General features: G+C 51.6%; 54 protein-coding genes (2 of these 54 cut by a window edge). 38 read left to right on the top strand and 16 right to left on the bottom strand.

Annotated features, from left to right (window positions below):
• From FPZ49_RS16650 to FPZ49_RS16635, 4 genes are all read left to right on the top strand, one after another.
• Nucleotides 1-803 carry the 3' portion of an ABC transporter permease gene (locus FPZ49_RS16650; RefSeq protein ID WP_144848779.1) on the top strand. Its footprint begins 157 nt before the window's first position, so only the last 803 of its 960 coding nucleotides appear in the window; its start codon lies off the left edge, out of view; its stop codon occupies nucleotides 801-803.
• Nucleotides 804-816: 13 nt separating this feature from the next.
• On the top strand, nucleotides 817-1,686 hold the full coding sequence (locus FPZ49_RS16645; RefSeq protein WP_144848776.1) for a carbohydrate ABC transporter permease: 870 nt from the start codon (nucleotides 817-819) through the stop codon (nucleotides 1,684-1,686).
• A gap of 174 nt (nucleotides 1,687-1,860) precedes the next feature.
• A complete protein-coding gene (locus FPZ49_RS16640) occupies nucleotides 1,861-4,218 on the top strand; it encodes an AraC family transcriptional regulator (RefSeq protein WP_144848773.1) in 2,358 nt (785 codons plus the stop codon).
• Nucleotides 4,219-4,425: 207 nt separating this feature from the next.
• Nucleotides 4,426-5,973, top strand: a complete 1,548-nt coding sequence (locus FPZ49_RS16635; protein ID WP_261381453.1) for an extracellular solute-binding protein — start codon at nucleotides 4,426-4,428, stop codon at nucleotides 5,971-5,973.
• 42 nt (nucleotides 5,974-6,015) lie between these two features.
• Here FPZ49_RS16635 and FPZ49_RS16630 read toward each other — a convergent pair whose 3' ends face one another.
• The 4 genes from FPZ49_RS16630 to FPZ49_RS16615 are packed head-to-tail and all read right to left on the bottom strand — an operon-like array spanning nucleotide 6,016 to nucleotide 10,885.
• Nucleotides 6,016-7,185: a Ger(x)C family spore germination protein gene (locus FPZ49_RS16630; RefSeq protein WP_144848770.1), complete on the bottom strand. Its 1,170-nt coding sequence runs from the start codon at nucleotides 7,183-7,185 to the stop codon at nucleotides 6,016-6,018.
• 40 nt (nucleotides 7,186-7,225) lie between these two features.
• A complete protein-coding gene (locus tag FPZ49_RS16625; protein ID WP_186445875.1) occupies nucleotides 7,226-8,380 on the bottom strand; it encodes a Ger(x)C family spore germination protein in 1,155 nt (384 codons plus the stop codon).
• A gap of 7 nt (nucleotides 8,381-8,387) precedes the next feature.
• Entirely contained in the window at nucleotides 8,388-9,800 is a 1,413-nt protein-coding gene (locus FPZ49_RS16620; protein ID WP_261381456.1) for a spore germination protein, read from the bottom strand.
• On the bottom strand, nucleotides 9,800-10,885 hold the full coding sequence (locus FPZ49_RS16615) for an endospore germination permease (RefSeq protein WP_144848763.1): 1,086 nt from the start codon (nucleotides 10,883-10,885) through the stop codon (nucleotides 9,800-9,802). The genes FPZ49_RS16620 and FPZ49_RS16615 overlap by 1 nt, the downstream gene beginning before the upstream one ends.
• 164 nt (nucleotides 10,886-11,049) lie before the next feature.
• Between FPZ49_RS16615 and FPZ49_RS35775 the strand changes: the two genes are divergently transcribed.
• The 17 genes from FPZ49_RS35775 to FPZ49_RS16535 all read left to right on the top strand — a co-directional run bounded on the left by FPZ49_RS35775 (nucleotide 11,050) and on the right by FPZ49_RS16535 (nucleotide 27,307).
• Entirely contained in the window at nucleotides 11,050-11,196 is a 147-nt protein-coding gene (locus FPZ49_RS35775; RefSeq protein WP_186445874.1) for a hypothetical protein, read from the top strand.
• 45 nt (nucleotides 11,197-11,241) lie between these two features.
• Nucleotides 11,242-11,772 (top strand): metallophosphoesterase family protein, encoded by a 531-nt coding sequence (locus tag FPZ49_RS16610; protein WP_261381455.1) that lies wholly within the window; start codon nucleotides 11,242-11,244, stop codon nucleotides 11,770-11,772.
• Complete coding sequence (locus FPZ49_RS16605; RefSeq protein ID WP_144848759.1) at nucleotides 11,747-11,965, top strand: hypothetical protein; 219 nt, start codon at nucleotides 11,747-11,749, stop codon at nucleotides 11,963-11,965. The genes FPZ49_RS16610 and FPZ49_RS16605 overlap by 26 nt, the downstream gene beginning before the upstream one ends.
• Nucleotides 11,966-12,052: 87 nt before the next feature.
• Nucleotides 12,053-12,232: a hypothetical protein gene (locus FPZ49_RS16600; protein ID WP_144848756.1), complete on the top strand. Its 180-nt coding sequence runs from the start codon at nucleotides 12,053-12,055 to the stop codon at nucleotides 12,230-12,232.
• Nucleotides 12,233-12,327: 95 nt separating this feature from the next.
• Nucleotides 12,328-13,383: a LacI family DNA-binding transcriptional regulator gene (locus tag FPZ49_RS16595; RefSeq protein ID WP_144848753.1), complete on the top strand. Its 1,056-nt coding sequence runs from the start codon at nucleotides 12,328-12,330 to the stop codon at nucleotides 13,381-13,383.
• A gap of 101 nt (nucleotides 13,384-13,484) precedes the next feature.
• On the top strand, nucleotides 13,485-14,246 hold the full coding sequence (locus tag FPZ49_RS16590) for a glucosamine-6-phosphate deaminase (RefSeq protein WP_144848749.1): 762 nt from the start codon (nucleotides 13,485-13,487) through the stop codon (nucleotides 14,244-14,246).
• Nucleotides 14,247-14,288: 42 nt separating this feature from the next.
• A complete protein-coding gene (locus tag FPZ49_RS16585) occupies nucleotides 14,289-15,458 on the top strand; it encodes an N-acetylglucosamine-6-phosphate deacetylase (RefSeq protein WP_144848746.1) in 1,170 nt (389 codons plus the stop codon).
• Between the two features lie 10 nt (nucleotides 15,459-15,468).
• Nucleotides 15,469-16,689, top strand: coding sequence for a Gfo/Idh/MocA family protein (locus tag FPZ49_RS16580; RefSeq protein WP_144848744.1), 1,221 nt, complete (start codon nucleotides 15,469-15,471; stop codon nucleotides 16,687-16,689).
• A gap of 26 nt (nucleotides 16,690-16,715) precedes the next feature.
• On the top strand, nucleotides 16,716-18,077 hold the full coding sequence (locus tag FPZ49_RS16575) for an ABC transporter substrate-binding protein (protein ID WP_144848741.1): 1,362 nt from the start codon (nucleotides 16,716-16,718) through the stop codon (nucleotides 18,075-18,077).
• An 87-nt stretch (nucleotides 18,078-18,164) separates the two neighbouring features.
• Entirely contained in the window at nucleotides 18,165-19,064 is a 900-nt protein-coding gene (locus FPZ49_RS16570; protein ID WP_144848738.1) for a carbohydrate ABC transporter permease, read from the top strand.
• Between the two features lie 64 nt (nucleotides 19,065-19,128).
• Nucleotides 19,129-19,905, top strand: coding sequence for a carbohydrate ABC transporter permease (locus tag FPZ49_RS16565; RefSeq protein ID WP_391563829.1), 777 nt, complete (start codon nucleotides 19,129-19,131; stop codon nucleotides 19,903-19,905).
• Between the two features lie 5 nt (nucleotides 19,906-19,910).
• Nucleotides 19,911-20,909 (top strand): Gfo/Idh/MocA family protein, encoded by a 999-nt coding sequence (locus FPZ49_RS16560; protein ID WP_144848733.1) that lies wholly within the window; start codon nucleotides 19,911-19,913, stop codon nucleotides 20,907-20,909.
• Nucleotides 20,910-20,942: 33 nt separating this feature from the next.
• On the top strand, nucleotides 20,943-21,953 hold the full coding sequence (locus tag FPZ49_RS16555) for an alpha/beta hydrolase family protein (protein ID WP_144848730.1): 1,011 nt from the start codon (nucleotides 20,943-20,945) through the stop codon (nucleotides 21,951-21,953).
• A gap of 260 nt (nucleotides 21,954-22,213) precedes the next feature.
• A complete protein-coding gene (locus tag FPZ49_RS16550; RefSeq protein ID WP_144848727.1) occupies nucleotides 22,214-23,548 on the top strand; it encodes an ABC transporter substrate-binding protein in 1,335 nt (444 codons plus the stop codon).
• A 358-nt stretch (nucleotides 23,549-23,906) separates the two neighbouring features.
• On the top strand, nucleotides 23,907-25,115 hold the full coding sequence (locus FPZ49_RS16545; protein ID WP_144848724.1) for an enolase C-terminal domain-like protein: 1,209 nt from the start codon (nucleotides 23,907-23,909) through the stop codon (nucleotides 25,113-25,115).
• A gap of 60 nt (nucleotides 25,116-25,175) precedes the next feature.
• Nucleotides 25,176-26,042, top strand: a complete 867-nt coding sequence (locus FPZ49_RS16540; RefSeq protein WP_144848721.1) for an NAD-dependent epimerase/dehydratase family protein — start codon at nucleotides 25,176-25,178, stop codon at nucleotides 26,040-26,042.
• Nucleotides 26,039-27,307, top strand: coding sequence for a lactate racemase domain-containing protein (locus tag FPZ49_RS16535; RefSeq protein WP_144848718.1), 1,269 nt, complete (start codon nucleotides 26,039-26,041; stop codon nucleotides 27,305-27,307). Before FPZ49_RS16540 ends, FPZ49_RS16535 begins: the two co-directional genes overlap by 4 nt.
• Nucleotides 27,308-27,309: 2 nt before the next feature.
• Here FPZ49_RS16535 and FPZ49_RS16530 read toward each other — a convergent pair whose 3' ends face one another.
• The 3 genes from FPZ49_RS16530 to FPZ49_RS16520 all read right to left on the bottom strand — a co-directional run bounded on the left by FPZ49_RS16530 (nucleotide 27,310) and on the right by FPZ49_RS16520 (nucleotide 30,726).
• Nucleotides 27,310-28,572 (bottom strand): MFS transporter, encoded by a 1,263-nt coding sequence (locus FPZ49_RS16530; protein ID WP_144848715.1) that lies wholly within the window; start codon nucleotides 28,570-28,572, stop codon nucleotides 27,310-27,312.
• A gap of 176 nt (nucleotides 28,573-28,748) precedes the next feature.
• Nucleotides 28,749-29,720 carry a phytanoyl-CoA dioxygenase family protein gene (locus FPZ49_RS16525; protein WP_144848712.1) on the bottom strand — a complete coding sequence of 324 codons (972 nt, stop codon included), beginning with the start codon at nucleotides 29,718-29,720 and terminating at the stop codon, nucleotides 28,749-28,751.
• A 112-nt stretch (nucleotides 29,721-29,832) separates the two neighbouring features.
• Nucleotides 29,833-30,726 (bottom strand): helix-turn-helix domain-containing protein, encoded by an 894-nt coding sequence (locus FPZ49_RS16520; protein WP_144848709.1) that lies wholly within the window; start codon nucleotides 30,724-30,726, stop codon nucleotides 29,833-29,835.
• 200 nt (nucleotides 30,727-30,926) lie between these two features.
• Here FPZ49_RS16520 and speD point away from each other — a divergent pair, with 200 nt between their 5' ends.
• Complete coding sequence (gene speD, locus FPZ49_RS16515; protein ID WP_144848706.1) at nucleotides 30,927-31,739, top strand: adenosylmethionine decarboxylase; 813 nt, start codon at nucleotides 30,927-30,929, stop codon at nucleotides 31,737-31,739.
• A 19-nt stretch (nucleotides 31,740-31,758) separates the two neighbouring features.
• Here the strand turns inward: speD and FPZ49_RS16510 are convergent, their stop codons facing one another.
• Together FPZ49_RS16510 and FPZ49_RS35770 are read right to left on the bottom strand one after the other, a co-directional pair.
• A complete protein-coding gene (locus FPZ49_RS16510) occupies nucleotides 31,759-32,610 on the bottom strand; it encodes an RMD1 family protein (protein WP_261381452.1) in 852 nt (283 codons plus the stop codon).
• Nucleotides 32,611-32,698: 88 nt separating this feature from the next.
• Nucleotides 32,699-32,872 carry a hypothetical protein gene (locus FPZ49_RS35770; protein WP_186445872.1) on the bottom strand — a complete coding sequence of 58 codons (174 nt, stop codon included), beginning with the start codon at nucleotides 32,870-32,872 and terminating at the stop codon, nucleotides 32,699-32,701.
• A gap of 236 nt (nucleotides 32,873-33,108) precedes the next feature.
• Here FPZ49_RS35770 and FPZ49_RS16505 point away from each other — a divergent pair, with 236 nt between their 5' ends.
• Nucleotides 33,109-34,290 (top strand): MFS transporter, encoded by a 1,182-nt coding sequence (locus FPZ49_RS16505; RefSeq protein WP_144848703.1) that lies wholly within the window; start codon nucleotides 33,109-33,111, stop codon nucleotides 34,288-34,290.
• A 49-nt stretch (nucleotides 34,291-34,339) separates the two neighbouring features.
• Nucleotides 34,340-35,587, top strand: a complete 1,248-nt coding sequence (locus FPZ49_RS16500) for a lactate racemase domain-containing protein (RefSeq protein ID WP_144848700.1) — start codon at nucleotides 34,340-34,342, stop codon at nucleotides 35,585-35,587.
• Here FPZ49_RS16500 and FPZ49_RS16495 read toward each other — a convergent pair.
• Complete coding sequence (locus tag FPZ49_RS16495; RefSeq protein ID WP_144848697.1) at nucleotides 35,577-36,911, bottom strand: MFS transporter; 1,335 nt, start codon at nucleotides 36,909-36,911, stop codon at nucleotides 35,577-35,579. The genes FPZ49_RS16500 and FPZ49_RS16495 overlap by 11 nt on opposite strands.
• 178 nt (nucleotides 36,912-37,089) lie before the next feature.
• Between FPZ49_RS16495 and FPZ49_RS16490 the strand changes: the two genes are divergently transcribed.
• The 6 genes from FPZ49_RS16490 (at nucleotide 37,090) to FPZ49_RS16460 (ending at nucleotide 42,878) form a co-directional block, all read left to right on the top strand.
• The gene (locus tag FPZ49_RS16490) at nucleotides 37,090-38,301 is read left to right on the top strand and encodes an MFS transporter (RefSeq protein WP_144848694.1); all 1,212 of its coding nucleotides are present in this window, start codon (nucleotides 37,090-37,092) and stop codon (nucleotides 38,299-38,301) included.
• A 577-nt stretch (nucleotides 38,302-38,878) separates the two neighbouring features.
• Nucleotides 38,879-39,403, top strand: coding sequence for a C40 family peptidase (locus tag FPZ49_RS16480; RefSeq protein ID WP_261381451.1), 525 nt, complete (start codon nucleotides 38,879-38,881; stop codon nucleotides 39,401-39,403).
• 154 nt (nucleotides 39,404-39,557) lie between these two features.
• Nucleotides 39,558-40,232, top strand: coding sequence for a response regulator transcription factor (locus FPZ49_RS16475; RefSeq protein WP_144848691.1), 675 nt, complete (start codon nucleotides 39,558-39,560; stop codon nucleotides 40,230-40,232).
• Entirely contained in the window at nucleotides 40,229-41,656 is a 1,428-nt protein-coding gene (locus FPZ49_RS16470; protein ID WP_144848688.1) for a sensor histidine kinase, read from the top strand. The genes FPZ49_RS16475 and FPZ49_RS16470 overlap by 4 nt, the downstream gene beginning before the upstream one ends.
• 15 nt (nucleotides 41,657-41,671) lie before the next feature.
• Entirely contained in the window at nucleotides 41,672-42,280 is a 609-nt protein-coding gene (locus FPZ49_RS16465; RefSeq protein WP_144848685.1) for an undecaprenyl-diphosphatase, read from the top strand.
• Nucleotides 42,281-42,323: 43 nt separating this feature from the next.
• Nucleotides 42,324-42,878, top strand: coding sequence for a class I SAM-dependent methyltransferase (locus FPZ49_RS16460; protein WP_144848682.1), 555 nt, complete (start codon nucleotides 42,324-42,326; stop codon nucleotides 42,876-42,878).
• Nucleotides 42,879-42,914: 36 nt separating this feature from the next.
• On the opposite strand, the gene FPZ49_RS16455 is transcribed toward FPZ49_RS16460, so the two are convergent.
• Nucleotides 42,915-43,682, bottom strand: a complete 768-nt coding sequence (locus tag FPZ49_RS16455) for a YheC/YheD family protein (protein WP_144848679.1) — start codon at nucleotides 43,680-43,682, stop codon at nucleotides 42,915-42,917.
• Nucleotides 43,683-43,862: 180 nt separating this feature from the next.
• Here FPZ49_RS16455 and FPZ49_RS16450 point away from each other — a divergent pair, with 180 nt between their 5' ends.
• Both FPZ49_RS16450 and bioB read left to right on the top strand, forming a co-directional pair.
• Entirely contained in the window at nucleotides 43,863-44,459 is a 597-nt protein-coding gene (locus FPZ49_RS16450) for a DedA family protein (RefSeq protein ID WP_261381450.1), read from the top strand.
• A 128-nt stretch (nucleotides 44,460-44,587) separates the two neighbouring features.
• Nucleotides 44,588-45,595: a biotin synthase BioB gene (gene bioB, locus FPZ49_RS16445; protein ID WP_144848676.1), complete on the top strand. Its 1,008-nt coding sequence runs from the start codon at nucleotides 44,588-44,590 to the stop codon at nucleotides 45,593-45,595.
• Nucleotides 45,596-45,611: 16 nt separating this feature from the next.
• Here the strand turns inward: bioB and FPZ49_RS16440 are convergent, their stop codons facing one another.
• The 3 genes from FPZ49_RS16440 to FPZ49_RS16430 form a co-directional block, all read right to left on the bottom strand.
• The gene (locus FPZ49_RS16440; RefSeq protein ID WP_186445870.1) at nucleotides 45,612-46,844 is read right to left on the bottom strand and encodes a Ger(x)C family spore germination protein; all 1,233 of its coding nucleotides are present in this window, start codon (nucleotides 46,842-46,844) and stop codon (nucleotides 45,612-45,614) included.
• A gap of 19 nt (nucleotides 46,845-46,863) precedes the next feature.
• Entirely contained in the window at nucleotides 46,864-48,420 is a 1,557-nt protein-coding gene (locus FPZ49_RS16435; RefSeq protein ID WP_144848670.1) for a spore germination protein, read from the bottom strand.
• Between the two features lie 101 nt (nucleotides 48,421-48,521).
• Nucleotides 48,522-49,613 (bottom strand): GerAB/ArcD/ProY family transporter, encoded by a 1,092-nt coding sequence (locus FPZ49_RS16430; protein WP_144848667.1) that lies wholly within the window; start codon nucleotides 49,611-49,613, stop codon nucleotides 48,522-48,524.
• Between the two features lie 155 nt (nucleotides 49,614-49,768).
• Here FPZ49_RS16430 and FPZ49_RS16425 point away from each other — a divergent pair, with 155 nt between their 5' ends.
• From FPZ49_RS16425 to FPZ49_RS16410, 4 genes are all read left to right on the top strand, one after another.
• A complete protein-coding gene (locus tag FPZ49_RS16425) occupies nucleotides 49,769-51,208 on the top strand; it encodes a spore germination protein (protein WP_144848664.1) in 1,440 nt (479 codons plus the stop codon).
• Nucleotides 51,205-52,302, top strand: a complete 1,098-nt coding sequence (locus FPZ49_RS16420; RefSeq protein ID WP_144848661.1) for a GerAB/ArcD/ProY family transporter — start codon at nucleotides 51,205-51,207, stop codon at nucleotides 52,300-52,302. The genes FPZ49_RS16425 and FPZ49_RS16420 overlap by 4 nt, the downstream gene beginning before the upstream one ends.
• Nucleotides 52,299-53,435, top strand: a complete 1,137-nt coding sequence (locus FPZ49_RS16415; RefSeq protein WP_144848659.1) for a Ger(x)C family spore germination C-terminal domain-containing protein — start codon at nucleotides 52,299-52,301, stop codon at nucleotides 53,433-53,435. The genes FPZ49_RS16420 and FPZ49_RS16415 overlap by 4 nt, the downstream gene beginning before the upstream one ends.
• A 212-nt stretch (nucleotides 53,436-53,647) precedes the next feature.
• Nucleotides 53,648-53,998, top strand: coding sequence for a response regulator (locus FPZ49_RS16410; protein ID WP_186445876.1), 351 nt, complete (start codon nucleotides 53,648-53,650; stop codon nucleotides 53,996-53,998).
• Between the two features lie 47 nt (nucleotides 53,999-54,045).
• Here FPZ49_RS16410 and FPZ49_RS16405 read toward each other — a convergent pair whose 3' ends face one another.
• Nucleotides 54,046-55,068, bottom strand: coding sequence for a serine hydrolase domain-containing protein (locus FPZ49_RS16405; protein WP_144848653.1), 1,023 nt, complete (start codon nucleotides 55,066-55,068; stop codon nucleotides 54,046-54,048).
• A gap of 178 nt (nucleotides 55,069-55,246) precedes the next feature.
• Between FPZ49_RS16405 and FPZ49_RS16400 the strand changes: the two genes are divergently transcribed.
• Together FPZ49_RS16400 and FPZ49_RS16395 are read left to right on the top strand one after the other, a co-directional pair.
• The gene (locus FPZ49_RS16400) at nucleotides 55,247-56,323 is read left to right on the top strand and encodes a DmpA family aminopeptidase (RefSeq protein ID WP_144848650.1); all 1,077 of its coding nucleotides are present in this window, start codon (nucleotides 55,247-55,249) and stop codon (nucleotides 56,321-56,323) included.
• Between the two features lie 64 nt (nucleotides 56,324-56,387).
• The gene (locus FPZ49_RS16395; protein ID WP_144848647.1) at nucleotides 56,388-57,107 is read left to right on the top strand and encodes a YebC/PmpR family DNA-binding transcriptional regulator; all 720 of its coding nucleotides are present in this window, start codon (nucleotides 56,388-56,390) and stop codon (nucleotides 57,105-57,107) included.
• Between the two features lie 106 nt (nucleotides 57,108-57,213).
• Here the strand turns inward: FPZ49_RS16395 and FPZ49_RS35765 are convergent, their stop codons facing one another.
• Nucleotides 57,214-57,671 carry the 3' portion of a hypothetical protein gene (locus FPZ49_RS35765; RefSeq protein ID WP_186445869.1) on the bottom strand. 148 nt of this gene lie beyond the right edge of the window, so only the last 458 of its 606 coding nucleotides appear in the window; its start codon lies off the right edge, out of view — the gene reads right to left on this strand; it ends in the stop codon at nucleotides 57,214-57,216.

Raw genomic sequence — 57,671 nt, 5'->3', positions numbered from 1 at the left:
ATGTCATCATCGCCTTCCAGAATTACTCTCCATTTATGGGGATCATGAAGAGCCCGTGGGTGGGCTTCATGCACTTCGAGCGGTTTTTCGCCAATCCGGATTTCATGCTGCTGTTCCGCAACACGATGGCGATCAACCTGCTGAATTTGGCGCTATTTTTCCCGCTGCCGATCGTGGTCTCGCTGATGCTCAACGAGGTGCGCAGCACGATTTATAAGCGCTTAGTGCAATCCATCGTCTACATGCCGCACTTCCTGTCCTGGGTCATCATCGCAGGCCTCACATTCCTGCTGTTCGCCAAGGGCCAGGGGGTCGTGAACAAAATGCTGGAGTCCGCCGGCTTTGCACGGATTGACTTCCTAACGAGCCCGAACCTGTTCTGGATCTTCGTAACCGGACAATCGATCTGGAAGGAGGCCGGCTGGGGCACGATCGTGTTCCTCGCGGCGATTGCCAGCGTTGATCCGCAGCTGTATGAAGCGGCGCGCATGGACGGGGCAGGGCGCTTGCGCCAAATGTGGCACGTGACATTGCCGGCCATTCGCAGTGTAATCGTCATCCTGCTGATCCTGCGTCTCGGTCATATTATGGATGTCGGCTTTGAGCAGATTTTCCTGATGTACAATGGTGCCGTATCCAAGGTAGCTGAGGTGTTCGACACCTACGTATACCGCGTCGGGATTCAGCAAGCGCAGTTCAGCTACAGCACCGCCGCCGGCTTGTTCAAATCGGTTGTGGGCCTTGCTCTCGTGCTGATTTCCAACAAGCTGGCCAAAAAATTCGGCGAAGAAGGCGTCTTTTAAGGAGGGTGAGCAGATGAAAACAAGCGTCGGTGATAAAATTTTTGATAGCGTCAACGGGCTGCTGCTCGCGCTTCTGGCGATCGTGACCTTTTTCCCGCTGTATTATGTGTTTGCCGTATCGTTCACGGATCCAACCGAATATTTGCAAAAAAAATTCGTGCTGTTCCCGCATACCTGGTCCTTCGCATCGTATGAGTACATGCTCTCGTCCAAAGCGTTCCTGCGCTCGCTCGGCAACAGCGGGTTTCTCGCCACCGTAGGCACTGCGTGCAGTCTCGTGGTCACTGCGGCGCTCGCGTACTCATTGTCCCGCAAACGGCTGCGCGGCCGTAAGACGTTCATGCTGCTCATCCTGCTGACCATCCTGTTCAGCCCGGGGATCATCCCGAACTATCTGGTCGTGCGCGAACTAGGCATGATTAACAGCATCTGGTCACTGATCATTCCGGCGTTAGCCAGCGGATGGAATGTGATCCTGATGAAAAGCTTTTTCGACAGCATTCCGGTCGAGCTGGAGGAATCCGCTCAGATCGACGGCTGCAACGATATCGGGATCTGGTTCCGCATCATTTTGCCGTTGTCACTCCCGTCTCTTGCTGCTTTCGGGTTGTTTTACGCGGTCGGCTACTGGAATCAATATTTCTCGGCCCTGCTGTACCTCAACGACGCTTCGAAGTGGCCGATTCAGGTGCTGCTGCAAAACATGCTGCTGAGCGCCAACAACAGCGACTTGGCTGTTTCCACGACGTCCTCGGTGGCACCGCCGTCCGAAACGCTGCAGATGGCCGCCGTCATCATCGCTACACTGCCGATTTTGCTCGTGTACCCGTTTTTGCAGAAGCATTTTGCCAAGGGTGCGATGGTCGGCTCGGTCAAAGGCTAGAGGAATACGACGAATGCGGTCCCAAGCCTGGTTCGGGGGAAAATTTTTTCTCTCGAATCGGGCTCTTCGCATGTAAGGCGTCGACAACCGGCATGGAGTCCGAAAAGGAATTCGGCGTCTGTGTGTGGAATATGTAAAAGCCATTCGACATAACAGGGCAACAGGAGGTGCGGCATGACAGAAACGTGGAAGAAATGGCTTCGCCTGGGCGGCGAGCGGGAGGAACGCGGGGGGTACCGGCGCAGCTTTTACCGTAAAAGCCTAACGCTGATTGTGCTGATCGCCTGCATTCCGGGCCTCATCATCGGGATGGGGATCTACTGGACCGCGACCAGCCAAATCGAAAACGAGCTGCAGCGTCTGCACCAAAGTCAAATCAAGCAGCGGGCAGAAAATATTGACGATCAGCTGATGTATCTGGAAATGACATTCTCCCATTGGACATTCGATCCGAAGTTCGACCAGCGGCTGAAGGATATCGATTTTGTGTATAAATACGACCAAGTGCAGGAGCTCTACCGGACGATGCTGGTGCTGGAATCGTCGCATCCGTTGATCAATCAAGTGGAGCTGTTTCTCACCAAGCCTAGGATGTTGACGCTTACAAAAGAGAAGTATCGATTTATGAGCGATCCGGCGGAGATTGAGCGGTATAACGCGCTGCTGCAGGAGAAGAAGACGATCTTCTGGACCGATGCGGACCCTAGCACAGCTAACGGCAGCGAAAAAAAGCTGACGCTCGTCACCAAGCTGCCTGGCGGGATGCCGGAGCAATTCGGGCTGCTTACGGCCACGCTCGATAAAACCAAGCTCAGCAAGCTGCTGCGCACGCTCACCCCTTACAATGAAGGTGCTAGCCTGTTGATGCCAGGCGACAGCGATTGGGCCATTACCGGCGACGATAAGCCAAGCGAGCTCGATCGGGCGATTCAAGACGAATATAAGAAACGGGAGGGGAAGAACGATTCCTTCCTGTTCACCTATAAAAACTCGACGTATTCCGTTTCCTCCGGCACGTTCTCTCGTCTAGGGATGACGTGGGTATACTTATCGGCGGCGCCGCTAACAGCGATTACCTCCCCTGTCATCTTCCTCTCGAAGCTGATCGTATTCATCAGCTTGGGCGGTCTGGTGCTGGCATTGCTGTTCTCGTGGCTCGCTTCCAATCGGCTGTACACGCCGGTGGATCGGCTGGTTCAGATGCTGTCCGGCTCAACGCGCGGCGCGCTCCGCACGGGCAGCAAGGATGAATTCGAGCTCATTGAGAAGCATTGGCTGGAGCTGAACCGCGAAAGCGAGACGCTGAAGGACAAGGTGGAGCAGCAGATGCCGCTCGTCCGCGAAGGCTTCATGCTGCAGCTTGTGCAGGGGTATTTGTTCTCCTACCATGAGCGCGATATTCGCGAACGGCTGAAGCATTACGGGCGCGAGGTGGACGGACGCTCGTTCGTCGCTATGATGATCCAGCTGCACGGCTTGTCGGCGCTGGAGGGACGGTTTTCTACGGGCGATGAGGAGCTCGTATCCTTCGCGGCTGCGAATATCATCGATGAAATGACGAAGGTGCGGCTCGACGGGGCGGAGGTCGTCAATTTCCACGATATGCGCATAGGCGTGCTCATTCTGGTGCCTGAGGACGTGGCGCCTCAGCGGCTGCGCAGCGATCTCCGCGAGCTGAGCGAGGAGCTGATCCAGGTCATCCGCCGCATTCTCAAGCTGTCCGTCACCGTGTCGTTCAGCCCTATGACGTCGCAGATCAAGCAGATTCCTTACTTGTTCGAAGAATCGCGGCAAGCATTGAGCTACCGGGATATGCCGGAGGAAGGCCAAATCATCGATCTCGAGCTGCTGGACAAAACGGATTCCCAGCGTAAGTTCCATTATCCGTTTCCGTTGGAGAAGGAGATCGTGCATGCAATCCGCATGGGCTCGGAGGATGAAGCGGCCGCGCTGATCGAGCAGTTTTTGGGCGAACTAACGCAAGAAGGACGGGCAGAGCTCGTCGTGCGCCAAGGCATGCTGCAGCTGCTGGGCAGTGTGCTCAACGCGATGATGCATTCCGGGATGAATCCGGTGCATATGTTTGCGGGCGCGAATCTGTTCGATGAGCTCAGTGTGCAAAAGGGACCGGACGACATGCTGCGCTGGTTCCGCAACCGGATCGTGCGCTCGTTCGTGCAGGAGCTGATCAGCAAGCAGGATTTCCACTTGAAGCAAATGGTCGAGCAAGTCGTGCTGTACTTAAACGAGAAGTATATGACGGACCTATCGCTGGAATCATGCGCCGATCAGTATGGTACAAGCCCATATACGCTGAGCCGTGCATTCAAGCAGATCACCGGCATCAATTTCATCGACTACTTAACGAACATCCGGATGGCGACCGCCAAGGAGCTGCTGAAGGAGAGCGAGCTAAAGATCACCGAGGTGGCGGAAAAAGTAGGCTACCAGCAAAGCTACTTCAACCGCATATTCAAAAAATACGAAGGCGTTACCCCCAGCCAATACCGCGACATGGTCCGGGAGGCATAGCATTTGTTTTAACGCCCGTCGGAGCTGGCTTCGGCGGGTATATTCATTTACTACTGGTCCTGCAATAAAGTGCAAACCCTTATCCAGCGCGGCTGCAAGAAAGTCCGATTGTCTGGAGAACCGCTCTGCTTTACCTTGAAGGAAGTGCAGCGGTTAAAGCCGGCTGCAATATATGAAACCGTTCACAATAAAGGGAGGAGTCTTGCAGTGAAAGTAAAAATGAAAAAACAAGCGTTGCTCAGCGTCGCTTCGATTCTCGCTTTGTCCGGCGTACTCGCAGCTTGCGGCGGGGGGAACAGCCAATCGGCATCCGCACCGGCCGGTGACGCAGCGAAAGCGGAGGATCCGCTTCAACTCAGCATCATGACGATTTTGTTAACCCCAACACCGGCGGCTGACGATAATCCGATCAAGCGGGCGATTGAGAAGGCGACGAACTCCAAAATGAACATTCAATGGGTATCGTCCAACACGTATAACGACAAGCTGAACGTGACTTTGGCCTCGGGGGACATTCCGGATCTGACCTACATTAGTGATCCGTTCTCTCCGGTATTCCGATCCATGGTACAGCAGGGCGCGTTCTGGGACATCACGAACTACATCAAGGACTATCCGAACCTGTCCAGCAAAATTTCCAAAACCGCTTGGGAGCTGACCAAGATGGAGGATGGCAAAAACTACTCCATCCCGCGTCCGCGTCCATCGGAAGCCGACAGCTTCTTCATCGTGCGGAAGGATTGGCTGGATGCACTGGGCATGAAGCCGCCAACAACGACCGATGAGCTGTACCAGATGATGAAAGCGTTCACCGAAAACGATCCGGACAAGAACGGCAAGAAAGACACCGTGGCCTTCACGGCGAACGTGAACCCGACGGATATGGGCTCGCTCGGGCCGATCGAAAATGCGTTTACCGGCGTCAACGGCAACTGGAAGCTGGTCGACGGCAAAATGGTTTACGCCGCGTTCCTGCCGGAAGAGCGCCAAGCGCTTGAATATTTGCGCAAGCTCGTAGCCGAGAAGCTGATTCCAGAAGACTTTGCTTCGATGAAAGGGACCCAGGTGAAGGATCTGTTCAAGGCCGGCAGAGCGGGTATGATCCAGGATAAGGCCGGTACAATGAACGACTACTTGCCGGACATTAAGAAAGCAGCTCCGAACTTCAAGGAAACCGACTTCTTCCCGCTGACTTCGGTGAACAACTACAATCCTAAGGGACCAGGCTTTGCCGGTACGCTGGCGATTCCGAAGAAGGTGCCTGAAGCGAAGATGAAGCGCATCCTGAAACTGGTGGACACTTGGATGAACGACGACGTGTTCAACATTCAGCAGTACGGCTTTGAAGGCACGCACTATACGGTCAAGGACGGCGTGAAGGTTGTCGATACGAAGAAGCTGAACGACGACAACGGCCCAGACTTTAACCAGATCGTGTATGTAGCGGATCCTTATGCGAGCTCGACCAAGGTGTTCTTCCCGAAAGAAGCCAACGATCTGTACAAGAAAATTCAGGACGAACGCGCGAAAAACAGTGTAGCCGACAGCAGCATCGGTCTGTTCTCGCCTACGTCGCAGCAATTCCTGCCGGAGTTCCAGAAGAACCTGCAGGATTTGAAAACGAAGATTTTGCTCGGCTCCGCGCCGATTACCGCTTGGGATGACTATGTAAACAAAATGAAGAACGATCCGAACATCGTGAAGATCAGCCAAGAAATGACGGACGCCTACAAGAAGCGTTCGGGCGGTAAATAAGCTTTAGAATAGAGGAAGCGAATGACCTGGCTGTAGCCATGTTCATTTCGCTCCCTCTATTTTTTCATCCAGCATTTCGTCGAGCAAGCCTGAATGCAAGAGCTTTACCTTCACCTGAATATCGGAGAGAGAGGACTCGGACAAGCGGAACGGGTGAAGTTTCGTTAGTTTGCTCCACTCTTGGTAGTGGTCTTTGTATGCAAAATACTCCAGCTGATAGATGTCAATCTTCTTTTTCAGCGCGGCAAGGTACGTTTGCTTGATCTGCTGCTTGACGACCGCTTCCGCCTTCTTCACCATTTCGGTCTCCGTCATGGGCGTATCGAGCTCGACAACATTGCCGGACAGCTCCACTGCGATGGAAAAGGTTGGCTCGCCTGAGCTGAACGAGGTGCTAATTTTGGGCTTAGGATGTTCAAGTGACAGGGTATCTACTGAATCTTGTGCGGCGGGAATAAGAATGGGGGATCGGACCGTTTCCGGAGTCATCCACCTTAAGCCTTCCAGCTGATTTTCATTTAAAGCGCCTAGATAGTGATCTTTCGTAATAAAATAAGCGCCATTCACCATCATTTTCGATTCCTTGGCGTCGTTGCGCTTCCATTGGGAATGATTAATGGTGATCGAAGGAACAATGACGGTTTTTCCGGGCTCGTGGATATCCGAAGCAAATTGCAAATAGCTGATCGGCTTGATCCAGGATCGCTGTTTATAGTTTTGGATCGGTTCGTGCTCAATGGTGGACAGCTCGGACAAATTGAAGAAAGCCGGTGTGACGAAGAGCTGATCCATCGGCTCCTTGGTCGCATAAACCCATGGCGTAAACCGAATTTCCCGGTAGCGGGTAATGGCGTCGTTAAATTCATCGGTTCCATGCGCTAAAGCTCGATCAGTAATAACGATCGACGTGATTTGACTCCATAAAATACGCTGCTGCGCGGTCCGGTAGAAGTCATTAAGTGCCATGTTAAAGGTTTCGCCCTTGCCTTTGCCGACCCAGGTTACGGCGGGTGTAGTGCTTTTTCGGGAGCCTTCCTGCTTCGCGACGGAGGAAAAATCCAGCATTTGGCCATAGGCAATGAATTGATTGTCGGCGTAGTCAAATCCAAGCGCGGTGATGTAGTTTATGTTTTCAATATAATGGATATCCCAGCAGCCGCTAAGCGTTAAGACGACCGGAAGCCATAGAAGCCTTCGGATCAGTGCACCCATCCTGCCCTTCCTCCTCCTTTCCAGACAGCTCTCAGCAAAATCATTCCATTTTTCTCATGCCGGTGCTGGTAATCTCTAAATGAACTTTAATATCCCCTAACGAGCTTGGATTCAGTGCGAGCGGCTGACTGTGGGTGAGCTCTTGCCATGATGAATAATGCTGCTTGTACAGCTCATTTTCCAGTTGATACAGATCTGAGCCGATGGCTAAGCCTTCATTATAGGTAAACCGGATTTCCTTCTCTACCGCCGCTTCCGTTAGCTGCTCCAGCTTTTGCATGGACATCTCCCCATGGAGCTCGACAATATTTCCTTTTAGCTTTACGTGGAGGGAAAACGTAGGATTTTGCCCGCTAAGGCGGCTTTCAATCTCAAAGGAGGGATTCTCCAAGGACACCGTGGCTTTCGCGCGATCCTCGTCCTTCACCACAATCGGCGATCGTCTGGTTCGATTCGATAACCACCGGATGCCCCGCAGCTTCTCATCATTCAACCAACCGTTGTACCGGTTGTCATGAATGATGAAGGCGCCATCGATCTCCAGCTTCGGATCCGGTTCCTGATTTCTTTTCCATTGCTCTTTGTCGATAGAAAGTGAGGGGAGAACGACGGTTTTACCGGGCTCAAGCAGATCCGAAAGCAGGTATAGTAAACGGATTGGCTGCACCCAGGAATGCTGCCGGTACGTCCCGATCGGCTCATGGATTAGCGTGGCAAGATGAGATAAATTAAAGAACGGCTGTACGGTAAACAACTGCTCGATGCTTTCCCGGGTACCATAAATCCAAGGCGTCACTCGCAGCTCCCGATAGCGCAGATGCGCGTCGTTCATTGTCATGAGTCCATGATTAATCATACGCTCGGATAAGATCATTGAAGAAACATGGGCCCAGACGACTCGCTTCTGCGCCGTTCGATACAGATCGGTGATCGCCAGATTCACGGTTTTCCCTTTGCCAATACCTACCCATACAATCGCCGGATCCGTCGATTTGGGGCCTTCCTGCCTGGACACGGCTGAAAAATCAACCATTTGGCCATAGGCGACAAATTGACCATCGACATAATCCATCCCAATGGCATTCACCAAATCGATATCTTCGAGATTTTGCATATCCCAGCAGCCGGTAATCCAAAGCAGGGAAGAAAATAAGACGCATAGCCCGAAGAGCTTCATGCGCCTTTTGAATGACATGGAGTGGTTATTTTTTAAACATTTTAGGCTTCGAATATTTCCACCTCCTCGGAACATCCAAAATCGCTTTCACCCAATCTCCCCCAAACGACGGAGGAGCCAGCGGCTCGAGGTATCCGATCCCAAAGGATTCCAAGCCGGCCATGTACATGATGATAAACATCATACTAATAAAGAAGCCGAACATGCCCATTAGCGACGACAAAATCAGCGAAAAAAAGCGCAAAATGCTAACCGTCCCGCTAAGCGATTGATTGACTAAAATAAAGGTAGCTACGGCTGTAACTGCAGAAACGACCAGCATGGTGGGCGAGGTTAAACCGGCGCGGATCGCGGAATCACCGACAATCAGCCCGCCAACGACGGCTACAGTTTGTCCGACGGCTCGGGGGAGACGGATGCCGGCTTCGCGAAACAGCTCGAACAAGCCCAGCATGAGCAGTGCTTCCAATGGCGCCGATAGGGGCAGGCCCAGCCTGGAGTTGGTCACCGTGGCCAGCAGCTTGAACGGGATCTGCTCCATATTAAACGCCGTGAGTGCAATCCAGAAGCCCGGCAAAAAGATGGATACGAAGAGCCCGAAGATTCGCAGCAGCCGTTCAAAGGCCACGAAATAAAACGGAAAATGTAAATCCTCCGGAGACTTGAGCTGCTCGGTCAGATTGGTAGGACCAATCAAGGCCATCGGCGAGCCGTTGACCAGCACGACAAAGCGGCCGCGCAGCAAGCACTCGGCGGCGAAGTCCGGCCGGCCAATGTAATCGAGCAGCGGGAAGAGCGAATATTTTTTGTCGCCCAGCACTTCTTCATACTGCATACTGCTGAACAAGGCGTTCGTTTCGTAGTTTAGGATGCGCTCCCTCGCTTGCTGGATGACCTCGGGGCTGGCCATATTTTTAAGATAGAGCAGGGAGACGACTGTATGGCTTTCTTTACCGATCTTAAACTGTTCGTTTTGCAGGTTAGGTGTCCGTAACCGCTTGCGAATCAAGGCGATATTGGTGGAGATTTCTTCGGTAAATCCATCGCGCGGACCCTTTAGCGAAATTTCCGTTGCGGATTCCTCCGGACTTCGCTTGGGTATTTTATCCATATTGTAGGAGTATATGCGGTTGGCGACAAAAATCATCAGATGCCCGCTGAATAAAGCAACCGTCCACTCCTCATCGGACTTCAGTTCATGAACTTGCAGGCTTTTTCCTATTTCTATTGCAATCTCATCATCGGGACAGTCTTCCTCCAGCACCTCCCTAAACACTGGAAGCACCGTCTCATTGAGCTGTTTGAAATCCGACATCCCTTCACAGAACACCAGGATTAGCAGAGTGGATTCCTCGGAAGGGTAGCATTCAATTATTATATCGGCCGAATTCTCAAATTGGGCTTGCAACGCAGCTTTATTCCATCTGGTGTCCAACATCATGAAGACATACCTTTCCTCTTGGTTTTCACATAAACCAGCACGAACAGAACTAGCGACAACGGAAGAATACAGAAGAAAACGGCCAAATAAAAATCCTTGATTAATCTGGAATAGATGGCTTCGGGGATTTTGACAACCACCATCAGAAACAGCATGGCCAAGCCAAACAGCCCGTAGCCGATCATTTTACTCTTCCTATTCTGCAGCTGCAGCAAATCGATCAGCAGATACAGCGACAACGAAATTCGTATAAACGCGCCCGAGATCCATTGGTAAATAGACAAAAAGTCGACATGGGAAACGAAGGCTCCCAGCTGAACCAGCCGCCATTGCTCATATGCCGGATATTTTAATTTCACGGCTTCATAGCCAAACGCTGCAATCGCACCCATCAAAGGCCCTAGGGTTAGCCCTCCGAGAAGGAACAATACCACTGCAAGGTGCCACCACTTTACGTCTTCCTTAATATGATGCTGAAACAGCAGCACTATGATGATCTCCAGCATGCTTGCTCCTACATAAGTCATGCAGAGTAAGATGGGGCCACTTCCCGTGGTAAATAGAGGGAACAACAAGCTGTACCGCTTCACTTGGAAATTGCTGCTCATGACAAAATAGCCTAAGCACCAAACGAAAGGCAGAAGAATACCCGCTGCAATGGCAATCGCCTTAATCCCTTTCGATGCCGCATACATGCACAGCAGAAGCAAAGTAGAGCATGTCAGCAGCATAGGCGTCTGGGGCAGGTAGGTGATTTTCGTCCATGTGATCACTTCCCGGAGGGTAATAAACATGTTGATGGTCATATACAAAAAAAATATTCCTATGAACACGGGCTTGAACCAGTTTAGCCGGCTCGTCTTTAGCCATTGCACAAGATTGGTCTGTTTGGTTTTCTTCATTATGTAAAAGGGAATGGTAACCCATAGGATGCAGAGCGGGACAGTGAAGATGATGCTGATCCATGAATCCTTTTTGGCGGCATCCAGCAGGAGAGGGAGAAGTGTCACATGATTAACCAGCCCCACCGTCATAATCATCAACATGCCCATTTGGAGTGCTGTGATTTTCTGATTATTCAAGATAAGCCTCTTTTCAGAAAAAGATGAATAGGACAATTATCTCCAAATTTAGACAGGGATAATCAACTTGGCTGATCCTGGTTCTTAACCGGTGTCAGCTTGTTTTATTTTCACATACGCTATGAGAGGAACAGTCTTCAGTCTGAGCTAGGGGGGAGACACGCATGTTAAGTCCAGAGGATGCCAACAAAATTATTGATGCCTTTTTAAGCCCGATGTGGTATTTCGTGACCTCGCAGGAGGACAAGGATGAGATTCACCGGCTGGCCGAGGAGCTGCGAAAGGCTTCAGGTCAGACATCTGATGGATAGGATTCTAACTAAGATGATGCAAAGGAGAGGGTGCGGTTGCTGAGTGTGAAAGATGCGAACAAGATTATCGAAGCGTTTCTCCAGCCGCGCTGGAATTTCGTTACTTCACCGGAGGAAAAAGATGAGCTCCACCGACTAGCCGACGAGCTTAGGAAAGCTGCAGCTCCAGCTCCGAAGTTAAGCTTTGCTGTGCTTAGCGATATCCAGTACTGGGACACAAAGGCGGCAGGGAAGTTTAGTGCAGCTCTGGCGGATTTATACCGTTTGAATCCTGAGCTGGACGACCTAGTGATTAACGGAGACCTTGGTGACGGGCGGCCCGAAGATTATGCGAAGCTCGGCGCTCTGGTACAGAATCATCCGTTAGCAGACCGAATCTACTATACGATTGGCAATCACGAATTTTATCAAGCTTATTACAACTCCCAAGGGGACTGGGCACCCGATTCGTTTCCCAATGGGGAGACGGATCACGCTTCAATCGCGCGGTTTTTACAGTTTACCGGATTGTCCGGCTTATATTATGACCGGTTGATTCAAGGGTCATTTCATGTTTCTGGGCTCCGAGCAATATAAACAATCCGATCCGGCGAATAACGAGGATGCTTGTCTATCCCCAGCCCAGCTTAGTTGGCTGCAGGAGAAGCTGCAAGAAAGTGCCGCTGCGCACAACCCGATGTTCGTGTTTCTTCATCAGCCGTTTCAAGGCACTGTATCCGGCAGTACAGAACGTGGCGTGGTGCAGCTGACGGAATTAAAGCAGCTATAGTCCAGCTATCCGGAGGTCATCTATTTTTCAGGTCATACACACTGGGAGCTGCCGCTTCCAACGACTCTGGTTCAAGGGGCGTTCACCATGGTGAACAGCTCCTCTGTAAGCTATCCCTACAACAACTATGACCAGACGATTCAGGAAAACCGCTCGGAGGGCTTGATCATTGATGTCTATGAGGATTTTGTTCATATCCGAGGCCGAGATTTTATAGCCCAAGCGTGGATTCCTGAAGCAGACAAGGAAGTCATCAGAACATTCTGATGGCTTTTTTTTATCTTAAAATCAACACTTCAGACATAGGAATATAGAGTACAGTTCGTCTTACATGCCATTGAAAAAAAGGTTGAGGTGAGAATGTGTCTGACAAGCCGGTGACCATATACGATATCGCACAGCTTGTAAATGCTTCCGCAGCTACCGTCTCCCGGGTGCTCAGCAACAGCAATTACCCGGTGAGCAGCGAGATGAGCAAGAAAATCAAGGAAGCCGCTAAGCAGCTCAACTATACCCCCAATATGCTGGGCCGGCAGTTGAAGAAAAATAACAGCATGTCCATCGGTGTCATCATTCCGTCGATCAGCAACCCATTTTATGCCGATGTCGTGCTCGGAATTGAAGAAATCGCACGTCAGTCCGGCTATCAGGTGCTCTTGTGCAACGCGCACCAGAATCCGAAGCTGGAAGCCGAATATTTGCAAACGCTGCTCGAGAAGCAGGTCAAGGGCGTCATTATCTCGTCGATCTCGCAGCGGAGGGGCTGGCTCAAGCCGTATCTGAATCGAGGGGTCAGCATCATTTCAATCGACCAGAGGATCGAGAGCCGCCAAGTCGTTCAAATCGGCTTTGACTACCGGCACGGCGCCTACCTCGCCTGCTCGCACCTGATTCAACGCGGTCACCGCCGCATTGCGTTTATCTCGGCCGCCCTGAATCGCTCTAGCCGGCAGCACATCCATCAGGGTTATCAGGATGCTATGCAGGAGGCCGGGATTACGCCTCTCAAAGCCTGGATACAGATTTCGGAGGACTGTGAAGACACGAAGTACTGCAGCACGTTTGAGTTCAATAACGGCAAGCAGCTGGCTCATCACCTGATTGCTATGCCTATTCAGGAGCGTCCAACGGCGATTCTAAGCTGCAACGATCTGACCGCTGCCGGGGCGATTAAAGAGCTGAAGGAACAGGGCATCGATGTTCCGGGTCAAATGTCCGTCATCGGGTTTGACAATATCGAGCTGTCGGAGATGCTGACGCCATCGCTTACGACGGTGAATTTGCCTAAGTATGAGCTGGGTACTCTGGCTTGCCGAACGCTGATGAATTTATTAAACGGGGACCACGTGGGTGAGCGAGAGATGATGCTGCCGCCGGAGGTCATCGAACGCGATTCTGTCGTGACACGACTGGAATAATTCGTACTTTCGCGCATAAAGATACAACATGCTCGCCGAATAGAAATCGATTTCTAGAAATCGGTTTCTATTGGACGGAATAACCGAAGGGGAGGGCTTATATGAACGTAAGAATATTGGAGAACGCCAAGGTGCTTGGGCAAGAGGCCGCAGAATTTTGCGCACAGGAGCTTCGGCGACTGATCAAGACCAAGGGGAAAGCCCGTTTGGTGCTTTCGACGGGGGCTTCGCAATTTGAAACGCTGGAATCGCTGGTCACGATGGACATTGATTGGAGCCGGGTTGAGATGTTTCACCTGGACGAATATGTGAATCTGCCATACGTCCATCCAGCCAGCTTCCGCAAATATTTAACGGAGCGGTTTCTCGATCAGCTGCCGATTCCGCTCGGGGAAGCGCACTTCGTAAATGGTGAAGGCGACCTGGAAACCAATATCGCTACCCTGACAAGAGAGATTCGAAAGGCGCCGATTGATCTTGCGCTCATCGGCATCGGAGAAAACGCGCATATTGCGTTCAACGACCCACCGGCAGATTTTGACACCCAGGAAGCCTATATTGTTGTGAATTTGGATGACAAATGTAAAAAGCAACAGGTGGGTGAGGGCTGGTTTGATACGCTGGATGACGTCCCCACTCAAGCGATCACGATGACGGTGCACCAAATTTTGCAAAGTGCCATGATCGTCTCCTGTGTCCCGCATAAGGTGAAGGCACACGCCATCCGCGACTTGTTTATGAACGATGTCACGAATCAAATTCCGGCGACCATCTTGAAAAATCATCCGAGCTTTACGCTGTTCATCGACGAGAATTCGGCATCCGAAGTAGATCGGGAGCTCATTGGGCATTTAAATTCCTAACTGCGTGTGTGGCTGTGGGACAGGCTGAGAGGAGTAAGGCACATGACCAAATCTTGGGCAGGCAGGCATTGGCTGACCGGGCAGACGATTAACGTTAGCGCCGAGGGTGGCAAAGTAGTCAATGTCGAGCGCATCTATCAACAGACGGACCGCTGGATCGCCCCCGGCTTGATCGACGTTCAGCTGAACGGGATCGGCGGATATGATTTGAACGATACGGAGCTGACCATCGACACCGTAAAGCAGATTGTCGGGGTTCTGCATCGCGGAGGAGTGACCCGCTTTTGTCCTACGGTCGTCACTGGGCCGAAGGAGCGAATGCTGCATTGTATTCGAACGATTGCAGCGGCTTGTGAGGCGGATCCGAAGGTAGCTCATGCAGTTATCGGGATTCACGTGGAGGGGCCGTTCATAGCCTCGGAGGATGGACCACGCGGTGCGCATAATCTTAAGTGGGTCCGTGACCCTGATTGGCAGGAGTTTCTGGAGTGGCATGAAGCCGCTGGAGGACGCCTGCGCAAAGTCACCTTGGCACCGGAAAAGCCTGGGGCCATCGCGTTTATCGAGCAGCTGCACCAGCTGGGCATCGTCGCTTCGATCGGGCATACCGCAGCATCGGAGGAGCACATCCAAGCGGCCGTCCGCGCCGGCGCAACGATGAGCACGCATCTGGGCAATGGCGCCCACCCGTATATCAAGCGTCACCCCAATTACATCTGGGCGCAGCTGGCGGAGGATCGGCTATGGGCAGGCCTTATCCCGGATGGGTTTCATCTGCCGATGTCCACGCTCAAAGTGATGATCCGCACCAAAAGCTCCAAGGCCATTCTAACCAGCGACGCCGTCAACCTGGCAGGAATGCCCCCCGGCAGATACACGACACATATTAACGACGATGTGATTTTGGAAGAAAGCGGCTTCCTGCATCTGGCGAGCACACCCGATATATTGGCCGGCTCAGCTACCCCTTTACATATCGGCATCCAGAGGGTAGCCGTCTCGGGGATCGCCTCGCTGGGCGAAGCGATTACGATGGCGACGAAGCATCCGGCGGAGCTGTTCGGATTGGATCAGCAAGGGATTGGAACGATTCAGACCGGTTCTCCGGCGGACTTGATTGTATACGAGCAGCACCCCGATAGAAGCTGGACGATTCTCGAAACGGTATCGAATGGTGAAACGGTGTACGAATACTCCAACCAAAAGGGATGATACCAAACCTATGAAAACCTACGCGATCGTCGGCGCAGGCAGCCGATGCACATCCATGTTCGCGCTTCCGCTTAGCACTCAGTTTCAAGACGTGGCCCGCATTGTCGGCGTTTACGATATCAATTTCAAGCGGGCCCAGCTGCTGAAGCAAAAATGCGGCGGGGATTTTCCGGTATACGACAGCTTCGAGCAAATGATCCAGGACGCCAAACCGGATATCGTGATCGTCACGACAATCGACCGGTACCATCATGAATACATAATCAAAGCGATGGAAATGGGCTGCGACGTTATCTCGGAGAAGCCGATGACCATCGATGAGGACAAATGCAACGCGATTCTGGAAGCGGAGCAGCGAACAGGCCGCAAAGTGACCGTTACGTTCAACATGAGATACAGACCGTTTGCCGCCCGCATCAAAGAGCTGCTTCAGCAGAATACGATCGGGCAAATTCTAAGCGTCCACTTCGAATGGTTCCTGGACACGGATCATGGCGCGGATTACTTCCGGCGCTGGCATCGCAAGAAAGAGAACTCCGGTGGGCTGCTGCTGCATAAATCGACGCATCATTTTGACTTCATCAACTGGCTTCTTGAAGAAGAGCCGGTTCAGGTGTCGGCCTTCGGCTCGCTGCGTTATTACGGCCCGACGCGGGAGGAGCGGGGGACCCGATGTTTGACCTGTAGTTATAAGTCCTCGTGCGAGTTTTTCTTCGATATCACCAAGCCATCGTTCCGGGAGCTGTACCTTGATTGCGAGGATGTCGACGGCTATTTCCGCGATCAATGCGTCTTCTCGGAGGAGATTGATATCGAGGATTCGGTGAGCCTGCACGTGAAATATGCCGGCGGAGCGCTGATGAGCTATTCGCTGACGGCGCATTCCCCGCTCGAGGGCTTCCGGCTGTCACTGAATGGCACGGACGGCCGCATGGAGGTCGAAACGTACCATGGCCGAGTCGGTCCGTTTGCTGGTGAAGACATCAACAAGCTCAAGGTGTATAACCGCGAGGAGGAAGAAATCACCTACAAGGTGCCTGTAGCCTTAGGTGCGCATGGCGGGGGTGACGAGCGGCTGCTCAAGATGCTGTTCCGGGGCAATCTGGAGGATCCGCTGCATCAGCAAGCGAGCTCCTGGGACGGGGCAATGTCCAATGCGATCGGATTTGCGGCCAACAAGTCGATGAGGGAAGGTCAATCGATTCTCATAAGTGATTTAGTTAAACGGTAAGGCGAAGAAAAAGGGAGGGTTTCTCGATGAGAAAAACGGTTTCGTTCACCCTGGCATCGTTGCTTATGACCGCATTGATTGGCTGCAGCGCAAGCCCAAGCGCACCGGCTTCCACCGGCACTGGCGGTGCTGCTGGAACTGCTGGAACACCCCAACCGGCACAGACCGCACAGGCAGATACCAGCAAAAGCAAAGACCCGATCAAGCTACGCGTCGCCTGGTGGGGCGGTCAATCGCGTCACGATTACACGCTGAAAATGATCGACATGTACGAGAAGGCGCATCCGAATGTGAAGATCGAAGCCGAGTACGCCGCCTTTGACGACTATTGGAAAAAGCTTGTTCCGCAAGCGGCAGCTAACGATTTGCCCGACGTGATCCAGATGAGCGTAGCCTACATCAGCCAGTTCGGCGACAGAGGCCAGTTGGAGGATCTCGGTCCTTACCTGCAAAAGGGCACAATCGACAAGAGCTCGATCTCCGATGCTTATCTGAAGGTCGGTCAATATAACGGTAAGCAGTATCAGCTTACGCTCGGCGTAAACGCGCTTGCGGTCGTCTACGATCCGCAGATGATCAAGGATGCTGGCGCCACGCTGCCGTCAAATAACTGGACATGGGACGATCTGGAAGCGATCGGCGCGAAGCTGAAAGCCAAGGGCAAGCTGGTTGCCGCCAACATCGATGACCGCAACTTCCTGTCCTTCTACCTGCGCTCCAATGGCGGCAACTTATTCCGTCCGGATGGGACCGCATTGGGGTATACCGACACGAAGCTGTACACCGATTATTACACCCGCCTGCAGCGCATGTACAACAACGGCTACCTGCTTGCGCTTGATAAACAAGCCCAGAAGAAAGGCGTACCGGAGGATGATGAGCTAGTCCTGGGTAACGCAGGGACAACGTTCACCTGGTCCAATCTGTTCGCCGCGGATTCGGCGATTGCCAAGCGCCCGCTGGAAATCGCGCCGCCGCCGGGACCGAACATCGACAAGGGGCTGTTCCTGCAGTCGAGCCAAGGGCTATCGGTCTCCAAAAATTCCAAAAACAAAGAAGAAGCCATTAACTTCGTGAACTTCATGATCAATGACATCGAAGCGAACAAAATCATGAAGGGCGAGCGCGGGGTTCCGATCTCCACGAAGGTGCAGGATGCGATCAAGCCGCTGCTCAGTCAAGCGGATCAAAAAATCGTAGACTACGTAGCCTGGGCAGGCACGCAAACCAAATCCGACAACCCGATTGATCCTGTAGGCGCAGTGGAGGTCTCCAAGCTGCTGACGGATACCAGCCAGCAAATTTTATACAACAAAATTTCGCCTGCCGATGCGTCCGCCAAGTTCTTCAAGGACTCCAACGCCATTTTGGCCAAAAACAAAAAATAGCTCTCAGCACGAGAATCAGGATCAGGACAGCGTCTACCGGCGCTGTTCTGGTTCATTTCTTCACTTTTTTAGCAAGGGGGGAAACCAATGAAGCTGCGTGACAATAACCATCTAGTCGGCTATTTGTTCATATCGCCGTTTGTGCTCGGATTTCTGATTTTTACGCTGTATCCTATTTTATCCTCCTTCTATTACTCCTTCACGGACTATAATCTGTTCGATGCGCCCCACTGGATCGGTCTTAACAACTACCAGAAGATTGTCCTCGACGACGAAAAATTGACCAAGTCGCTTCAAGTCACATTCACATATGTGTTCGCAAGCGTTCCGCTTCGTCTGGTGTTTGCGCTGTTTGTGGCCATGCTGCTCAATACGACAACCCGTGGGGTCGGGTTTTACCGTTCCACCTATTACTTGCCGTCGCTGATCGGGGGCAGTGTGGCCGTATCGATCATGTGGATTCAAGTGTTCGGGGATAAAGGGCTGCTCAATTCCCTCTTGGGTCTGATCGGCATCCATACGTCGACGTCATGGATCGGGAGTCCGGGTACGGCGCTGTGGACCTTGATCGCGCTTTCGGTTTGGCAGTTTGGTTCCTCCATGCTGATCTTTTTAGCCGGCTTGAAAAATATCCCCACATCTTACTATGAAGCCGCCAGCGTGGACGGAGCGACGCGGTGGTACCGATTTTTCCACATTACGCTGCCTCTGCTCAGTCCAATCATTTTGTTCAATCTGATCATGCAGACGATCTCGGCGTTCATGACGTTTACTCCGGCGTATGTCATCTCCCGTGGCGAGGGCGGTCCGCTCGATAATACGCTGCTCTATTCGCTGTATTTGTACCGGCGAGCGTTTGCCTTTTTCGAGATGGGTTACGCATCGGCCATGGCCTGGGTCATGCTGCTGATCGTGGCGGCGATTACGTTCGCCATCTTCAAATCGTCGAAGTATTGGGTGCATTACGAAGCGAAAGGGGAGGGATAGGATGCCCATCGTCTCAGCCAAATCCATTTCGAAGCATTTCATCATCAGCCTCTTTGCACTGGTCATGATCTACCCGATCCTGTGGCTCGCCGTCAGCTCCTTGAAGCCCAGCAGCGAGGTGTTCTCCACCGCCTATAGCTTGATCCCCAGCCGATTGGAGTTCAGTAACTATGTCAGCGGCTGGAAGGGCTTCGGGAACAACAGCTTCACCATCTTTTTCAAAAACTCGTTTATTATCGTGATCATCTCTACGCTCGGTGCGGTCGTGTCGTCGGCGCTGGTCGCCTATGGGCTGGCTCGGATTCCGTTTTGGGGCAAGTCGTTCTGGTTCAGCTGCGTGATGATGACCTTAATGCTGCCGCACGACGTGACGATCATTCCTCAGTACGTCATGTTTTCCAAGCTGGGCTGGGTGTCCTCGTTTAAGCCGGTTATCGTTCCGAGCTTTTTCGGGATGCCGTTCTTTATCTTCCTGATCATGCAGTTTATTCGGACGATCCCTACGGAGATGGATGAGGCGGCGAAAATGGACGGCTGCAGCAAATACTCAATCTTCTTCCGCATTATCGTTCCTCTGATTGTTCCTGCGCTGGTGACGGCCACAATCTTCTCGTTCTACTGGCGGTGGGACGATTTCATTACTCCGCTGCTTTATTTGAACAAGCCGCAGCTCTATCCGGTGTCGCTCGCGCTCAAGCTGTTCCTCGACGCCGATTCGACCAGCAACTGGGGCGGTATGTTCGCGATGTCCACGTTGTCACTGTTACCCGTTGTTCTGATCTTTTTCTTCTTCCAAAAATATATCGTTGAAGGCATCAGCACTAGCGGACTGAAGGGGTGAATCGAATGAAAAATCGCTATTTCAGCATCATCGGCTGCCGTCACGGACATATTGAAAAATTCATTCAAGAGATGATAGAGTTAGGGTATCGATGCGCCGGGATTTATGAAGGGGACGAGCCGTCGCTTGCGATCGCATTGTCGAACAAATATGATATCCCATTCGTCACCGAGCTGGAACCTGTACTGGCCCCCGGGGTGTCCATCGTGGGCACGTCCGCGATCAATCATCAGAAGATTGAGCTGATCGAAGTGTGCGAGAGCCTAGGGAAGCACATTATGCTGGATAAGCCGCTGGTGACCTCAAGAGTCGGGCTAAACCGGCTGGAGGCCGTGCTTGAGCGCAATGCCATTCAGGTCGGCTTGCTGCTGACCTCGAGGGACCGCAGGTCGATCGTGATGCTGAAGCAGAAGATCGACGAGGGCTATCTCGGCGACATCGTCAGCATCACGATGCGCAAGCCGCACAAGCTGACGCCCTCCAAGCGGGCTCCATGGCACTTCTCGAAGGAGCAAAACGGCGGGATTATCGTGGATCTGCTCATTCACGACTTCGACCTGCTGCGGTGGTTAACGGGGAAGGAAATCGCTCAGACCAGCAGTATGATGTCCAAAACTATCCTGCCCGAATACCCGGAGTTTTACGATACGGCCGCGGTGCAGGTGCGGCTGGAGGGGAATGTGCTGGCCCAGCTGTATACGGACTGGCATACGCCGGAGCAGTGCTGGACGTTTGGCGATGGACGCATTTTTGTCACCGGTACGAAGGGGAGCGCAGAGCTGCGGCTGCTGGGAGATCCGGCGATCGGCAGGGAGGAATTGATGTTCGCGATGACCCATGAGGAGAAGTTCCATCAGGTGGACTTGGTGGAGCCCTCGATTTCCGTGGTGGAGGATTTCCTCCAGCAAATCCAGGGAAAGCCGGGTCTCATCACGCATCAGGACCTGCTGCTGGCGAGCAGAGCGGCGATCGAAGCGGACGAGCAAGCCGTCATCTGGCGTTGAGCTGCTGGTTAACAATGGAGGAGGAAATCGGAAGTGTGGAATCCAGATGAATATCTCAAGTACTTGTATAACAGCATCGAGCCTGCGGAACGGTTCAAGGGCGATTCGGCGGAAGAATGGACAGCATGGAGGGATCGCTACCGTGCGCAGTTTATTCAGCGATTGGGCGGCTTCCCGGAGACAGCGCCAGAGCTGAACCCCGTGCTGCTGGAGTCGGTGGATTGCGGAAGCTACACCAGGCAGCGGATTCAAATCCAGACGTTCGAGCAGCTGCAGATGCCGGTGTACGTGCTGATCCCGAAGCAGGCGGACGAAGGCCGTCGGGCGGTCATCGCTTGCCACGGGCATGGGTACGGGAGCCGGGATATCGTCGGGCTGAAGCCTGATGGCTCACCGAAGGATGGGGAGCTCGGCTACCAGAAAAATTTTGCCGTCGAGCTCGTAGAACGCGGGTTTGTCGTCGTCGCGCCGGAGCTGTTCGGGTTCGGAGACCGGAAGCTAACAGAGAACGCCAAGGATCCGCATTCCTGCAACCGCTTGTCCAGCTTTCTGCTATCCATCGGTAAAACGATGGCATCCTACCGCGTGTACGAGACGATGCGCTGTGTCGATTATTTGCTGACGAGAGACGATGTAGATGGGCAGCGGATCGGGATTATGGGCATCTCGGGCGGCGGACTGGTCAGCTCGTTCACTGCGGCAGTTGATGAGCGGATTGCCGCAGCGGTCGTTAGCGGCTTCGGGAATACGTTCGAGGCGAGCATCTTAGCCATGCACCACTGCATTGACAACTATGTGCCGGGCCTGTCCTTGGACGTGGAGCTGCCTGATGTCATCAGCTTAATAGCACCACGGCCTCTGCTGCTCGAAGCGGGTAAAAGCGACCGCATTTTCCCGATCCACGGTACACTCGAAGCCTATGAAGCGCTTAGTATAGTCTATTCGCGGCTAGATGTCAGCGATCGCTTGGAGCTGGATTTATTCGAAGGTGAGCATGAAATCTCCGGGCGGGTAGCGTATGATTGGTTCGGCAAAATGTTGTGATGGTGACGCCCTGCGTTTACAAAATCTTTTCTTGTCATCAGCCTGGATACAGACTATAATGACCTTAGTTGAATGTAAGCGCGTTCACAAGGGCTGAGAACAGGAGAAACCCGAGTGCAAGCATTGCTTTCCCCGTCGAGCGGGAGAAGTATGTTTGCTTCGGGTTTTTTTTGTGATAATATCAGAATCTACCAGGTTTGAGCGGAGCTCAGAGATTCTGATGGTCCAATTCCAATGAAACAAACAAGGGGGAGTAACACGTGGCGAATCATCTTAGAAAACTAACGATTGCACTCAATATTGCTGCACTGTCACTAGCTGGATGTTCGGCGGCAAAGCCTGCTGAGCCTGCACCTGCAGCTGCGGATCAGCCGAAATCCGCGGAAAAATCTGATTTTGTCGTCTCTACAGAGCCTATTACATTAAAGCTGTATGCCAATGTCGTTCGTTTGTCGGATATCGAGTACAAGAACTTTTTTATCGATCCGATCAAGAAGAAGTATCCGAATATTACGATTGAGAAAGTGGATGGCGACCTGGAAAAGCTCGTCATGAGCGGGAACGTACCGGACCTGATCGTATCCGACAGCGATTGGCATATGCCGCTGCAAGCGCTGGATTTACCACTGGACTTAACGGACCTGGTCGCTCGCTCCAAGATGGATTTGAGCAAGTTTGTTCCGGAGACGATCCAAGCGGTCCGCAACCTCGATGCCAAAGGGAAAGAGCTGCAGGGCATTCCATATAACTTGAATCCTGGGGCGTTATTTTACAACAAAGACATCTTCGATAAATTCGGCGTTCCGTATCCGAAGGATGACATGCTCTGGAGCGACGTGCTGGAGCTGTCCCGCAAATTAACCAGGGCGCAGGACGGCGTCCAATATATTGGGTGGGACCCGCGCTTCCCCGATCACTTGGTCAGCCCGTATACCCAGCCTTTCGTAGATCCGAAAACCGGCAAAGCGCTCGTCGATATCCCGCTGTATCACAAGGTGCTGGAGCTGTTTAAAGCCAATTATGATCAACCGGGCGTGGTGGTTGGCAAAACGTATGCGTACGGACCGGACCAATTTATTAAAGACAAGAAATTGGCGATGCAAGCGGACTGGGTAGCCAAGCTGCAAAGCGACCTGCTGCAAGCGGATGCGAACGGCGTAGGAATCAACTGGGACGTCGTGACGAATCCGACCTTCGAGGATGCCAAGGGCAAAGGGCGCCATACGCTGACCAGCATGCTTGTCATTACGAAAGCCAGCAAGTATAAAGAGCAGGCGATGCAGGTGATTCAGCTGATCACGTCGCCGGAGCAGCAAATGGCGATGAGCAAGGACTCCCAGGTAACAGTCCTGAACGATCCGGAAATCGTTAAAGCTTATGGTACGGGAAATCCGGCATTGAAAGGCAAGAATACGGCGGCCTACTTCAAGTACAAATCGTCACCGACACCAACACCGAACAAATACGACAAAGAAGTGCAGACGCTGATTCGCAATATGCGCGGGGAGATGGCCCTGAACAAGAAGGATATCAACACCGTGCTCAGGGAAACGCAAGAGGCAGCGGATAAGAAGATCGCGGAATTGAGCAAGTAAATCCAATAGGATGAGTGAGTCCTTCGTTCGATGAAGGGCTCATTTTTTTTGCCGACGGCTGGCCCCGTCTAAGCAACTCTATGCGGCGAAAGAGGTTCTGCTGGAGCTTAACGCTTCATCAAGACCGGCGATAGACTGATGTGGACGAAATCGCAAGCGGCGCGGTTTTTTCCCTTTTGCTAGGAAACTTTATCGCTCCGAGTGCGTTTCATTGTATGGAGATGAAATTCGGAGGTGGGGCATATATTCAATACAAGTGTGATTATGGAGACCTGGGTAGGACCAAAGTGAATTTCACTTCCGAATTGATGATCGAGCTTATTCAACCAAACCATCCCATATTGGAGGTCATTTTCAAATGTCTTCAGCTCCCATTACCATCCGCGATGTCCGGACGATTCTGACTGCACCGCAGCGCATTAACCTCGTCGTCGTCAAAATCGAAACCTCGGAGCCCGGCCTGTACGGCCTCGGCTGCGCCACGTTCACCCAGCGCTACTTATCGGTCGCTTCGGCGATCGAAGACTACTTGAAGCCTTTTCTGATCGGCAAAGAGGTGCATCGGATCGAAGACATTTGGCAATCCGCCATGGTCAGCTCGTACTGGCGCAATGGGCCGGTGCTGAACAACGCGCTCTCAGGCGTGGATATGGCCTTATGGGACATTAAGGGAAAGCTGGCCGGCATGCCGCTGTACCAGCTGCTCGGGGGCAAATGCAGAGAAGCGGCAGCGGTTTACCGTCACGCCGACGGTCGGGACCTGCAGGAGCTGGAGGAAAGCGTAAGCGCCTTCAAGGAGCAGGGCTATCGCTACATTCGCTGCCAAATGGGCGGCTACGGGGGACGCGACCACCAACTGCATTCTCCGGAAGGTCGTCTGCCGGGAGCGTACTACGATCCGAACGAGTATGCGCGAAGCGTACCGCGGATTTTCGAACACGTTCGCAGCCGCTTCGGCAACGAGCTGGAGCTGCTGCACGATGTGCATGAACGGCTGGCGCCGATTGAAGCAGTCCGCTTGGCGAAGCAGCTCGAGCCGTACCGGCTGTTTTTCTTGGAGGATGCGCTCGCTCCGGAGCATATCGACTACTTCCACATGATCCGCCAGCAGTGCGCCACGCCGCTCGCAATGGGCGAGCTGTTCGTGCATCCAATGGAATGGCTGCCGCTCATTTCGAATCGGCTGATCGACTTCATCCGCGTACATATTAGCGCGATCGGCGGCATTACGCCGGCCCGCAAGCTGGCGATCTTATGTGAATCGTTCGGTGTACGCACCGCATGGCACGGACCGGGAGACGTTTCACCGATCGGTCACGCCGCGAATGTGCACCTAGATGTGAGCTCCCACAACTTCGGCGTGCAGGAGTGGAGTCCGATGAGCGAGGAGCTGGAGCACGTCTTCCCGGGCTGCCCGCAGATCAAGAACGGCTTCGTCTATCCGAACGAAAAGCCTGGCCTTGGGATGGATCTCGATGAGGAGCTGGCAGCGAAGTTTCCTTGCGTGAACAAGCTGCCGGAATGGACTTTGGCGCGGATTCCCGATGGGACGTCCGTGCGTCCGTAAAAGTTGACAATTGCTATCGTTGAAGCTTCGATAACAATTGCAATAAAGGAGGGGTCACCTATGAAGGTAGCCGTCACCGGAGCAAACGGCAGAGTCGGCAGGTATATGATTCAAGAGCTGCTGGATCACGGGTATGAGGTTCGCGCGGTCACGATGGAGCCGTGGGAGGAGTCGCCGGTCGAGCAGGCGCAGGCTGATGTGAAGGATGCGCAGCAGGTGTTTCAGGCGCTGTCGGGCTGCGACGCGGTCATTCATTTGGCTGCGATTCCAAGCCCGCACGGATATAGCGAAAGCCATATTTTTCAAAATAACACGATGGGTGTCTTTCATGTGCTGCATGCGGCGGGGGAGCTGGGGATGAAAAGGGCGGCCGTGGCCTCCAGCGATTGCGCCTTCGGGATCACCTTCAGCTTCCAAGAGACAAAGCCGGTCTACTTGCCTATGGATGAGCTGCATCCAGTAGCTCCCGACAACTGCTATGGCATGTCCAAGGTCGTTGGCGAGCAGATTGCCGAGGGCATGGCGAAGCGCTACGGCATGACGATCGCCTCCTTGCGGATTACCCATGTGCTCGAACCGAAGGATTACAGCAGCGGCTGGCTGACCAAAATCATCGACAACCCCGAGGCGGAGCCCTGGAACGTCTGGTCTTACTTGGACGTGCGCGACTGTGTCCGGGCGTTTCGTCTCAGCATCGAGAAGCCGTTCAGCGGCCACGAGGTGTTCTGCATCGCCAGCTCGGAGCAGCGCACTGCCATCCCGTCGAAGGAGCTCGCTTCACGGTTTTATCCCGATGCGGAGCTGAGGCAGCCTTTTACAGGCCGTGAAAGCTTCTTGAATTGTACGAAAGCAAAGACTATGCTTGGTTTTGAAGCTCAATACCTCATATCCCATACAGCGTCCGACACTAAGGAGGAGCAGGAATGACAACAGGGAACATACCCAAAATGATCAAAATTAGACAGCACTTTCAAGGGCCGCACATTGAAAATATTGAAGCTGCCGTATTCGAGCAGCTCGATAAGGCAGGCATAAGACAGCGACTTGCTCCGGGAGCGAGAGTAGCCATCACAGCTGGCAGCCGAGGCATCGCCAATATCGCTCTGATCATTCGTTCGGCGGTGCGAGCACTCAAAGAAACGGGGGCTCAGCCATTCATCGTCCCGGCCATGGGAAGCCACGGCGGAGCGACGGCCGAAGGCCAGATCGAGGTGCTGCACAGCCTCGGAGTCACGGAGTCGTACTGTGAGGCGCCGATTCTCTCCTCTATGGAGGTCGTGCAGATCGGAGAGACAGACGAGGGCATTCCGGTTTATACGGACCGATATGCACATGAAGCTGATGCTGTACTGTTGGTCGGCCGAGTCAAGCTGCATACCGATTTCAAGTCTCCGATCCAGATCGAGAGCGGATTGATGAAAATGGCCGCCATCGGGCTCGGCAAGCATAAGCAGGCGCTGCAAATTCACAGCTTCGGGGTCAAAGGCATCCGCGATATGATGCCGAAGGTGGCGGAGGTGGTATTGAGCCAAGGGAATGTGCTGTGCGGGCTGGCGATCGTGGAGAATGCCTTCGAGCAGACGGCCTATCTGGAGGCGATCCCGACCGACCGGATTGCCCAGCGTGAGAAGGAGCTGCTGCAGCTGTCGGCGGAGCTATTTCCGAAGCTGCCGTTCGAGGAGCTCGACATTCTGGTTGTGGACGAGATCGGCAAAAACCATAGCGGCACCGGGATGGACACGAACATCATTGGACGTCTCCGTATTCTTGGAGAAGAGGAGCTGGCCAGTCCGAGAGTGAAATACGTCATTGCCTGTGATTTAAGCGAGGAATCCCACGGGAACGCGCTCGGGATCGGGCTTGCCGATTTAACCACGCAGCGGCTGTTCGATAAGATCGATTTTCAAAAAATGAACGAAAATGTCATCACCAGCTCCTTCTTAACCCGGGCGGCGATTCCGATCGTCTTACAGAACGATAGAGAAGCGATGGAGGTGGCGCTGCGCTGCAATTGGGGGACGGCGGCCCGGGAGGCGCGAGTCGTTCGGATTCACAGCACGCTGCATCTGGAATACATGTACGTGTCCGAATCGCTCCTGCCCGAGCTTAGCGCGTTGCCGAATGTGGAAATCGTAGGGGAGCTGCAGGAAGTTAGTTTTGATGAACGGGGTAATTTTGCTTCAACGCTTTAAATTTAAAATTGAGCGTTCGGGTGCAGCTTCTTATCGGAGGCTGCATCTTTTTTTTGTGCCAATTTCATTTTTCGGTACGCCAGCATCAACACGATGTTGATCAGAAAGGCTGCGCTCATTAAGATAAATGGAATCCTCGAATCCATCTCGTACGTATAGCCGCCAATAATCCCCGATGGGGCAATAAACAGCAGCATGAACACCGCCAGGATGGAAATGATGCTCGCGCGCTTGTCATCCTCAATGTTATTGGCTAAGGATGCCTCTAGATAGGGCGTAGAAATGATCGTCCCTGCGGCATACAGAATGGTGCTGGCAATGGTCATTCCTAGATTCTGAGGCGGTGAAAAAATCAAAAGCAGATAAGACACTACCGACAGTCCAAAGCCAACCATCATATACCTATCTCCCAGCTGCTGCTTGAACCTGGGTATGACGAAGATCATGAGAAGCAGTGCTGCGCTGGAGGAAAAAGCCGGAAATAACGAAATCAAGCTGTCACCAAACTGAAGCGCATCCACCATGTACACGGACAGATAGGTATTGCGCATATTGAGCTGAAACTGAAACAATATGTAGATGCCGCAGACGATTAAAAGAAGCGGGTTGACCATCATCGTCCGGAGCGTCGACCAATATCCCCGAATACTGCTGCCTAGCGTCATGCTCAAGCTTTCCTTCTGCTTTCGTATCCCGGTCTCGGTTTCGTGAAGCTTCCAGTTCCGCAGAATGAACATGATCGTCATGCTGAGAAAAGCGAACATGTACATGATCCGCCCCGCAGTTGTCAGTCCCCACAGATCGACAAGCAGGCCGCCGAGCGGCGCCAGCAAGCCTCCGAACATACCGATCAGCTGCAGGATCGTATACACCTTAGGCCGAACATGCGGTTCTGTCCCTTCCACTAATAAGCAGTTCCACGGCGTTCCCGCCGCTTTGCCGAAGCTGTTAAAACAGGCGGCTAGGAGAAAAAACCAGAAATTTTGCGAAATCGCCCAAATGAGCGTCGCCATGCTCCAGCCGAGTACATCGAACACGAGCAGCGCCCGTTTTCGGCCCCAGCGATCCGTGTAATAGCCGCTGATCAAGGAGGTGACGATCTGCAGCACCAGATTGATGGACACGATCAAGCCGATCTGGGTCTTGCTCAGACCCATTTTTAGCATGTAGACCGAAGCGTAGGTAATAAAGAGGTTGTAAGCCAAAAGAAACATGGGTTCATAGAGCAGACAGTACTTGGCATTGCCTTTGATCTCACGCAGCACGGCGGGTGTCCTCCCATGAAGTTAAATGGTACTTCGTTGTAAACGCTTTATATATCATTGTAGCACATTCCAAGAGTTAAAATTGCAGTGGAATAAAAACTAGATAAGATAAAGGCTGTCCCTCACGGCAGTTAAGCTACGGTGAGAGGCAGCCTTTTTGTGCGTCCTAGTCGGAGTTACATCTCCATTTTGCCCATCCTATCGCCGTCCATCGCCACCATCATCGAGCCGCTGTCTCCGGCTTGATCCGGCTCGGGCGTGAGTTCTATCGGCGTGCCGAACTGCGGTAAAGCATGGGGCAGGTGGGTGCGCCCTCTGGAGAGCAGATGCCGTTTGTTGCCGCCGCCCCAGGGCACCCAGGAACGCGCGTTGCAGTAATGACACACATACGCTCGGCGGAATCGGTCATCCGTTTCGTTGCGATAGGAGCGGTGCAGCAAATGCGAGTGGAAGAACAGCACATCTCCCGGTTCCAATGCGACAGGGATCGCTTCGCCGTATTTGGCCGCCACCTCGGACAGCTTGTTGACTATATCATCCATTTCACTCGCGTTGCGAGCAGGGAACAGCCCTTGGATCTGCTTCTCGTTCGCATGCATATACGAGTTTGACTGCTGAACCGGTGGGTAGATCGGCTCGTTGTGCGAGCCCGGCGCAACCCACAGGCAGCCGTTGTCGGTGTCCGCCCGGTCCAGCGCGATCCAAGCTCCGATTAACGAATCCGGCTGCGTTTGGATATAAAACGAATCCTGATGCCAGCCTTGACCGCCCTTGCGCGGGGGATTAAAAAATAACATCGACTGCACCGCGAGCACATCCGGCCCAATCAATGCCTCGAGCACATCCAGCAAACGAGGGTGAAGAAGTCCCCATTCCGCGGTCGGATCCTCCCGATGCGGGTTATGAAGCCTGGCGGAGGCTAGACGGTTGTTCAGCTTTTGCGTCTCCGTCATCCATGCTGGCTGCGGAGAAAGATGATCCAGCTGGGTGATCCCGCCGGTATAAATTTGATCCGTCCATCCCTGCAGCCGCTTAGTATCCTCCGCATCCAGCATTCCTTTGACAATCAGATAGCCGTCCCGGTGGTAATGGACGTATTCCTCCACAGATACGGTGTAGCGTTCTCTAGTTCCGAGTGGGTTAGCCATGCGCACAGCCCCTTTTAGCAATGTGTCGGTTGATCTACACCCTTATTTTGCAAGAAAACGGAAAGCGCTACAATGGACGCAACCAAGGGAATGATGGACAAATTTGATATCGTTATTTCTTCTCTCGCTGCTCCAGCGTGAACGAATGATTGAGCGGATAAAAGCGTCCGTGAGCCTCGGGGGGAGCCAGCTCGTGCATCCGTTTGTCCCCGTAAGTTTTGCGGTACTCCGTCGCCGTCATCCCCATGCGCTGCGTAAACAGCCGGTGAAAGTAATATTCATCCGTGAAGCCGACTTCCCGGGCGATCTCCTTAATGCTGTCGGTTCGGCGGAGCAGCAGCTGACCAGCCAAGTCAAGCCTGCGCTTAATGATCCACTTCTTGGGCGAGAAGCCGGTGTGGTGCTGGAACATACGGGTAAAATGCTCATGCGACCAGCCGACGTTCTGGGCAAGCTCGAGAATATCCAGCGGTTCCGACAGATGGTCATCGATATACTGCATGGCATGATCGATCTGCATGGGCAGAGTCATCTCACTGGACAGTCTGGCATCCGGCTGAATCAGCTGCTCCAGCTCGTCCAGCAGCGCCAGAAACAGCGACTCCGACAGTCGCTTCCACTGCTCCGGCCGCCGATGGAAGTAAAACAGCAGCTGCTTCATCAGCATCGGAACAAGCGAATACTCCTGCAAGATCACGGACGAGACGGCGCTGCTGTGCAGCAGGGAGAACCGCTCCCGGACGGTGTCCTGGTGGCAGTCAAAGTGAATATAGAGATGACGCGTTGGCCGCTTGGGATCGAATTGGTAGGAATGCAGCTCGCCTGGTCGTGTGACGATCACACAGGGCAGCGTAAGCACATGCGGGGTATTTTCAACAGTGTATACTGTGGGGGTTCCGCTCGGAAAATAAACCAGCTCATAGTCGGTAATCCTGCGCTCAGGCAGCACATAGCCGGCTTTCACCGTTACGTCACCGGCATGATGGAATCGAATTTCGTTCGGCATCGATGGCAGGGCTCCTTCGTCTTAAAGCAATGAGGTTTCATACCATCTTCACTATAAAACATCGCGCAGCGCTTTGTCCCGCAAAGTTAAGAAAGATTTAGCATGGTACCCAATTCAGCCCATGAATCGAGCATAGTGGACGTAGGCTAAGGACATAATACCCCATATCAATGCCAAATAAAGGAGCAAGAGATCAAGGTATGGAAATCAATCCGGGACAACATATTACGCTGCACGGCTTCAATAACTTAACGAAATCGCTGAGCTTCAACATGTACGACGTCTGCTATACCGGAACGAAGGCCGAGCGCGAGGCCTACATCGCCTATATCGACGAGCAATACAGCTCGGATCGGCTCAAAAAAATATTAAAAACCGTCGCCGAAATTATCGGAGCTCACCCGCTCAATATCGCGCAGCAGGATTACGTCCCGCAAGGCGCGAGTGTCACGATGCTCGTGTCCGAAGGACCCGTCGTCGAGGTGCCGAACAGCAGCTATGAAGAATCGCCGGGACCGCTGCCGGAGAACGTGGTGATCCAGCTGGACAAAAGCCATATTACTGTCCATACGTACCCGGAATATCATCCGGACGAAGAGATCAGCACCTTTCGTGCGGACATTGATGTATCCACCTGCGGCGAAATTTCCCCGCTCAAGGCGCTGAATTATCTCATTCACTCGTTCGACACCGATATCATGACGCTGGATTACCGGGTGCGAGGCTTCACGCGGGACGTGAACGGGCAAAAGCTGTATATCGACCATCAAATCAGCTCCATCCAAAACTATATTCCGGATTCTATTATCGAACTGTACGATATGATCGACGTCAACGTGTACCAGGAAAACATTTTCCACACGAAATGCAAGCTGCGCGACTTTGATCTGAACAATTATTTGTTCGGGTTCACGAAGGATAAGCTGTCCAAGCAGGAGCAAATCAACATTACGGAGCGGCTAAAGGTGGAGATGGATGAAATTTTTTACGGGAAAAACATCGGGTGGCCCTGAGGGAGGGGGGGCTAAGGCGTTAGTGATACACAGGAATCCACCCTGTAATTTGCAGCAAGGACAAGATCACCTCAATGACAATGAGGATGACGACGATCCACTCCACAAACAGCCCCCGGATGGAGTGACTGATGGTGGAGAAGCCTTCCATCACATGATACAGCACTTCGGTTTTGCTTTTCATAATTTTGTACCGGTCATTCAGCTCAAAAAACTCCAGCATACGGTCATAAAATTCACCCGCGTCACTGCTTGTCCAGGTAATCTCCGGCTTATCAAGAATCATGACATACGCCAGGGTGTTATATTCGTGGCGCACGATCTTGGCTGTCGTCCGAGCCAGCTCTTTGTTCCCGATCCGCAAATTTCCTCGTTCAAACCGATCGATCATCATCTCCAGCCGATCATAAATGATACCCTGCTGCTCTTCGATTTTTTCAAGTGCTACGGACTTGGCGATAACGGTCGAGATCAGCTCCGGGTAGAAGCCCTGATATTCAGGCACCACCACGTAGGCGTCCGTCAGCTCGATTGTTTCGGTTTCCCCGACCTGCAGCCGGTAATCGTCCATATATTTGCTCGGATTCCAGTCCGCGACCTCCGGCTCGAACGTTTGCAGAAAGCCTAAGAACAACGTAATTTCCGCTTCGCTAAAATGATCGATGAAGACCACGCTTCCAAAGGAAAACACCAGCACTTGTCTAGACTCATCCATACCGGTACGTAAAATAGAGGTCAAATTGTCGCCCCGCAAGATCAACGGCTGCTCCCAAGTATATTTTTTAGGAATGCCGCAATAGATCGCAATTTTATTCAGTTCAATTTCATTGGCGACGGCATAGGCTTTAAACGTAATTTGGTGCACAGTCACACTCGCAGCTCCTTTCTGGACGACCGTTGGAAGGGGGAAGAGAAAAAAAGGCTACCTCCGGCAGCCTTCTTCGTTTTAAAAGGGCGTTTTATTGTTCTTGATTCGTGTTGTTTTGAGCAGCATTGGCATTCGCATTGTTCTGGAACGCTTCAGCCGCCTCCTCCGCGGAGAACTCCGTATCTGCTTCGCCGGCGACAGGCATTTTATTCAGTTCGGTTGCCTGTACGCTCGCTTTGTTGGTTTGATTTTGTGAATTGGCCATTAGGGCACCTCCTTCTTTGAGCTTTTTTAAGTTTTCCAAATTTGGAGAATTGTATGCGTGCACGGGCATCAGGGCTAGGATTCATATTTTTCCTAATATTAGCGCTTCGGAAAAAGTCAACAAATCGCTAGAAAAGCAATATTTTGGACATAAAACGAATAGATTTAACGGCTGCTATTCGATAAAATGATGTTAACGTGTGCATTACAATTTATCGGAAGCAGGTGACGGTTCCAATGAGCGGCAATTCCAAAGCTACTTACATTTACATGTCCATTTACTATTCGCTCATCTTCATGGCGCTGGGGGCGTTTTCCAGCTATCTCCCGATTTATTTCAATGAGATCAAGCTGGATCATTTCCAGATTGGACTCTTGGCGACAGCCGGATCGGTCACGGCGCTGCTCGCGCAGCCGCGTTGGGGTTTGGCTGCAGACCGTGCCACGTCGAAAAATCGGATACTGCTTGGGGCACTGTTGTTTAGCTCGTTAAGCGTGTGGCTGATGCCTGCGGTCGGGGGGCGGTTCTGGCTGCTGTTTGCCGTCTCGGTGCTGTTCTACGCTGTGCAATGCGTCATCAATCCGCTGGGAGATACGATCACACTGGAGATCGCTTCCAAATCAGGCTTCAACTTCTCACGCATCCGAACGGCCGGGTCCGTCGGGTATGCGATCATGGCTGCGGTTGCCGGGTGGCTGCTGGACAAAAATATTTACTACATGTTCCCCGTATTCTCCGGTATGCTGCTGCTCGCGTTTCTGGTCGCTTGGGGCATTCCTAAGGTTGAGGGGTACCAGCGGGATCGGAAGGTATCGCTCAAGGAGCTGTTCGCCAATCGGTCGCTGGTTCGCATCTACTTGTATACGCTTGCAGTCAACTCCACGCTCGGCTTCTTTTTCACCTTTCAGGCGGTGTTCAGCAAGGAGCAGGGGATTAGCACGGCACTGATTGGGTTAGGCGTCAGTATCGGCTCGATTAGCCAGTTCCCGTTTATGATTTTTTTCCAGCCTCTCTACAAGAGGTTTGGTATCTTTAACATTTTGCTGGTCTCCGGCTTGATTAATGCCTTCCGATGGGTGCTGTTCGCGACGTCCTCCAACCCGATCATTTATTTGGCGACCTGGGCGATGCACGGAGGAACGTTTATGCTGTTCTATCTTTGTCTTGCCGAATATGTCAGCACTCATGTGCCGAAGGAGCTCAAAGCCAGCGGCCAAATGATGAACTCCTTGTCGATGAATGCAATCAGCCGCACCATAGGCTCCTTGCTCGGGGGGCTGTACGCCGGCTGGTTCGGCATCCGCTCAGGCTTTGTGCTTAGCTCGATCATCTGCTTTGCGGCGGTGGCATTATTCTGGTATTTCCACACGCTGGAGAAAAAGCTAACCTCGAAGCATGGAGAGGCTTTGGAGCAGTAAACTAATAGAAGCAGCAGCACTCATCTCATCTTAACTGGGGGTTATGTCTATGGATATCATCGAATCGTTAATTCAGCATGTGCCCGTTCCACGGATGGTCAAGGTGAAGCAAGCTTTTAATTCGTTTGAAATTGAGGATGTAGCCTCAGAGGTACACGCTGCGCTGGGACAGTCCGGTGTGCTGGCCCGAATTAACCCGGGAGACCGGGTAGCGGTAGCTGTAGGGAGCCGGGGGATCGCCGACTTGCCGATCTTGGTGCAAGAGATGATCCGTGCTTTGAAAAGCCAGGGGGCGGAGCCGTTCGTCGTTCCGGCGATGGGCAGCCACGGGGGAGCGACAGCGGAGGGGCAGCGGGATGTGCTCGAGCAGCTCGGTGTGACCGAGGCGTTCATCGGGGCTCCGATCCGGGCGAGCATGGAGGTCGTGCAAGTCGGCCAACTGGCCAAGGGGCTGCCGGTATTTATGGATAAGCAGGCATATGAAGCCGACAAAATCGTGGTGATCGCCCGCATTAAGCCGCACACGGCATTTAGTGGACCGTACGAAAGCGGCTTGTGCAAAATGGTCGCGATCGGACTCGGAAAGCAGAAGGGTGCGGATGCTGCGCATGCCTACAGCTTTAAATACATGGCGGAGCATGTCCCGGCCATTGCTGCAGTCTCGTTAAGCAGGACTCCGATTGTGTTCGGACTCGGCGTAATTGAAAACGCTTACGAACATCTGAGCAAAATCGTGGCCGTTCCTGCTGAACGGTTCATGGACGAGGAGCCGGGGCTGCTGCTGGAGGCCAAATCGCTGATGCCGAGGATTAGGTTTGATCCGTTCGACGTGCTGGTGATCGACGAGCTGGGCAAGGACATTTCCGGCTCCGGTATGGACCCGCACATCACTGGACGGTTCCCGACTCCATATGCCAGCGGGGGACCGCAGGTGAAGCGGATCGCCGTGCTCGGATTGACGCAGAAAACCCATGGCAATGCCAACGGGATCGGGCTGGCCGATGTCACGACAAGGAAAGTATTCGAACAGACGGAGTGGGAAAAAGGGTTCGCCAACGCGCTGACCAGCACGGTATCGGATTCGGTGCGGATGCCGATGTTCCTGAACACGGCGGAGCAGACGGTTAGAGCGGCGATCAAGCTCTCGAATGTGCCGGACTTTACGCAAGTGCGGCTGGTTCGTATCACGAATACGCTGCACTTGAGTGAAATCTGGATTTCCGAGAGCCTGCTGCCGGAAGCGAGGGAGAAGGAAGGACTTGAAATTTTAAGCGAGCCGGAGCAGATCAGCTGGTAAGCTTGTTATTCAGCGCGCCGGTTGACTGGGGCCTGCTCTGCCGAAGGTACACGGTGCCGAAGCCCAGCAGCAGCAGGCCTAGGATGGCAAAGCCATAGCTGAGGCCGATCGCGGTGATCAGCGTTCCGAATACCACCGGGTTCGTCAGCTGCACGAAGCGGTTGGACATCGTCCGCAGACTCATGGCCATCCCGCGCTCGCCGGCCTCTACGGTATGCGAAACCATCATCAGCGCCACCGGCTGATTGACGCTTGTGCAGGCTCCCCAGATGAACACGATCCCGGCAAGCAGCCAAAATTGCGGCTTCACCATCAGCAGCAGCAGGCAGATCGCTCCGCTAAAAATGCTGATCAGCATAATGCGCCGATGACCCAGCCAGCTCATCAGGTAGCCGGTAACCGGCCGAACAATAAATGCGGCCAGCGCAGAGACGGACAGCATATTCCCGATCTGCGTATGGGTAAGACCCGTGCCCGACAGAAAGAGAGGGAAAAACGTCGTCCGCACATCGATCAGCATAAACAAAATGCCGTTAAGCAGGATCGCGACTGCAAAGGGCTTGTTCTTGCGAATCAATTGGAAGCCGTCTAGGTAGCTTTTCCAGAAGGATGCTTTGTCAGCGGCGGCAGAAGAGACAGGAGACTTTCCGGTAGCATTGCTGGAAAGCTCCTTTTTTGTATCGTTAGAAGCTTGTTCGCTTTGCCTCTCTCTGCTCGCATAGGAACCCATCGGCAGAAAAACGGCCAGAATCAATCCCAGCACGTTAAACGCAGCAAACACATAGAATACGAACGAATAGCCGCCTACATCGGAAAAGAAGCCGCCAAGCGATGGTCCCACCAGCTGCCCCAGCGTATTGATGAATGAAAAATTCGAGATGATATGATTGCTCTTCTTCTCGTCACTCCGGTTCGCCGCAATGGAAGCCGCCGCCTGCAGTGCCCCCCAGGAGAACATCCCCCCGAAGCCGTTCAACATCTGTCCGATTACGACTAGAATCACATTTTCCAAATGAATGCCGACGATAGAGGAGACGCTGCTGATCAGGCAGAGCGTTGCTCCCACCCACACCGCGCGCCGTGTGCCCATGCGGTCGATCCGGCTGCCGATGGGCATGCCGAACAAAATCGGGATAATGGCATTGAGCGCGACAAAAAAACCGATCATGAAGGCTGCATACCCGACACTGTCGAAGTAGAGCGCCACAATCGGCCGTACCATATTCACACCTAGCATGTAAGCAAGCGATGAAGCCATAATCGACAGCAGGCTGATCCCGACCGTTCGCCGGTCCCCGCCACCCGCAGCAGCAAGTCCACTCATAGCACGACCACCTCGGAGATTAAGATTTCATGAAGCGTTTACATAAGCATACCATATTGCAGCGGTCGCTGATGCTATTCACCAGAGGAGGATTATAAAGAAATGTTTAGAAAATGGATTTTCCTCCAAATAGGTCTATCATATACGGATACACTTGGAAAGGTTGGTAGCCATCATCATGAATTCTACTTCAGCATTGTCGGGGAGAGAGGCTGTGCAAACCCAAGCGCAAGCGAGGTTTCCGATCTCCCTGTTATCTTTAACGGTCGGCGTCTTCGCCGTCGGCATGACCGAGTTTGTCATCATGGGAATCCTGCCCAATGTCGCCGCGGACCTTCATGTCAGCATCTCGCAGGCGGGGCAGTTGATCACAGGCTATGCCCTGGGTGTGGCTTTCGGCGGGCCTGTGTTGGCCATGCTGACTCATCGACTCCCGCAGAAAAAGCTGCTCCTGCTGCTCATGCTTATTTTTATACTCGGCAATCTGCTTGCCGTATTTGCACCTAACTACAGCATGGTCATGGTGGCGAGACTCATTACCTCACTTGCACACGGCACCTTCTTCGGAGTCGGTTCGGTCATCGCCGCGAGCCTCGTGAAGCCGGACCGGAGGGCCAGCGCGGTCTCCATCATGATGGCGGGGCTGACCATTGCTAATATCATCGGCGTTCCGGTGGGGACCTTCATCGGGCAGCATCTGGGGTGGCGCGCTACCTTCGGCGCTGTCGTGATCATGGGCGTCATTTCGCTCTTGGGCATCCTGCTCTTTATCCCTCGGCTGGAACAAAAAACATCCACCAGCCTGCTGCAGCAGGTACGAGCGTTGGCTCAGCCTAAGCTGCTCCTTGTCCTGCTCATCGGAGCGCTGGGGTGCAGCAGCTTGTTCATCGTCTTCACGTACATCGCTCCGATTCTGATGCAAATTACGGGCTTCGGGGAGAGCAGCGTAACATGGATCTTAATCTTGTTCGGCTGCGGGGTGACGCTGGGCAATCTTCTGGGAGGGAAGCTGGCCGACTGGAAGCTAATGCCATCCTTACTCAGCAGCTTTGCGGTGCTGGCCGTCATTCTGGCCGTCCTTGCGTACACGGACCATTTTCCCGTTGCAGCCGTGATCACGGTGTTCATCTGGGGCGTCGCGGCGTTTGGCATTTTGCCGGGCTTGCAGCTTCGCATCATGAATCTGGCTAAGGACGCGCCTGAGCTAGCCGCTACGTCCACCCATTCGGCGCTGAATTTGGGCAATGCAGGCGGCGCCTTCCTGGGCGGCTGGGCGATTACGCACATGGGCCTAGGCACCTTGCCATGGATCGGTTCCGTGATCACGGCCCTAGGCTTTGTGCTATTAGCGATTACTTATATGAAGGAACGCTCTGCATTCCATAAATAGAAGAAGACAGCCGATGGGCTGTCTTTTTCATTCCTACGTCAATACAGCGTTGGAATCGGTGGGCACGAAACCGCTTCAATGAGTCGGTCATCAAAGCCATAAAATGTCCAAAAGGCTCCATTCCACCGATAGCCTGAAACTGCGCCGTACTGGACGCTCGTGGGGTAAAACCAGAAGCTGTCGCCAGTCCAAAGCCAGACATAAGTATACTCGTGCATACAGTCGACTACATAGGAAAAGTCCGGTTTGGGCGGGATGTATGGTGGCGGAGGAGCTAGAGGCTGCTGTCTCAACAAGAGAAATCACTCCCTTTTCATAGGTCAATACCCGTACTTCATGCTACGTAGGTACATCCCCAATGGACTGTGCGGCTGCCTATCGCTCAGGGAATAAAACGCTTTATTTTCCTGTCAAGGGAAACGGCTCATCTATTTTTCATGAAATTCTAAGAAAAGAAGAAAATGCCTTGAATGGCGTGGATTTACGGCAACGCTGGCAAATGGTAGGCGATTCAAGCTGTGGTATGCTGAGATCAGCCCGACAGTAAGCATCTATTACTTCAAGGAGGAAGAACATCATGAAAACGATGAAGACGATCGGTGTGAAAAAAGCGACCTTAACTCTTGGCTTAGCAGTAAGTATGTTCGCAGGACTATCAGCGCCTGCCATGGTCTCAACTGCATTCGCAGCGCCAGCGTCGGTAACACCGACGGCCTCTGCAAGCATCCTAGCAAGCCGCATTGTCAACACCGCCTTGTCGTACCAAGGGAAAGTGAAGTACGTCTTTGGAGCTAGGGATCAGCAACGTCTTATATTTGACTGCTCTTCCTATACTCAATATATGTTTCAGCTCAACGGGGTTTCGCTCCCTTGGGGCTCGAAAGCGCAGTCTCACGTAGGCAGCTATGTTCCAAAAAGCCAGCTTCAACCCGGCGATTTGGTGATGTTCAGTGTCAGCACACCCGGCCAGATCAATCACGTAGGGATTTACATCGGCAATGGGCAATTCATCAACAACCTGCCTCATAAAGGTGTCACCATCTCCAATCTGAACAGCTCTTACTGGACAAGCCACTACATTACGGCTCGACGAGTGCTATAATCGATTTGATTCCTGACCCAGTACCATAATTGGTGCTGGGTTTTTTATTTCGTTCTCATCAAATTTTCATGTTGATTAAATATAATGTGGGCATGGATTTTGGAAAAGCTATAGCAAGAAAAAAAAAGCCTTTCAGGACAAGGGACGTTAGCGGATGAAGCGCATATTGCTGGTTGAAGATGAGAAAAATCTGGCTTTGTTCATCGAGATGGAATTAAAGCACGAATCGTTCCTGGTCACCAAAGCGTTCGACGGGAAGTCCGGCTTGAAGCTGGCGCTGGAGCAGGATTGGGATCTGATTCTGCTGGACCTCATGCTGCCGGAGCTGAGCGGTGTGGAGGTGTGCCGGCGTGTTCGTGCCGTGAAGCCGACTCCAATCATTATGCTCACGGCAAGGGACAGCCTCGAGGATCGGGTCTCTGGTCTGGACAGCGGGGCGGATGATTATATCCCTAAGCCATTCGCGATGGAAGAATTGATGGCCCGGATGCGCTCGCTGTTTCGCCGGGTGGACATGCCCATCGACGCGGATCGCGAAGTCATCGCTCGCCGCGAGCTGCACTTGGATCTCGATGCCCATAAGGTCACCCGTTATGGGGAAGCTGTGGAGCTGACGAAGCGGGAATTTGCCATGCTGGCGGTGTTCATGCAAAATCCGAACATTGTGCTGACGCGGGATGTTCTGCTGGAAAAAATCTGGGGCTACGATACCGAAGTGGAGACGAATGTGGTGGATGTTTATGTGCGGTACTTACGCAATAAGCTGGACGAGCCCGGTCAAGAGAGCTTGATTGAGACAGTCCGCGGAGTAGGGTATGTGATGCGATGATGGAACAGCTGCGCATCGCACTCTCCCGGCTGCCTATCAAATGGAGGATCGTACTGATGTCTACGGTCATCCTATGCCTGCTGTTCGTGCTCTACAATGCCGTTCAGTTCGTAACCATCCGGAGCTGGCTGACCAATCAAGAGCAGCTGTCCATGAAGCGGACGTTGGCTCAGATCGATGACTATTTTCAAGAAAAGAAGGGGACTGCCGATCCCGAGCTTATCTCCAAAAGCCAGAGCTACTTGGAAAAATGGATCGAAAAAAAGCAGCTGATTCGCATTTTGGATCAGAGCGGCACCCCAGTAGTCACTGTATCCAACCATTTGCCTACGGAGTGGGTGGAGCCTGAATCGGTGCAGCGGCTGCAGCAGCTGAACATCTGGCACGAGGATGAGCATTTGCTAGTGCTCAGAGGTCCGATTGCGACCGACCAATTCCGAGGTACGATCGAGATCATTAATAACCTGGAGTTGCTGGATCATATCTCTGATCTTATCCTCTTCGTCATGCTCGCGGCGGCGATTGGCTCCGTTTTCCTAAGCGGCTTGGGAGGTCTAGTGCTGTCGAAGCAATTGCTTACGCCGATCCAGTCGCTGGCTGAAACCATCCAGAACATCAAGACGAGGGGCATGCACGAGCGTGTGCGGCCCATGAATAATAATGATGAGCTATCCCGGCTGGCCTGGCATTTCAATGACATGATGGATCAGCTGGAGGCGGCTTTCCAGCAGCAGAAGCAATTTGTCGAAGATGCTTCGCATGAGCTGAGAACGCCGCTCACGATTATGAAAGGGCATCTGTCCTTGCTGCAGCGATGGGGAAAAGACGACCCGGAGGTGCTGGACATTTCGCTGGAGGCTGCGTTACAGGAGTTTCAGCGCATGGATGGCATCGTACAAGAGCTGCTGGAGCTTACCCGTGCGGAAACCCAGCCTGCAACCGCCCTAATGGAGAGCGTCTCTGCGAAGTCTTATATTCAACACACCTTGAACCGCTTTGCAGCCGCGCACCCAAGCTTCACGGTGGAGTCGGAGCTGGAAATGGCCGAAACGGAGACGATTGCCGTCGTTCCATTCCAGCTGGAACAAATCCTGCTTATCTTGCTCGATAATGCCGTGAAGTACTCCAGCGAAACATTTCTCGTTCGAGTTGAAGGGAAGAGGCGAGGGGCGCACGTCGAAATAAACGTGATTGATTTTGGAATGGGAATTCCCGACAGAGATGTACCCTATGTATTCGACCGCTTCTACCGCGTAGATAAAGCCAGAAGCCGGCAGCAGGGTGGGACGGGCCTGGGACTCTCGATCGCCAAGCGCTTGGTGGAGCGAAATCAAGGTCAAATCTCGATCACTAGCAAAGAAAATGAAGGAACGACAGTGACGGTTCGTTTTCCATTGGAGGAAAAGCGTCTGCCGTTAACCTAAATAGGAGGCTGCAGCATGTTACAACTAGATTATCAGCTCTTTCAATGGATCAATGGCTTGGCGGTCAAGCTGCCGCTGTTTAATCCATTGATTCGATTTTTGGCGGAGGATGCAGAGTATTTGTTCTATATCGGTGTGTTGATTTACTGGCTCATCCGAACGGAGGCCAACCGGCGAATGATCGTGGAAGCGATGACGTCGGCTTGCATTGCACTGGGGCTAAGCGGCTTGATCGGCATGGAGTTTTATCGTGACCGCCCGTTCGTCGCTCATCAAGTGATCCAATTGATCCACCACGCAGCTAACGCGTCCTTCCCAAGCGATCATGCGATTGGCGCTTTCGTTATTGCCACCTCGATCTGGCTGACCCGGAAGAAGGAAGGGAGTGTATGGTTTGTGCTCGCGGCAGGCATCGGATTGTCTAGAATCTGGGCCGGCGTACATTATCCGAGCGACATTCTGGCAGGGGCTGCGATTGGCGGCTGCGTTGCCGGGCTGGTCCATGTCATACTCACGAAACTGCGTTGGGCTCAAAAAGCGGTCCAATTCAGCATTAAGCTGTACGAAGGCCTGGAAAACAAGATTTGGCCTAACAAGCGATATCACAACACGCATCAGGTATAACAACCAAGCAAGCTAAGCGTATCTCGAATGGAGGCGAAGGATTGTGGCTGCAGGTCAACCGCTGCTTTTTCTACAGAAATTTATTACGAACCCGAAAGAAATCGGCAGTATCATTCCAAGCTCGAGATTTTTATCGCAAAAAATGGTTCAGTCCGTGCCTTGGCAGGACATTCGTACAGTGGCCGAGCTAGGCTCTGGGACGGGCGCCGTTACACAGCTTATCCAAGCTAGTTCTGCGGCTTCGACCCAAGTCTTTTTGTTCGAGAAGGATCGCCACATGCTGGGGAATTTGGCCAAGCAGTACCCCGATTACCACTGTCATTCCAATGCGTGCCAATTATTGAATGTCATTGAGCGCTCCGGTGTAAGTCAGCTGGACTGCATTATTAGCGGGCTCCCGTTCTTTAACTTCCACCCGGAGCTGCGGGACGAACTTATTCATCAGATCATGCAATCGTTGAAGCCTGGCGGGTATTTTGTTGCGTTCCAGTATTCGCTGCAGATGAAGAAGCAATTTTCTCACGTCTTTGAGATCGAGCAGATCCATTTCGTACCGTTTAACTTTCCGCCTGCATTTGTGTACGTTTGCCGAAAATAAGGATGGTAAATCAGACGATGGCATAGTCGCCATCGTCTACTTCTTTTTGCGAAATCGTCCATTAGCCCGGGCATACTTGATGACCCTGTAAAACATGCTTTTATCTTTTAACTGATTGAAGATGAAGGGATCCGGGGATGTATTGACCTCGAAGACCCAGGGGTGGAAGTCGGAGCTGAAGCCGATGTCGACGCCGATCTCCCGAAAGCCCGGCTGAGTTTTGGACAGCTGCTCTGCAATGCGAAGGCCTACTTCCTTCATGCTCGAAATGTGCTCCTCGGCGGCCGCATCGGAGAGGTGGGGGCTTAGCAGCAGCTTCACCGGTAACGGCTTTCCCTGGCTGTGGAAATTCGTGACCACTTTCTTCGGGTAGGCCAGCCGGCCGATCCAGCCTGTTACTTTCCAAGGGAGATGAGCTGTGCGCTGGACCATGATTCTGATATCGAACGGTCGTGACTTGTATTTGAGCATATGAATGCCTTGCTGCACCAAATAGGATTTTTTCGGTTTGGTCTGAAGAATCGATTGGTACATCGCCTGATAGGAAGCAAAGGAACGCTTCCTAAGGCCGGACTGATAATGATATCTCTTTCCGTTCTCGCTTTCCGTTTTGGTCACACGCATCACACCAATTCCGAATGAACCGTGAATCGGCTTAATATAGACCATGCTGTATTTGTTCAGCATCGATAACAAGCTTGCTTTGGAAAACAAATGTGTTTCGGGGACAAAGCGACGGAGATCTTGGTTTTGCAGCAGTAATTTTGTCTTGATCCACTTGCTTCCTAACGTTCTCCGCATCATGCACCGCTCCTTGAATAGGGGATGCCATAAGGTATTCATTCGCGGCTGCTCTCAACATGGGCATTAGCTTATTTTACAAGCAAACATCAAGAAAGTTTTAATGCTCAAGCACTCGTTTTCCATCTTCGAGGACAATAGTGTAAAATAGATGGGTAAACGAAAGCTAAGGGAGTCCTGCACGTGCATTTTCACATTGGACACTTGATCCACGAATATGGGGTATGGGGAATTTTCCTCATCTTGCTGGTGGAGATGATCGGGATTCCTTTTCCGGCCGAAACGACCTTGACCTTCTCAGGGTTTGCCTTATCCAAAGGGGAATTTCGAATGATCCCGCTGCTCCTGGCTGCGATCCTCGGCAACGTTATCGGATCAAGCATTGCTTACGGCATCGGCCGTTTTCTGGGGAAGACGGTGATCCTGCGATGGGGCAAATACATTGGACTGACCGAGGAGCGGCTAAACAAGGCAGAGGAACGGTTTATGAAGCGCCGGGTTTCGATCCTGCTCATCTCCAAGTTCATTGCCGGGATCCGTATCCTCACACCTTATTTGGCTGGGATTAACGGTATTCCGTTTTCCGTGTTCACCCTCTACAATTCCATCGGAGCCGCGCTCTGGGTGATCGTGTTCGTGTTTCTCGGCCGGTACGTGGATGTCGCTTGGGGACGGTATCATGCGATCATGCACAAGCATTTGGTGCCGATTATCTTGGTTGCAGCGGTGATTGTAGGGATTGTGGCGTGGTTTAAACTGCGGAATAAGGAAAAAGCGTAAGACTCTTAGTCGAGCGCTTTTTTTATTTCCCTTTACGGTTGCTTCGCTGTCTGATAAACTACACTGGATACATTGTAAACCAACAATAGAAAGTTAAGGTTAACAATTGACGTGGAAGGATGATTAGGATGACGACAAAGCACGCACTAGCAACGAATACTTTATGGCCATCCCTTGTACATAAAGCACTAAATGGGGAAGGATTAACGATGGAGGAAGGGCTCTCTATACTTGAGGCCGATCAAGACCAATTGCTTCCGTTGTTGCAGGCTGCGTTCCAGGTAAGAAAGCATTACTACGGCACGAAAGTGAAGCTGAACATGATCATCAACGCCAAAAGCGGACTTTGTCCCGAGGACTGCGGGTACTGCTCTCAATCGATCGTTTCTACTGCCCCGATACAAAAATATACGCTGCTGGATAAAGACACCCTTCTAGCGGGAGCACGTGAAGCGTTGGCGCGCAAAGCAGGCACTTACTGCATCGTAGCCGCAGGCAGAGGCCCGACAGAGCGGGAGCTGGATCAAGTGGTGTCCGCCGTTAAAGAAATCCGGGAAACGATGCCGCTCAAAATTTGCGCATGCCTCGGAATATTGAAGGAGGATCAAGCCGAACGTCTCGCGGAAGCAGGCGTACACCGTTACAACCACAACTTGAACACAAGTAAAGCTAACTATCCCTCCATTACTACAACCCACACTTACGAACAACGCGTGGAGACAGTGGAAAAGGTGAAGGCCGCAGGGATGTCCCCCTGTTCCGGCGTCATTATTGGAATGGGGGAGACGAACCGTGAAATCGTAGAAATAGCTTTTGCTCTGCGTGACCTTGATGCGGATTCCATTCCGATTAACTTCCTTAATGCCATCCCAGGAACCCCACTCGAGCATGCGGGACGCACACCGGCGGCCAAAGCTTTAAAGGTATTGGCTTTGTTCCGTTTCGTCTGTCCATCAAAAGAAATTCGCGTGGCAGGCGGACGAGAGGTTAGCCTTCGAACCCTGCAGCCACTGTCTCTCTATGCAGCCAACTCGCTCTTCGTAGGCGATTATTTAACGACGGAAGGCCAAGAAGTGTCGGCCGATCATCAGATGATTGAGGATTTGGGCTTTGAGATTGAGTTAATTGCGTTGTAGTAAGGATTCAAACTCCTTATTTTTGCTGTCTCTGCAGCTTGAACGACTTCGTGGTTAGGCCTGTTCTCTTGATAGTGATGTCGGCCTTGGGACGTATTTCGATTTTAACGAATTCCGTCTGCCAATTCGGGCCGACCCGCTTCCAATCGTTCGGGTATTTACGATGAATTAGGTCGCCAAATCCAACTACATCCGTCTTCAGCTTCTTGACCGCGGACCACGATTTCTCGATCGTTTCCGTGATTTTTTTATTCAATTGCGCCTCCATGTCTTGTTCTGTATTGGGCTTAGTTAAGTCCACCGGACAATCCGTCTCCAGCAGCACACCTTTCCCTTTAACCTCGATGTCGATCACGAAATGGTCCCCGATCTTATGCGGCGTTAGTCGGGTTTTGGTGCTCAGCAACTGAAAGGTTGAGTTCTCTACGCTCGAGCTCTCTTCGCAAGGGAACGAAAACGTACTATTTTTTACCATGTTACGAATGAAATTTACACCAAGCGCTTCCTGAAGGGATAACCAGCCTACCAGCTTATCTTGATTTAGAACCGCCAATCTTCCTAGTTTAAGCAAGGAACTAAGTGCTGTTTGACCCAGTTTATCCGGATTAGTCACCTCTGGGGACCCTGAGATAAAAACCTCGGGCAGCACCGCACTTTTGGATGTCCCAAGAAGCTCTTTGGCCAATCTGTACATTTGTACATTTGGAAGTGCGGATATGTGCTGTGATTCGTCTTTTATCATTTCTTCAATGCCGTCAGCGGGAATGACCTGAATCTGCATCAGCTGCTTTAATATTTCTCTTGCTTCTCCTTCGCAAATGAGCACGCTTACGGTCTCCCTGGATTCTAGATTTCGAAGGTAGACGTCCAGAAGCAATGAAAGCCCTTGCTCGACAGCCGTCGTGCTGACAATGATGACTCGGTTATGAGTGAAGTAGAGATGACGCGGGCTTTCGAGTTCATTTTTCCACGTCGCTTCGCGAATCGTCTTGCCTTGGGTCGAATAGACAACGATCGGCAGCTTCGCAGCCCCGCGCGTACCGGCCGCTACTGATGAGGAGAGTGCCGAAGGGATGACCACTTGGTAGGACATCATCCATTGACCATCTTTATAATCGATTCCCGTTGCTGCGGTAAAGCCCAGCTGATTCAGCTCATGACGATCCCAGCAGCCCGTCAGCAGCAGACAAGCGATGGCCATGCTCAAGCCTAGTCGAAAAATGCATACTCGATGTGCACGACTGTTCATCCCGTTCCTCCCGCCTTCGTTATCCATTCGTGTCTGGTGTCGGATCCTGTTCATGACCTGACATCGGTGGTGTTTGCGGCTTCAGGCCGCTGCTTTGTCTCGTCAGATTGTGCTGTGAAGCAAATTCGATGGGACGCTTCTTCATGGCCCAACGCGGAAAACGGACGAAAACATCCTTCCAGTTCTGCTTCGAGGCTGGTGATAACGGCGAAAGATAAGCGAGACCGAACGAGCGGATACTCGCCAAATGAATGAGCATCACCATCAACCCGCACAAGATGCCGAATAAACCTAACGTAGCGGCGAGGATCATCATAACGAAGCGAATAAGTCTTGCCGCATTCCCCATATTCAAGGACGGAATGACAAAGTTTGTGATCGCTGTAAAAGAGACGACAATAACCATGACCGCTGATACGATACCCGCTTGTACAGCCGCCTGACCTAGTACAAGAGCGCCAACGATGGAGATCGTAGGACCGATTGCCCGCGGCATTCGAACACCGGCTTCCCGAAGCACCTCGAACGTAAATTCCATCAGTAGTGCTTCAAAGAAAGCAGGGAAAGGAACACCTTCCCGCTGCACAGCTAAGCTGACAAGCAGCGCCGCCGGAAGCATTTCCTGATGGAAGGTCGTTATGGCGATGAAAAGCGAGGGGAAAAGCAAAGAGCTGAAGAACGCCCCAAAGCGAAGAAATCGCAGGAAGGTTGAAATATCATAGCGTTGATAATGATCTTCGCTGGATTGAAAGAATTGGATGAACGTGACCGGCGCGAGAAGCACGAACGGGGAGCCGTTCACGATAATTGCAACCTGACCTTCGAGAACGCCCGCCGCAGCAGCATCCGGACGCTCTGTGTTCTGGATTGTCGGGAACGGGGTAAAAACAACATCTTGAATGTAGTCTTCAATATAACCGCTATCCAAAATACCGTCCGCATCGATGCGATCCAGCCTGGACATTACTTCTTTTACAATGCTGTCTTTTGCGATGCCATCCAAATAGATCACCGCAACCTGCGTCATGGTTTGCTTGCCGATTGAGCGAACGTCAACTCTTAATTGCGGAGATGGAATACGGCGGCGGATCAGAGAGAGGTTCGTATGGATATTTTCCGTGAAGCTTTCCTTCGGTCCCCGGATGACTGATTGCGATGTCGGCTCCGTGATCGGCCGCTGCTCGCCACCCGCCGAGCTTGCCGACATTCCCGACCGGCAGCCTTGCAGCAGGATTACCGTGTTCCCTTTGAGCATCTGTGTAAGCACTTCGTTAAGGGTACTAATCTCTTGAAGCCCTCCGACGCTGAGTGCTTTATTCTTCAGGAGCAGCATCCAATCTGTTGGCGGTATTTGGCCGGAATTTGCTTCTATGGCGGTCAGAATGGGCTGTACAATCATCTGGTTTACCGTTTGCTGGTCAACCAGATTTTCAATATACACAAGTACCCCGTCAATTCCGGAGGACACATCCATGAAAGTGCGTGCGACAATATCGGAACTGGAACCGAGCTTGGCATAGAGCCAATTCACGTTGGTTTGCAAATGCTCGGAGATCGACTGCTTCGTCTCTGTCATGGATTCGGCAGCCCCAGTCTGGTGATTTGTTTGGTTTGTTTTTTTCTGTCGTCTTCGCGATAGTTTCATCTTCGTATCCTTTTCCTTTTGGATCGTTAGAGTCAGCCATTTGTGCTTGAACGTAAGCGGCTCCGTACCAGCATAACGATTAGCAGAAGTACTGGAATATAAATCTGAAAAACTGGAAAGTGGTATTTCACATTAAAATCAAATCCGAGCCAGATTTGCTGCATATAGCTTCGAAATAGGAGCGATCCGATGAATAAAACTACTCCAACGCCAACGACAATGTATCGTTGATCCATTTTGAACAAGTGCTTTCCGACGAAGGCTGCGCATAAATAATAAGCCGTCAATTTAATAAAACCGCCTGTGAACAGCAAAGCTGCGACGAATGGATCGAGCCGCTCAATAAATGAAGCAATTTGAACATGACTCATCACTTGAATGAAGGGTACAAGGCTCATCTGAGCAATGGGTCCCAAGCTGCCGATAAGTATTGCGTTAGTCACGATAAGTAGAATCCCCGAAACGATGAAACAGCGGACGGTAGTTTGAGTCAGCTTTTGCTTCGGCGTGACGAACTTCCAGATCATCAGGAACAATACCATCTCTCCGAACGGGAATGAAACGATACTCGGTACGGCGGCTTCGATCACCTTTTTGAAGCCGTTATCGAGAATAGGCTCAAGAAGGTGCAGGTCAAATAATCCCGTCGCAAGGATTATGATGATGAACAAAATGTAGATCGAGACGATCATGGGAGCAAGAATCTGCGTTATTCTACCGAATACTTCAATGCCTTGCCATACCGCATATCCGGATACGAGCAGCATGCAAACAATCAGAAATGACAACGGAGTGTTGGGGAGCATATAAGTATTCATCAAATCTCCGAATTCCCGGAGGTTCCTTATCGACGAGTAGGAGAAATATATGAAATAAGCTAGACCGAATACATAGCCCAAATACTTGCCGAAATAGGTATTGAATATTTCCATAAGCTCCTTTTCAGGCTCAAGGCGTTGAATATACAAGGTAAGCAGAAGCAGCACTAACCCGACGACCATAGCTAAGAATACGGCGATCCACGCATCCGCTCCGGCTGTTTTCCCAAGCAAGAATAATGGGGAGCTGCCAATCTGAAACATGACAATAAGCGCGCAGAGCTGCGACGAACTGATCTTCTCCATGGATTATCCTCTATTGGTAAGAAATTGCAGACGATGTTCTTTACTATAACCGTAGTGGCTGCTTTTAATGCATATTTCCTACGTAAGGATAAGAAGTGGAATCTTGGGTAAAATAAGGGAGACTTTCCGTTCTGGAGAAGAGAGGGGAACTTTGCGTGCAAGCCGACACATCTATAGACAACAACGAAAAGTCGCTGCAAGAAATGCTTTCTCATAGCTCTGACTTCAAATCGAGCGATTTCACGTCCGGTGACCGTCACTATCGGCTTTTTTATTTGGATACTATGATTGAGCAAGCCGCAGTGCAAGACCACATCATCCGCCCTTTGCTTAATCACTCCAACAGCAGCATCCGTGAAGCCGTGACCGTCCTGGAATGCATCGAGACGGAGCTGCTTTCAGATGCGTCGCAAGCTTTGATCAAGGGGAAAACCGTCGTTCAAATCGAGAGCGAAGCGAAGCTTTATATACTTGGAACAGAGCTAAGAAAAGAACGAGCGGTCAATATTCCGATCAACGAACGCGTGCTGCGCGGCTCTAACGAAGCATTGATCGAAAACTTGGATACAAATATCAATTTGCTGCGCAAGCAGATTGCGTCGTCCGATCTTGTCGTTAAGTCTTATCACCTCGGACGCAGGTCGAATACGAGGATCTCCGTTCTTTACCTGGATTCCCTGGCGAACGAAGAAGTCGTCAAGGAGTTTGACCGCAGGATTCGGAGCGCAGATATCGATTATGTTGAAGCACCAGGTTTTCTTAGTGAGCTGATCCAGGATCAAAGGTTTTCGCTGTTCCCGCAAATACTCGTAACCGAAAGACCGGACCGCGTAAAGTCTTACCTGATGGGTGGAAAAATCGCCATTTTGACCGACGGCTCGCCGGATTGCTTGATCCTACCGGTTTCATTCTGGGCGTTCTTTCAAAGCCCCGATGATTACCAGATCAACTGGCTGCTCGGAAGCACATTCAGGTTTCTTCGAATGATCTGTTTTATTATCGGGATCAGCTTACCTGGTTTTTATGTCGCGCTTGTTACTTTTGATCCCCGGATTCTGCCGTTCGAAATTGTGCAGACCATCCAAAGCTCTATGCAATACACTGCATTGCCGCCTGTACTCGAGGCCATCATTATGCTGCTAGTACTCGAAATCCTGCGTGAGGCGTCCGTTCGTCTTGCAAGCCCCATCGCCCAGACGATTGGTATCGTCGGCGGTATTGTCATAGGGACCATCGTCGTTCAGTCCAATCTGATCTCCACGATGACGGTCGTCGTCACAGCACTTACGGGTATAGCTTCGTTTATCATCCCTTCCTATGAGATGAGCAGCGCAGCTCGCATATTACCATACCCGATCATCATCATGTCTTCATTCTTAGGGCTGCTTGGCCTGGAGATTTCTTTTCTCGCTTTGCTGACGCATTTGGCTCGAATCAATACCATGGGCATTCCATACTTTTACTCGGGACTAAGTCTCAATACGATCAAAGATACTTTTTTCAGAGCTCCGCTACTGAGCTTGAATAAACGCCCGAAGGAAGGCTTACCTAAAGACGAGAAGAGACTAAGAGTCCGAAGGGGTCGAAACGAATGATCCACATGGAGAAAATAAGTACAAACCAGTTGACTTGCCTCGTCATTCTGACTCAAGTCGGCGTTTCTGTATTAACGATTCCATACACTTCAGCCCACTACTCAGGTTTCGATTCATGGATCTCCTTATTGCTCGGTGGATTGATCTGTCAAGTGGCCATCCTAATTATTTATCAGCTCGGCAAGAGATATGCCCTTCAGCCGTTGCCGCAATATATTACTGCCATCGTCGGAAAGCCATTAGGTTGGTTTCTAAACGTTTTGATTGCAGCGTATTTTGCTGAGAACAGCTTGATGGTCGTAGTTTCTTATGCCGATGTTATTAGCCGATGGAAGCTATTCATGACCCCTTGGTTCGTTTTGATCGGGGTATCCGTTGTGATCGCTGCTTATATCGCTTCATCTACGCTGCGGACCATCGCTACCATCACACAAACGATAATGCTCATGTTCGCAATTTGCTGTTTGATCATTTTTATTAGCGGTATGGGCAAAGGGGATCTTCGTCATTTACTGCCGGTCGGCAGTCACGGGATCGGTGCAATTATAAGGGGAACGCTCCCCACCTTTTGGTCATACTCTGGATTTGAGCTTCTCCTGTATGCTTTTCCATTCGTAAGCTGCCGCAGCAAAAAGGAGATCGCGATAGCCGTATCGACAGCCAATGGAGTTACGACCCTTTTTTACGTCCTGATCTCGATCATCGTCCTGTACAACTTTAGCGAAAAACAGATGAACTCCATTCCCGAGCCGATGGTCTACATATTACGTAAATTTTCGTGGCCCGTTGTGCAAAGCCTCGATATTTTATTTATGGCGATTTGGATGTCCGTGACAACCGTAACGGTTTATGTATATTTATTTATGTCCGCCCGTTATTTGGCTTTCGCCCGACGCCAAGAAATTCGCAACCATCCGCTTCTGGTTTGGATCCTTGCGTTCGTTTGTTTCGCGATCGGAATCTGGGGCTCCGACAGGCAATGGATCTTTAAATTTTCCGATTTCCATAATTCAGCCAATGCGGTTATGATTTTCTTGGTGCCGACCTTTCTGCTTCTGGTATCTCTGGTACGGGGAAAGGCGGAAACGGGATGAAAAAAGCAGCTATGGGAATGCTGGCGCTACTTCTATTAACCGGCTGTTGGGATCGAATGCCGATACGCGATCTTCATATGGTTGACATCGTCGGTTTGGATCGGGAAGAGAAGAGCGGGAACTTCGTGGTCGATATCGTTAACACCATACTTAGTAAGACCGGACAAGGACAAGGAGAGCCGATATCGGAGACGTCTGAGCTCAAAGGACCGAGCATCCTCGAAGCGGTTGGAAAAGGAGAGTACATCGACGAAGGTCGTTTCGTGGGGATCAGTACGCGGATCTATTTGATGAGCGAAAGGTTCGCTTCCCATGAGCCTTTTCATGATCTGGCGTTTGTGCTTCAAGCCCCATATACATCCATCAATTCCCCGGTAGTGGTATACGAAGGCGATATGACTAAGCTTTTGAAAACTCAATCGGGCACTAGAAAGCCGCTTACGAAAAAAATGAACGATTTTATTAAGGCTTTAGAAAGAAACGAAATTATGTTCAACGTTTCCTTGATGTATTTGATTTTATCCTATTTGGACCCATTGGAAGATGTAGCACTGCCCTTGCTGAAACAATATGATTCGGGTATGGAGCTTGAGGGTGCCCTGCTATTCCGAGACGGTACAAGCACTGGGGTGAAGCTTGATCAAGAGCAAGTCCGAATGATGATGATCATGAAAGGAAGAACCAATGCACGACAAAGAATTTCCGGGCATCTGCCGGGAAGCAGCGTAGGTAAACAACCAAACTCTGACCCAGCGGAAGATGTAGACTTCGGATTTTCCGCCAAAAAAGCGCTCACCAAAATCACCGTGCAGCCAGGCTCGAATGGATTGCCGAACGTCAGCGTCGGAGTTCAACTGAAAATTAATACGTTCGAAATCGGGGAAGGATTGCATTTACTTAAGCCTGATTATGTGAATCAAATGGAAAAAGAGCTGAACAAGTATTTCGAGAAAAAAGCGGCGGACACGATCGAGATGCTGCAAAAAGCGAATTGTGATGTACTCGGCATCGGCAAGCAAATCAAGGCCTTCCACCCGAGCCTATGGAAATCACTGAATTGGCGCACAGACTATCCGCGTATGTCGATCAAGCCCAAATTTGACGTGCAGATTTTGAATGCGGATCCCGAATAGTTGATTAGGCGCGAGCTCTTCTGGGAGTACGCGCCCTTTCTTTTGTACTGTAGCCGCATCTCTAAGTTAAGATGAGCCAACCGTATATAGATTAAAAGCTATTATATATATTACTTTGTGTATTATTCAATAATAGACAAATTAATTATAATAGTGTTATACATTTTTTCGATATACAGGTGAAAGGACAAGAGGATTTAGTGGCTAGGATTATGATTGTGGACGATGCGGTTTTTATGAGAATCATGCTGAGAAGTTTGGTCCAAGAATGCGAGTATGAAATCATTGCTGAAGCCGAGAACGGGATGGAAGCAGTCTCGTTGTATAAGAAGTATTGCCCGGATGTAATTATTATGGACATCACCATGCCCGAGATGGATGGAATCGAAGCAACCAAGGCCATCCTTTCCATTGATCCGAAAGCCAAGGTTGTCATGTGCAGTGCGCTGGGACAGCATCACATCGTGCTCGATGCCATCAAGGCGGGGGCAAAGGATTTTATCGTGAAGCCTTTCGATGCGGATCGGGTTATCGCAACACTACAGAAGGTGGTTTGTATGTAAAAACACTCAACAGATCGTTTCGATTCGTTGAGTGTGATTCCATGTTGTTAACCGATCACCGAATTAATGATGCTGTTTAGAATCTGCTCGGGCATATCGACGTCAGAAGAATAGGCGGTCATCGCCACGACCAGATGCAGGGCTGGAATGACAAAAATGCGCTGACCAAACGATCCCCCAGCGTAAAAGGTATTGAAAACATTTTTGGTCATCGACTTCATCCACCACATAAAGCCGTACAAGCTAACCGAACCCTTCGCGTCACGGATGTACGCCTTCGGATTTAAGGTTTCAGCAATCCATTGGTGTGGCACGATGGCTTGACCTTGCCACTCTCCATTGTGCAGATACAATAAGCCGAGCTTAGCCATATCGTGTACAGGCAGAGCCATGCCCCAGCTGCCGATTTGATGGTTTTGCGGATCCGCGGCCCACTGCACCTGGGATATGCCCAGCGGGGCAAATAGATGGGCTTCAGCATAGTCCAAGAGTCGCTGACCTATCGCTTTTTCCAATACTACGGCCAACAGATGCGCATCCCCGTTGCTGTAATTAAAATGTGTACCGGGAGCATGCGCCGCGGGGTGAGCTAAGATGGCCTCAGTCCAATCCGATGAATACATCATTTGCTCAGAGGCTACATTGTTATAGTCATTCCACTCCAGGCCGGACGTCATACTGAGCAAATGCCGAATTTCAATGTCTTCTTTATGCAGGACTCCGACTAGCTCGGGGAACCAATGGCTCAGCTTCTGATCGAGCTGGAGCTTGTTCTCGGAGATCGCAATGCCGGTTAACGCCGACAAAACACTTTTGGTCAACGAATACGCCACCTGCGGTGTTTCAACCGACATCTCCTCATTCATGGCCTCGGCTACGACATAGCCATTTCTCACCACAACCATACTGCGAACATTGTAATTCGGCAGTGCTTCAAACACATGGGCTAGTGATCTCGAATCCAGTCCTTGTGCCTCCGGTGATGATGATTTCCATTCGAACCGTTTTGGGCTCGCGATCTTTCGCGCCCATTGGGCTACTTGTGCTGCCGGTTTGATAAATTTACTCATCTCTCTCCACTTATCCTTCCGACGGATCTATTTTCTCTATACTTTTTCAATAAGAAATGCTATACCTGGAATATGAAATCTAGATGAGCAAATACTTAAAATAACATTAATCTCCGTGGGGCGGCATCGAAACGTCACGAATTGGACAAATTTAACAATTGGAAAAAGGAGCGGCAAGGTGAGCAGCAATCGTTTTAGACATTATGGATTACCCGTAGGCAAGCTTCCTACGGGCCCGAGCAATAGTATCACCGATGTTCCAGGGGTTACGGTCGGTCATGTTACGCTGCATTCAAATGATCAAGACAAGTGCATCCGTACCGGGGTGACAGCGATTTTACCGCATCAGGGGAACCTTTTTCGCCAAAAGGTGGCGGCCGCGGCGCACGTTATTAACGGCTTTGGCAAGACGACGGGGCTCGTTCAGGTCCATGAGCTGGGCTGTATCGAATCCCCGATTATGTTAACGAATACATTCGCTGTTCCGGCAGTTACCGAAGGAACGCTTCAATACATGATGGAGCTGGATGCTGGCATTGGAGATTGGGATGGTTCGATCAATGTGGTGACCGGTGAATGTAATGATAAAGTGCTAAATGACATGCGAGGGCTTCACGTACGGCCTGAGCATGCGGTGGAAGCGATACATAAAGCTTTGCAGGGCGAGGTTGTAGAAGAAGGCAGCGTTGGCGCAGGGACGGGTATGGTGTGCTACGGCTGGAAGGGCGGGATCGGAACATCATCGCGCATGGTGGAGGTTGGCGATCAGCCCTATCATTTGGGCGTCCTTGTGCTGTCGAACTTCGGTGCAGGAGAGGACTTGACCATTCTAGGTCGTCCAGTGGGGAAATTTTTGAAAAAGAGAGAAGAGGAAGGGCATAGCCAAGACGGTTCGATCATCATTGTCGTTGGTACGGACCTGCCGATGGATTCCCGTCAGCTGCAGCGGATCGCTAAGCGAGCGGTGTTCGGCTTAGGGCGAACCGGGTCGGTGGCCAATCACGGAAGCGGGGATATCGTGATCGCGTTCAGCAATGGCAATCGAATTCCGCATACCCCGGAAAGCAGCTTCATTACAATGCAAGCTGTCCGTGAAGACGGACCGGTGATTTCGGCTTGTTTTCGCGCAGTCGCGGAGGCGACGGAGGAAGCGATTTATAATTCGTTGTTCACAGCGCAGAAGACGATCGGAAGAAACGGAACGCTCATTCCGGCGCTTCCAGTGAACGAAGTCGTGGCGATGCTCCGCAAATAATGACAACGTATATGAAAATCGGTTATTATAGGTAATATTACAATAATAGAAAGTGGGATTCAGTGTGGGACGTAAGTGGAATAACATTAAAGAAAAGAAAGCTTCTAAAGACGCCAATACAAGCCGGATTTATGCCAAATTCGGACTTGAAATTTATGTAGCTGCTCGCAAAGGGGAACCGGATCCAGAAGCGAATCGCGCTTTGAAGGTCGTTCTTGAACGGGCCAAAACGTATAACGTGCCGAAAGCCATCATCGACCGCGCTATTGATAAGGCCAAAGGCAGCTCGGATGAAATCTACGAGGAGCTTCGCTATGAAGGCTTCGGACCGAACGGATCGATGGTCATTGTGGATACGTTAACCAATAACGTAAACCGTACAGCTCCGGCTGTTCGCGCAGCATTTAATAAAAACGGCGGGAACATGGGCGTGAGCGGCTCCGTTGCCTACATGTTCGATCAGACGGCCGTCATCGGGGTAGAAGACAAAGGCATCGATGAAATCATGGAGCTGCTGCTCGAAGCGGACGTCGACGTTCGCGACCTGTCGGAAGAAGACGGACTGGTCATGGTGTACGCTGATCCTGAGCAATTCACAGCCGTCCAAGACGCGCTGAAAGCAGCCGGCATCACCGAGTTCTCCATCGCAGAAGTGACCATGCTGGCACAGAACAACGTTACCCTGCCAGAAGATGGACAAAAGCTGTTTGATAAGCTGATTGATGCACTGGAAGATTTGGAGGATGTGCAGCAGGTTTATCATAACGTGGAGCTTGAGGAGTAGGCTTGAAAAAAGCTTGATACAGATTAAGTTGAACTCACTTTTTGTATGGATTAACTCATACAAGGAGTGAGTTTTTTTATGTTGAAGACGTAGCTTCAAACTTAAGCTAGACACGCTTGTAAAGCGTAATACAGAATGTACCATTTACTCCTGATGGAGCATCAATAACAAAAGAAATTGGATTTTTTACTGCAGCTGCAATTGAAAATCCAGGTGGCACTGGTCCAACCGTTGTAACGGGTCCCTCTGTTGATGTTATGGTACCAGAAACAAAAGCGGAACTCGTGGCAGAGTTAAAAATCTCAAAGGTTCCTTCAAAATAATCACCAGCTGGAGCAGTAAATACAGTACTTATAGCTGTACCCAAGAAGTTACCACAAATTTTTTCTTGGAATACTTGAGTTGAAGGGCTTGGTGGGGGACTTTCCAAAATATCTTCCAATTTGAATTGAAGAAGCATCTCTTTCTTGACGGATGTTTTTAATACATTATTTACACTTTTATCAATGGCAATCAAATTAGAAAATTGTACTTCAGGAATGCTTATACCGGGCAATGTACCTA

It is taken from the genome of Paenibacillus cremeus (assembly GCF_007786445.1).
In the GTDB taxonomy this organism is placed as follows: Bacteria; Bacillota; Bacilli; order Paenibacillales; family NBRC-103111; genus Paenibacillus_G; species Paenibacillus_G cremeus.
The sequence above is the reverse complement of the archived record's forward strand: the minus strand, read 5'-3'. Positions and strand labels throughout refer to the sequence as shown.

Bases quoted from the DNA above. Each gene is read 5' to 3' on its own strand.
- FPZ49_RS16540 (WP_144848721.1), top strand. From the start codon at position 25,176: ATGAAGGTAGCCGTCACCGGAGCAAACGGCAGAGTCGGCAGGTATATG.
- bioB (WP_144848676.1), top strand. From the start codon at position 44,588: ATGACGACAAAGCACGCACTAGCAACGAATACTTTATGGCCATCCCTT.
- FPZ49_RS16620 (WP_261381456.1), bottom strand. From the start codon at position 9,800: ATGTTGGACACCAGATGGAATAAAGCTGCGTTGCAAGCCCAATTTGAG.
- FPZ49_RS16630 (WP_144848770.1), bottom strand. From the start codon at position 7,185: ATGGGTGCACTGATCCGAAGGCTTCTATGGCTTCCGGTCGTCTTAACG.
- FPZ49_RS16500 (WP_144848700.1), top strand. From the start codon at position 34,340: ATGGATATCATCGAATCGTTAATTCAGCATGTGCCCGTTCCACGGATG.
- FPZ49_RS16495 (WP_144848697.1), bottom strand. From the start codon at position 36,911: ATGAGTGGACTTGCTGCTGCGGGTGGCGGGGACCGGCGAACGGTCGGG.
- FPZ49_RS16435 (WP_144848670.1), bottom strand. From the start codon at position 48,420: ATGACAGAGACGAAGCAGTCGATCTCCGAGCATTTGCAAACCAACGTG.
- FPZ49_RS16405 (WP_144848653.1), bottom strand. From the start codon at position 55,068: ATGAGTAAATTTATCAAACCGGCAGCACAAGTAGCCCAATGGGCGCGA.
- FPZ49_RS16465 (WP_144848685.1), top strand. From the start codon at position 41,672: ATGTTACAACTAGATTATCAGCTCTTTCAATGGATCAATGGCTTGGCG.
- FPZ49_RS16565 (WP_391563829.1), top strand. From the start codon at position 19,129: ATGATCTACCCGATCCTGTGGCTCGCCGTCAGCTCCTTGAAGCCCAGC.
- FPZ49_RS16520 (WP_144848709.1), bottom strand. From the start codon at position 30,726: ATGCCGAACGAAATTCGATTCCATCATGCCGGTGACGTAACGGTGAAA.
- FPZ49_RS16535 (WP_144848718.1), top strand. From the start codon at position 26,039: ATGACAACAGGGAACATACCCAAAATGATCAAAATTAGACAGCACTTT.
- FPZ49_RS16410 (WP_186445876.1), top strand. From the start codon at position 53,648: ATGATTGTGGACGATGCGGTTTTTATGAGAATCATGCTGAGAAGTTTG.
- FPZ49_RS16475 (WP_144848691.1), top strand. From the start codon at position 39,558: ATGAAGCGCATATTGCTGGTTGAAGATGAGAAAAATCTGGCTTTGTTC.
- FPZ49_RS16480 (WP_261381451.1), top strand. From the start codon at position 38,879: ATGAAAACGATGAAGACGATCGGTGTGAAAAAAGCGACCTTAACTCTT.
- FPZ49_RS16570 (WP_144848738.1), top strand. From the start codon at position 18,165: ATGAAGCTGCGTGACAATAACCATCTAGTCGGCTATTTGTTCATATCG.
- FPZ49_RS16590 (WP_144848749.1), top strand. From the start codon at position 13,485: ATGAACGTAAGAATATTGGAGAACGCCAAGGTGCTTGGGCAAGAGGCC.
- FPZ49_RS16440 (WP_186445870.1), bottom strand. From the start codon at position 46,844: ATGAACAGTCGTGCACATCGAGTATGCATTTTTCGACTAGGCTTGAGC.
- FPZ49_RS35770 (WP_186445872.1), bottom strand. From the start codon at position 32,872: ATGGCCAATTCACAAAATCAAACCAACAAAGCGAGCGTACAGGCAACC.
- FPZ49_RS16545 (WP_144848724.1), top strand. From the start codon at position 23,907: ATGTCTTCAGCTCCCATTACCATCCGCGATGTCCGGACGATTCTGACT.
- FPZ49_RS16640 (WP_144848773.1), top strand. From the start codon at position 1,861: ATGACAGAAACGTGGAAGAAATGGCTTCGCCTGGGCGGCGAGCGGGAG.
- FPZ49_RS16560 (WP_144848733.1), top strand. From the start codon at position 19,911: ATGAAAAATCGCTATTTCAGCATCATCGGCTGCCGTCACGGACATATT.
- FPZ49_RS16625 (WP_186445875.1), bottom strand. From the start codon at position 8,380: ATGTCATTCAAAAGGCGCATGAAGCTCTTCGGGCTATGCGTCTTATTT.
- FPZ49_RS16580 (WP_144848744.1), top strand. From the start codon at position 15,469: ATGAAAACCTACGCGATCGTCGGCGCAGGCAGCCGATGCACATCCATG.
- FPZ49_RS16605 (WP_144848759.1), top strand. From the start codon at position 11,747: ATGTTTCTGGGCTCCGAGCAATATAAACAATCCGATCCGGCGAATAAC.
- FPZ49_RS16430 (WP_144848667.1), bottom strand. From the start codon at position 49,613: ATGGAGAAGATCAGTTCGTCGCAGCTCTGCGCGCTTATTGTCATGTTT.
- FPZ49_RS16470 (WP_144848688.1), top strand. From the start codon at position 40,229: ATGATGGAACAGCTGCGCATCGCACTCTCCCGGCTGCCTATCAAATGG.
- FPZ49_RS35775 (WP_186445874.1), top strand. From the start codon at position 11,050: ATGTTAAGTCCAGAGGATGCCAACAAAATTATTGATGCCTTTTTAAGC.
- FPZ49_RS16420 (WP_144848661.1), top strand. From the start codon at position 51,205: ATGATCCACATGGAGAAAATAAGTACAAACCAGTTGACTTGCCTCGTC.
- FPZ49_RS16455 (WP_144848679.1), bottom strand. From the start codon at position 43,682: ATGATGCGGAGAACGTTAGGAAGCAAGTGGATCAAGACAAAATTACTG.
- FPZ49_RS16585 (WP_144848746.1), top strand. From the start codon at position 14,289: ATGACCAAATCTTGGGCAGGCAGGCATTGGCTGACCGGGCAGACGATT.
- FPZ49_RS16645 (WP_144848776.1), top strand. From the start codon at position 817: ATGAAAACAAGCGTCGGTGATAAAATTTTTGATAGCGTCAACGGGCTG.
- speD (WP_144848706.1), top strand. From the start codon at position 30,927: ATGGAAATCAATCCGGGACAACATATTACGCTGCACGGCTTCAATAAC.
- FPZ49_RS16415 (WP_144848659.1), top strand. From the start codon at position 52,299: ATGAAAAAAGCAGCTATGGGAATGCTGGCGCTACTTCTATTAACCGGC.
- FPZ49_RS16505 (WP_144848703.1), top strand. From the start codon at position 33,109: ATGAGCGGCAATTCCAAAGCTACTTACATTTACATGTCCATTTACTAT.
- FPZ49_RS16600 (WP_144848756.1), top strand. From the start codon at position 12,053: ATGGTGAACAGCTCCTCTGTAAGCTATCCCTACAACAACTATGACCAG.
- FPZ49_RS16490 (WP_144848694.1), top strand. From the start codon at position 37,090: ATGAATTCTACTTCAGCATTGTCGGGGAGAGAGGCTGTGCAAACCCAA.
- FPZ49_RS16575 (WP_144848741.1), top strand. From the start codon at position 16,716: ATGAGAAAAACGGTTTCGTTCACCCTGGCATCGTTGCTTATGACCGCA.
- FPZ49_RS16525 (WP_144848712.1), bottom strand. From the start codon at position 29,720: ATGGCTAACCCACTCGGAACTAGAGAACGCTACACCGTATCTGTGGAG.